The organism is Vitiosangium sp. GDMCC 1.1324 (assembly GCF_003044305.1).
Classification (GTDB): domain Bacteria; phylum Myxococcota; class Myxococcia; order Myxococcales; family Myxococcaceae; genus Archangium.
Map to the genome: position 1 here is coordinate 344,048 of NZ_PZOX01000006.1, position 57,671 is coordinate 401,718.

A 57,671-nucleotide genomic window follows, 5' to 3' on the forward strand; every position below is an offset into this window, starting at 1 on the left:
AACGAGCGGACGCGCTGTACCGCAAGCTCGACGATCGGGAGGCCCTGGTCGAAGTTGGCCGCCGGCTCTCCATGAACAAGGCGTTTCCAGCTGACGACCAGCTCGACTTCGCTCGAGCCGCCGTCCGCGCCCTGTACCGGGGACGCCCCTATGACGAGGCGGATGCGGCCATGGCCCAGGCACTCGCCTCGGCACCCGCGGGCTCGGCCTATGCGTTCGCTCTGGAGCTGGGCCGGCACGTCAATGCGTTGCACGACGAGCGTCCCCCCCGGCCCGTCCGGGATGCATTGATTGCGTTCTACCATCAGCAAGAGGATCCCCTTCGCCAGCGCGCACTGGTGCAAGACGCCGTCGAGCGCGCGGCGGGCCTCGGCGCCGACGGCGTGCTGGAGGCGTTGGCGACGGTCTACGTCGATGACGCCCCACCCGGCACCGAGGAACGCCGCCGGGCCGAACGGTTGTTTCGCCGCGCGATGATGGGCCGCGCCTACCGCCGGTTGGGGAAGCAGCGCCTGGACGAGGCCCGTGCCGACTTCGACCTCGTGACCCAACGGACTGGCTCTCTGGAAAGCGCTGTCGAGTCCATGAGTCTGCGTTTGCGTGCCGGCGTCAGCCCCGAGGTGGTGGAGAAGGAAGTCACCACCACCTCCGCGAAAATGGCCAGGCCGCTCGCGCACTTCGTGAAGGCCTACCTCACGGCACGCCAGTTGCCCAAGCTGGAGGATGACCGTGCCCACGCCCAGTCGGTGGCGGCAGCCGTGAAGGAGCTGCGCGCATCGTGGCCGGAACTCAAAAACCAGCGCGCGGTGCATGCCCTCTATGGTGCCATTCAGCACGAGGACTTCCTTCGCGGCCACGATCCTTCCGCCGCCGAGCGCGCCAACCGGCACTATCTGATTGCCCTGGACCTGGTGCGCAACAACATCCGCTACCGGGCGATGCTCCTCGGCGCGTTGGGGCTGTTGAACACCCAGGTGGGCAACTTCCACATCGCGCTGGGCTACCTCGAGCAACGGGACAAGTGGCCCTACGTGGACAACGCGGCGGGGCTGGCGGTGTCCCTTGCGCGTGCCCGAGCGCTCTTGCACGTCGGCCGCGAGGACGAGTCAGCGCAGGCGGCGGATCAGGCACTGGCCATGGTGGACGCCACACCGAAGCTCGCTAAGTTCACCACCCTGGCACTGGATCGCGCGGCGCTCTACAACCTCGCCGCGGGCCGATTCGAGCGTGCGTTGGCGCTCTACGATCGCGAGCTGCCCACCGTGGAAACGGGCCCGAGCGACGCGGAGGGTCTGCGCAACCGGTTGGTGGTGCGACTGGCCCGCTGCGCCGCGGAGTTGGGGGCGGGTCAGCCCCAGCGGGCGTTGGAGGACCTGGACAGAGTTGAGCGCGACCTGACAACCCCCGCCGTGCAAGCCACGCTGAACCAGGCACACACCACACCCCAGCAAGTTCAGCGCGCCTATCGGCTCATCGCCGCGGGACTGCGCGCCAATGCGGAGACCCGACTCGGGAACCTGGACGCCGCCGCCCATGCACTCGAACAGCGGCGCACGCTGTTCCTGGAACAGTTCGCCAGGTCGGATCGCGATGAGGACCTCCGCGCGGTGACGCTGGCGGAGATGCGGCTGGCCGAGAATGCCGTGGATCGCCAAGACACGGCGCAGGCGGCCCGCTGGTTGGGCAAGGCGCTCGAGCACACCGACACCCTGCTCGAACGCACCCACGCACCGGTCGATGCCGGTCAGATGGACGTGCTCTGGTTCGCGGCGCAGTTGCACGCGGATGGGAACACGCAGGTGCCTTTCGACGTGCACAAGCGTCTGGGCCAGGCGCATCGCGCCCTCATCGACCAGCGTGATCCTTCCTGGCGCTCATATCTGGCATGGTTCGAGATCTATCTGGCTCTCAGCACCAACCCGCCAACAGAGGTTCGGGAGGCACTGCTGCCGCCCGCACAGCCATAGTCGACCGGTTGCTCCGCTCGCCTCCTCCGCTCCTGCTTGGGGGAGCGCGTCGTAGCTGTCCGGCTCCTCAGAGACCAGCGCCTTGATCCCCGCGGGAGCGCCGGTGACCACCGTCTTGCAAAGAAAGCTCGGAGTCGTGTGAGGCGCTCCGGAGCGGCGCGCCTCCTCGCTCAGGCAGGCATACGGCTCTTGGAGGTATTTCAGCGTGGAGACCAGGGTGTTTCCCGGCCCGGGGGTAGGCGGTTCATGGAGGCAACGTCATAATCGAACAAACGAGGGCTGACTCTCGTCTGAGGTCACATGTTCGGGTCGCTCCTCCTCACCAGCCTCCTTGCCGCCACTCCGCTGAAGATTCGGGTCGAAGTCCTCGAGGTCGGCAGCACGACGAAAGGTGTACCGGCCGCGAAGGTGACGCTGCGCGAGACGGCGGAATCGAGCCAGCAGGTTCCGCGCGAGCTCCAGGCGATCACCGACGCGACCGGACGGGCTTGGTTCGAGGTGCCGCACCTCGGCTTCGAGCCGGTGGAGATCGAGAAGGAGAGGTACGTCACACGCGCGGAGATGAAGCCCTTCCGAAAGGAGGCCGGAAAGCTCGAATCGATGCAGCAGCGCGGAGGGGCGGAGCTGTTCTGGCAGGTCTGGGTGTACCCGCGCTCGCAATGGAAGTTTCAGATGAAGGCCGCGACCGAGGCGCAGGCGGTGGCGCTGGCGCAGGAGTGGGGCCGTGAATGCGGCCCCAGCGGGCCGACGAAGGTCGAGTACTACGAGCCGGGCGCGACCTGGACGGTGAAGTACCCGTGCCTGAACGTGTTCGTCGACGCGAAGAACGGCTCGACGATGTTGCAGGTGCAGAAGCCGACGACGGGCACGCCGCTGTATCCGCCGGCGGACGCGCTGCAGGACGCGCTCTCCAGTCCGCTGGAGTTCCTCGCGCGGCTCCAATCGGACCCGCACGACGTGCCGCAGTGTGCGTACCGGAACCAGACGGTGTTCGTCCTGGACGACTACTGCACGAAGAAGGAGATCCACTCCACCGGCATCACGGTGATCCATCCGCAGCGGGGAACGGCGCACTTCTACGCCGAAGCGAAGTCGCCGATCAGCACCACCCGCCGCGAGGACTGGGACCACTGGCACTTCGAGACCTACGACCCCTATCCGGGAGCCTCGATCTCGATGAGCTGGGCCGAGATCGACAAGCACGAGACCCGGCGACGCCGGTTCCAGGACGCCGTCTGTTGGGCCTCTCTCACGTCACAACAGGGCGGCTCGTGCACCAACAAGACGGAGGACATCAAGCAGGGTTGGCCGGGCATCTACCGCTCGATGCTGAAGCAGCCACCGGAGACGTGGTTCGCGCTGGTGCGCGCGCTGAGACGGCTCGCGGAGAACAACGGGAAAGCCGATCCGCGCGGCGAGTCCCAGAACCCCGTGATGCCCGCGACGGCTCCGCTCACCCGCAGCGATGGCGCCGGACGGTTTGGCATCATCGTCGAGGTGGAGGAGTACTACACGGTCAAGCCGGTCGTAGGCGCGAAGGTGACGCTGCGCGATCCCACCGGGAAGAACCCCGAGCTGCTCGGACTCACCAACGCTCGCGGCAAGGTGAGGTTCGAGGCTCCGCACCTTCAGTATGAGCTCGCCTCGATCGATCACCCGTCGATTCTTTCGTTCGCGGAGCTCGCACCGATCCGGGATCTGTTCAAGAGCATCGACACCCGGCGAGAGCCGAACGGTGAGGACGAGATCAAGCTGGAGCAGAGCGTCGTCAACCGGAAGTGGCTCGACGCGAACATGAAGGTCCGCACCGCCGAGCAGGCCGTGCAGATCGCCGACACCTGGGGGCGCGCGTGCGGAGGTAAGCCGACGCGGGTGACGCGGCCGTACTCGTGGAAGGTCGAGTATCCCTGCGTGGTGGTGCACGTCGACACGTGGGAGGGCGACGGGATGGACCCGACGGTGCAGAAGCTCACGCCCGACGAGGTCAGCGCGCGACGGCTCTACCCGCCGGAGGAGGCGCTGGCCGACGCGCTCGCTTCACCGCTCGAGCACCTCGGCACCGGCGTGTGGCCGGGTCGCTACAAGATCCCGTCCTGCGCCTATCGGAACGACAAGGTGGTGGTGCTCGATAGCTTCTGCACCCTCCGCGAGATGAACCCCACCACGGTGTGGATCTTCAACCCCGAGCGGGGGACGGTCGTGTTCTCGGCCAGGGGCGATCGCGGCGCGCTGGTCAGCAAGGTGAAGCGGGACCAGTACGAGCAATGGGGCTTCTCCACGCTGGAGCCGTACCCTGGGCTGAAGCTCGCGATGACCTTCTCGGAGCTGACGAGCTGGGAGAAGCGGCGCAGCGTCTTCAGCCGCGGCAGTTGCGGCGCGGCGCTCGCGACCTCGGCCTCCACGCGCGGGTCCTGCAGCCTGAAGACGCCCGAGATTGAAAGGTGGTGGCAGGGGTACTACGGGCCGCTGCTCGAGGATGCCCCGAGTGAGTGGTACGAGCTGGTGAAGCGGGTGCGCGCGCTCGCGCCGAGGTACGGGAAGAAGGATCCGCGCGACGAGTGAGCGCGAGGGCAGAGAAGTATAGGTGGAATGGGGCCCGCTTTGCTGGCCGCATGGGCAGTCCCAGGTGCTCCACTCTGGCACTTCCCCCCCTGGGTGCTGTCACCTACTCCAACACCCGGCGCCTGCTTCCACACCCGACACAGGCGAAGACGTCCCGCCAGAGGCTCAGCGGCCGGGCTGGAAGCGCGGATCCTCGAGGAACGCCTCATCGGTGAGCGAGCGGAGGAACGCGACCAGGTCCGCCTTCTCCTGTGCGGTCAGCTCGAGCGGGTGGATCGTCGGGTCGGTGTTGGGATGGCCCTCGCCCCCCTTCGAGTAGTGCTCGACCACGTCCTCCAGCGTTTCGAGCGAGCCGTCGTGCATGTACGGGGCCGTGACGGCGACGTTGCGCAGGCTCGGGACCTTGAATTTGCCGCGATCGGACTCCTTCTCGGTGATGCGCTCGCGCCCGAGATCCGGGTCGTCTGGCCGCGCGCCGTTGTTGTGAAAGCCATTGTTGGTGAGGTTGAAGCCCACGTGGCAGTGGAAGCACTCGGCCCGCTCGGAGAAGAAGAGGTCCATGCCGCGCTTCTCCGATTCCGATAGCGCCGACTTCTCGCCCTCCTTGAACCGGTCGTAGCGGCTCTCTCCGCTGACCATCGTGCGCATGAAGGAGGCAATCGCCTTGGTGACGCCCTCGGGGCTCGGCTTCTGGTCGTAGGCGGCCTCGAACTGGTGCACGTAGGAGGCGCCCGCGGCCAGCCGACTGACCACGTCCTCCATCCGCATGTCCATCTCGAGCGGATTGACGATGGGGCCGGTGACCTGGTGCTCGAGCGTGGGCGCGCCGCCGTCCCAGAAGAACGACTTGTTCCAGGCGAGGTTGAACAGGGGCGGCGCATTCCGGGTGCCCTGTCTGCCCTCGACGCCTTCGCTCACGCGCCGGGGGTCGGCGAATGCGCCTTTTTGATCGTGACAGCTCGCGCAGGCGATCTCCTGGGTGCGAGAGAGCCTCGGGTCGAAGAAGAGCCGCCTTCCCAGGTCGACGCGCTCGCGGGTCAGTGCGTTGTCCGCCGGCACTTTCATCTTGGGGAAGCTCTTGGGAACGGTGACGAGCTCGTCCGAGCCGCAGGCGGAGAGCAGCGTGGACGCGAGAACGAGAAGAGTGAGGGTGCGCATGGTCTACTCGTGTCCCTGGGCGAGACGGAGGAAGTGGGAGCCGCGGAGGTTCTCGGCGAGCGAGTCCGCCAGCGTGCCGCCGTGGACGCCCCGCTCGTCCGAGTCGGTGATATCGGGCTTGGACGCGCCGGTGGGCGACACGAGGAGTTGATTGAAGTCCGCGATGAGCTCGGGGCCGGAGCCTCCCTCGGGCGGGATGGAGAACGGCGCGTCGAGCTCGAGCGAGGCGAAGCGCTCGTCTCCGCCCACGTGGTAGAAGAAGCCCTCCCAGCCGCTGGCGTCCTTCACCTGCCCCTCGAACTTGAGGAACACGTAGCCGGGGTTCCAGCTCCAGTACATGTCCGAGTCGACGTCGAGTGGCGCCTCCATCGCCGATGCATCCGAGTGGTTGAGTCCCTCACCCGACGAGCAGGTCTCCGGGACGCCGACCGAAACGGTCATCCCCCGGTAGTTGCCCGCGGGCGCCTGGACGTAGACGTTGAGGGAGTCCGGATTCTCGAGGTCCACCAGGGTGACGCCGTAGGGCAGCCGGTCTCCCTGTTCATCGACCAGCTCCGCGGAGACGTGCTCCCCACTCTCGCCCAGCAGTGCCACCCGCGAGAGGTACATGCGCGCCTTGGTGGTCTTGAACGTGGCCCCGTTGGCCGAGGTCAGCTCCGTGCCCATGTGCAGCGGAGCCGAGCCGGCCATGAAGTGAACGCCGAAGCGGGTGATGGGTGCCGAGGCCTCGACCGTGGGAGGCGACAGGCACTCCTCCGGCGCCGCCGCATGGTCCGAGCACCCGAAGAGGAGCGAGGACGCGAGCAGGACGGCCGCCCCGAACCGCGCCGAAGGTCCACCGTGGCTGCTGCCGTGCTCGCCCGCTCCCACTGCCATCGCCGGTCCACCGCTGCCGCTCATGTCGCGCTCCCTGTGTGTGCCGGGGCAGTCCTTGCCCCGAGCGCACCGGGAAACGCGGGTGGGCGGCGGGAATTACAGGTGGATTTCGACTTCACCTGGGTGAGCAAGCCTCTTGCGTCTTCGGCTCCGCTCCCACTTGGGGGAGCGCTGGACGCCCCCCACGAGCCGTCTGAGCCTGCTGCGGAGATCGTTTTCTCGGCTCGCGGCGTCTAGCATCCTGCTCATGCGCCTGTTCTCACCCCGTCAGCGCCACGCGCGCGCACTCGCCCCCCCACGCTCCGGCCTTTCCAGGAGGGGCGCGAGCTCCCATCTCCCGCTGGCACTGGGAGGGGCCGTGCTCCTGCTGGCGACCCGGGCCTGGGCGCAGGGCACGGAGAACGCCGTCGAGTTCCTGATCGACCTGACCGTTGGCACCCTCATGTTCTTGGTGCTGTGCATCGTGGGCGTGATGACCCTGGTGATGAACCACCGGGAGTACCGGCGGCCCGTGCCCATCATCCTGGGGCTGCTCGTGGGCATGGCGAAGCTGGGCTGGGGGCTCCGGCTCGCCGAGCAGGTGTTCGACAGGAGCGGCAGGAACCCCAACGCCTACTCGGGTCCCGTCCCCGGGGATTACATAATGGGAGTCCTCTGCGTGGTCCTACTGGGGATGGGCGGCTTCGAGCTGTTGCTGGCGGTGAGGGCCATCGTTGAGCCCGCGGAGCCTCTCGACTGATCCACCGGGCAGAGTCAGCCCCCGGACGAACATGGGGGCGCTCCGAAGCCCTCCGGACGGGGGCTCCACGCGGAGAAGTATCTCCAGCACGGCCGCAATTCGTGCTCGGTGCGCTGCTCGATGGGTGGATTTTCCACTAGCGAGCCGATGAGCCTCCGCCCCTGGACACGGGTGTTCATCACGTCCTCTTCCGTCACGAACTCCGTGTAGAACACCGCGGCCCCCCCGTCCCCGCCGGAGACGGCGAGGGGGCGGGTTGCGCAGGACGAGGAACATCGTCACGCGTCGAATCGCGAGCGGCGTGCGCCCCTCGGGCATGCCGTCGTATCCGCTGAAGCCCCACAGCATTCGTGCAGGTTGCGCTTCGACGCTAGAATGCTAGTATGCTAGCATCTTGGGGAGAAGCGAATGGCCGACGTGCGACAGTTCAACGTCTATCTCGCGGCGGATCTCATCCGTGAGGTGAAGCACCACGCCGTGGAGACGGAGCAATCGCTCTCGGCGATCGTGGCAGCCGCGCTGCGCGAGTATCTCGACAAGCAGCAGAAGGGACGAAAGAAGTGATGACGACGAAAGGGATCGAGGGCCTCTTGATCGAGACCCATAATTGGGGGAAGTCGGTCGCGTTCTGGAAGAGCCTCGGATACGAGGTCGAATTCGAGACGGACCACCACTCGGGCCGGCTCCGTCACCCTGCCGGCGGGCCCTGGCTGTTCATCGCCGAGCGTCCGCCTGATCACGTCCTCCAGGTGGTTCCGGGCTTGAGCGTCGAGACCGCTGCGACCTTTGAGCCCCCCACGAGCGGCAAGGTCAAACAACCCTTCACCGAAGAACATTGGGGGGCCCTCCAAATGCTGCTCGTGGATCCCGATGGCCGAGACGTGTCCATCGAAGCCCCGCTGAACAAGAAACCGTGAGCTCGATCAAGGAGCGAAGCCCCATGCATGAACAACCGACGGTGGCAGACCAGACGGCCGTGCGGACCGCGCTGTGGCGCGCTCTACACGTTCAGATCGATCCGCCGCCGCACGTGCTCGAGGACGAGATCGGGCTGCGACTGGCGGCCCCCGACGATGACTGGCATCACCGTTCCGACATGGACGCGCAAGGCACGCGCCCATTCCGAGCGTCCATCGTGGCGCGCGCGCGCTTCATTGAAGAGCTCGTCGCGGAGGAGGCTAGCCGCGGCGTTGACCAGTACGTCCTCCTTGGAGCGGGTCTGGACACGTTCGCTCAGCGCAGGCCTGAGCTCGCCTCGCGCCTGCGAGTGTTCGAGATTGACAGACCCGGTCCCCAGGACTGGAAGCGGCGACGCCTCATCGAACTCGGGTTCGGCATCCCGGATTGGCTACACTTTGTGCCCGTCGACTTCGAGGCGGGCGCATCTTGGCGAGAGCGACTGGTGGCAGAAGGCTTCGATTTGGGCAAACCCGCGGTCGTGGCTTCTACCGGCGTGAGCATGTACCTCACCCGCGAAGCGAACCTGGACACGCTCCGCCAGGTTGCCGGGCTCGCTGCGGGCTCGACGCTCGCCATGAGCTTTCTCGTGCCGCTGGAGCTCGCGGGCGCGGATGCGCGGCAGGGACTCGAGCACTCGGCCAAGGGCGCGCGAGCGAGCGGCACACCGTTCATGAGTTTCTTCGAACCCAGGGAGCTCGTGACGCTCGCACACGAGGCGGGATTTCGGGAGGCCCGTCACATGTCGGCGTCGGCCCTCGGTCAGCGGTACTTCGCGGAGCGGACCGATGGGCTCCGCCCGCCAGACAATGGAGAGGAGATTCTGGTGGCGATGACGTAGCCAGCACACGTTTGGAGCCTACGGCTACTCCGACATGCCCCTCAACTCCGCCACGAGTGGCCACAGTGCCGGCACTGCTTCGCCTGCGGAGTCCGCGCGAGCCCTCCACAGCGGGGACACCGGTTCACGGCCGGATGTGCCGGATGCTCCGCGAGCAGCCGCTGCTCGATGGCCCGGAGGAGGGCGTCCTTGCCTCCTTCGAGGAGCTTCAGCGCCACGGCATCTCCCGTGTTCCACATCACTCCGCGAAGTGTCCTCACCTTGTGAGCCTGCAGGGCCGTACTTTCGTGGGGAGTCAGCATCTCGCCGCAGTAGCTCAGGAGGTACGCGGCGGTGGTGGTGTCGTACTCGGGCTCCGGTGCCCAGCTTGACCGCTCGCCGGTGAGCGCCAGGAAGGCCTCGGCCTCCGTGTGTTCCGCCGTATCGCCGCGCTCACAGAGCTGGCGCTCGAACGCCAGCAGCATCTCGGTGATGAAGTTGAACGGCCGCTGGAGCGCGGCGTCCACCTCGCGCAGCGCCTCGTCGATGCGGTCGGCGCGCCGGAGCAGATCGATCAACACCACGGAGCCGGAGCCCAGGTACTTCGTGAATCGCTGCAGGGCCGGACGCCTGCTCAGGAGGAGGTCCGCGGCATCGGAGCGGCACTGCCGGGCGAGGTCGGCCTCTCCTGCGCTCTCGGCGGCCCATGCGGCCCGGATGAGCGCCACCGCCTGATCGGCGAGCCGTCTGCTGACTTCCTGGAGCAGCGCCTCACAGAGGAACCGGTTGGCGAGCGACACCGAGCCGCCGCGGTGGAGCAACTCCTGGTACCGGGGACTGCGCACCATCGACACCACCTCAGCCCTGACCTTCTGCCTCGGTGCGATGTCATCGGCGCAGTAACCACACGAGGGACAGGTCTCGACCCACGAGTCCATCGTCGAGCGCTCGCCCGCGCAGGGCCCCTCGTCGAGGGCGGGCGAGCGCCCGGAGCCGTCGGTGCCGCACCTCGGATACCGGTACTCGCTGGAGGTGCAGCACACCGCACAGGTCCTGCGTTCGGAAACCAGGTTCGACATGCCGTCCTCCGCGCCGGGCCGCAGTATGGCTGACGACAGTCCGCCTCGTTATCTTCGAATTATTGAAGAGGCGGACTACGCGCGAGGGGCCATGCGCCGTGAATCCGGCTCGCCCTGCTCGATGGGCAGCGCCGGGTCGCGAGACCACTCGTTCCACGAGCCGAAGTAGAGGTGCACATCATCGAAGCCGGCCTCCTTCATCGCCACCAGCGTGTTCGCGGCCCGCGCCCCCTTGAAGCAGTAGAGGTAGACCTTGGCCTCTGGCTGGATGCCGACGGAGGCGCAGAGCGAACGCACCTCGTCCTTCGAGATGAACAGGGGGATGTCGTCCTGCTTGCGCATCATCTGGTACCACTCGATCCATACCGCGCCAGGGATGCGCCCCTTGCGAGGGCAGAAGTCGACCCCGTAGGGCGAGGAGCTGGCCCCCACCCATTCGTCCTGGTCTCGCACGTCGAGCAGCACCACGGACGGGTCCTTCAGGGCCCGCAGCATTTCGTCCCGGTCGATCATCAGCTCGGGTTTCGGGTCGAGCGGGAACCGCTTCGGCTCGGGCTCCACGGGCTCCGTCGAGAGCGGCAGCCCTTCCTTCATCCAGGCCCTGAGCCCGCCGTGGAGGATGGCCACCCTCGGATGGCCGAGATACTTCAGCAGGAAGTAGCCACGACAGGACTGCCCGTAGCCGTTGTTCATCGCATCTTCGTAGATGACCGCGGTCTCCTTCCCCGAGAGCCCCGCCTGGCCGAAGAGGTCCGCGAACTTGTGCTGCATCGTCGCGAGCCCCTCCGGGGTGGAGCTCGACAGGTAGGTGAATACGTCCCGGACGTTGACCGCTCCGGGGATGTGCCCGGCGGCGTACTCCTCGGGGGCTCGGGTGTCGATGATGACGATGTTCTCTCCGCGTGCTCGAGCCTCGGCGAGCTCGCGGGGCGACAGCAAAAGCTTCTGGTTCATCATGTTCTCCTCCATGGGGTAGGGGGCGGGATGATAGACGAGGAGGGGCTCCCAGTGGTTTCCGCGCGACACCGCTGCCCGCGTGTGCTGCATCGCCACGCCCATCACGGGCGCCAGTAAGCCTTGAAGCGCGGACGCGCACTCGCCCGGTGGTCCGCAGGCCTCCGGCGATGGCGTCGGCCGAAGGCTTCGATCCGCACCGGCTGTGCGTGCGCGGCCTGCGCGCATGGCGCGAAGCCGCTGACCCCTCCGCTCGACTCGTCCAGCTCCGGCAGCTCACGCGCCTCCAGTTCCGGCTCCGGCTATTCCGGCCGCGGCTCTGGAGGCGCGTGAGCCGCCGGAGTGGGGGGAGTGGGCGATGGAATACATCGGCATCGACGTGCACAAGCGGGAAAGTATTTGGGCATGAATGTCTGTTGTTGAAACAGTGCATCCCTTAACAGGCCGGGCCCGTCGAGGCAGCCCTGCCATACACCCGCTCCTGCTCCCATGTTACAGAGACATGGGGGGATTGACTCCAGTGCGGATAGCCGAGAACCGTTTCACGAATGCAGGCCCAGTAGAATCCACCATCCAGAACGTCGCTCACCTCGAACTATGGATAGGGAACGCTCGGCAGGCAGCGCACTACTACTGCCGGGGATTTGGCTTCTCCCTGGTAGCATACGCCGGACCCGAGACTGGAGTACGTGACAGAGCTTCCTATGTGGTGCGGCAAGGTGGGTGTTGCCTCGTCCTCACCGCCGCACTTCTCCCGAACTCTTGCATCGCGGAGCACGTCCACCTCCATGGTGATGGCATTCGAGACGTCGCCTTCTCGGTCACGGACGCCGCGAAAGCCTTCCGGCAATCGGTTGAACGCGGCGCTGTCCCCATCGCCGAGCCGTGGGAGGAAACGGACGTTCACGGAACCCTGAGAAAGGCCAGCATTGCCTCGTATGGAGGCCTGATTCACACCTTCGTCGAGCACCACGACTACAAGGGCTGCTTTGCCCCACACTTCGTGGCGGCAGTTCCAGCCGATGACCCTTTGCCGCCGGTAGGGCTGTTCGCCATCGATCATGTCGTGGGCAATGTCGAGTCGGGCCAGCTGGAACCCTGGGCCCGTTACTACGAGGAGAGCCTCGGATTCGCCAGGCGCCAGCATTTCGATGACGAGACCATTTCCACCCCCCTCACCGCCCTCACGAACACGGTGCTGTCCACGACGGACGAACAGGTGAAGTTGCTGCTCAATGAGCCCGGCCGAGGGACGAAGCGCTCGCAAATCGAGGAGTACCTGCTCTTCAACGGAGGTCCTGGCGTGCAGCACGTTGCGTTCGCAACCCGTGACATCCAAACGTCCGTGCGGGCCCTCCGCGCACGCGGAATCGATTTCCTCCACGTCCCAGCCGCCTACCGTGAGGCTCCGCGTCCGCCGCTCGCCGACAACAGCCTCGATCTCGAGGGGCTCCAGGAACTCGGCATCCTGGTCGATCGCGACGTACATGGCCATCTTCTCCAGATCTTCACCTGCATGCCCCAGGACCGGCCAACCCTCTTCTTCGAACTCATCGAGCGCCGTGGAAGCAACGGGTTTGGAGCAGGGAACGTGAGGGCGTTGTTCGCCGCGTTCGAACGAGAACAAGCCCAGCGCGGCAATCTCTAGTGCCCATCAAAACGCCCATGACGAGGCCGCACACAGAGCATCCCGTCGTCATCGTTGGCGCCGGGCCAGTCGGGCTCACCCTCGCGTCATTCCTGGCCAGATTCGAGGTTCCTACCGTGCTGCTCGAAGCCGGGGCACGCCATCGGCGCATCGGCTCCAGAGCCATCTTCGTTCAACGCGACGTGCTCGAGATCCTCGAGCGGATCGGCTGCGGCCGTGCGCTCGCGGACGGCGCTTTGTCGATCGAACGAGGGCATACCTACTTCCAGGAGCGCTTGCTCTACACGACCGAGTTCCCCCGTGATGAGAACGACGTCTTCCCTCCCTTCGTCAGCGTCCCTCAGACACGTACCGAGGAAGTGCTGCTCGATCAACTCCAGCGGCAAGGCCGGGTAGACATCCGCTGGGGCCACGAGGTGCAACCGGGGCTCATCGAAGACGAGCAGTGCGTCACCCTCACGGTGGCCGGCCCCTCCGGTGTCAAGGCCCTGTGTGCCTCCTATGTCGTGGGCTGTGATGGAGCTGGCTCCGTCATCCGCAAATCGATGGGAGTGGGCTACGAGGGACAGAGCCATGGCGACAAATTCCTGATTGTCGATCTCGAGCTCCACGGGGAACTGATGTCGCTCGAGCGGCACTTTCATTTCGATCCGAGTTTCAACCCCGGACGCCAGGTACTCCTCATTCCCCAACCGGGCGGGGTGTGGCGCATCGACTTCCAGGTACCGTTCGAGACAGAGCTCGCCTCGGAGAGGACCTCGGGGAAGCTCGACGAGCGCATTCAAAAGGTGCTGGGTGACCAGCGCTATGAAATTCGATGGGTCTCGCTCTATCAATTCCATCAGCTCGTGGCCCAGAAGTTCCAACGAGGTCGAGTATTCATCGCGGGCGACGCCGCCCACCTGATGAGTCCATTCGGCGCGAGGGGCATGAATTCAGGCATCGCCGACGCCGAGAACCTCGCATGGAAGTTGTGGCGGGTACTCTCCGGTCAGGCCAATGCGGCGCTCCTTGGCACCTATGAGCAGGAGCGGCGGGCAGCTGCGCTCGAGAACATCCGAATCACCACCCACACGATGCGGTTCATGGTTCCTCCGACTTCCGAAGAGCGGGCGGCGCGCGACCAGATCTTGCGCCGGAGCATCGAAAGTCCCGAGGCACGGGCCCTCGTGGACTCGGGCAAGCTCTACACGCCATTCACGTACGAGGACTCCCCCATCATCCTGAGTGCCGGAACGAACGCGGCTGTCACGCCACGGGCTGGGGCCATGGGTCCAGACGCTCCCTGCCGCGTGCACGGGAATGACAGCGTCACCCGCCTTCGCGCCCTCGTCGGCGATGGATTCGTGGGGCTGTATCTGGCCCGAGACGCAGAGGATGCTCGTTTCTGGGTGAGAACAGCGCGCCAGGAGGTTGAGGGCAAGGCGATCCGTCTTGCTGTCGTCGTGGCCTCGGACGCCGATGCCATGGAGCTCGAAGGGTGCGCCGTCATCGACACCACCGGCCGCATTCGAGCGGCATTTGGTCCCTTGGGAACACTCTCCATCTTGCGCCCGGATGGACACATCGCCGCTGTGTGGTCCGAGGCAAAGCCAGAACATCTCTGCTCGTTGGCCGACTTCGCCTCGGGTGCTGACATTGACAGCCTCTAGCAACCCCGCGAATGGTCATACACAAACGAATGAAGGTGTTTGATGCGAATGGACCGCAAGGGCATCGCGGCGTTGACACTCCTGTTGCTTCGTGTTCACCCTTGCCGACGGCACGACCACCGAGGTGAGCTCACCTGACCCTGGCCGAGCACTGATCACCGGAAATGCCGCCGACGCCAACCTGTTCAAGACGCCCTCGCTCTGGGGCATCAATCGAACGGCGCCGTACTTCCACGACCATTCGGCACGCGACTTCGACGAACTGCTCGACCATTACCAGGCCTTCTTCGACACCGCTCCGACGCCGTTGCCCGTCGCGCACTTCACCCACCAGGATCGCGAAGACCTCAAGGCATTCCTCCGCTTGCTCGACTAGCACCCATGCGGTGCGCCACGCCGACGCACTGGCTGTATGCCCGATTCGGTGGTCCACGGACCCTTGTGGGGATGGGGAGACAGGTTCGAAGCCTGTCTCTCCCCCGCTCACCTGGCCCCAGGGATGCGCTCGAGCATGTTCACCGGCTCGCCCTTGTACGAGCCGCGTGCGAACTCGCGGAACCCGCACCGGTGCGCAACCTTGACGGAGGCCTCGTTCCCCAGGTCGATGATGCATACCACGCGCTCCGGACCGAACCGGCTGTCCGCCCACCTCAGCGCCGCGCTCACCGCCTCCGTGGCGAAGCCCTTCCCTTGGGCCCACGGAGACAGCACCCATCCCGCCTCCTTCGCTCCCTCGAACGAGGGTTCGATCTCCCGCCGGAAGTCCGCGAGCCCCACCTCGCCGACGAACCGGCCCGTGCTCTTCTCGCGCACCACCCAGAACCCGTACCCCATCAAGTCCCAGTGGCCCACGTAGCGCAGCAGCCGGGCCCACATCTCCTCGCGCGTGGACGGCTTGCCGCCGATGTACCTCGTCACCTTCGGGTCTCCCCACATCTCGAAGGCTTCCTCGAAGTCCTCGCGTCGTGGGACTCGCAGCGTGAGGCGTTCGGTGTCGATGGTGGGAATGTCGATGGTGGGCACGGACTCCACTCCTTGGGGGTTGAACCGCCCCCACATTACTCGCGAAGCAGGTACGTGCACCGGGCGAGTTCGAGCACCGACGAGGAGCACCTTGGAGCTCGCCCGCCTGCCCTGGATTGGAGCGGGGCGCGCCATCCTGGGCCTGTATACTCCCGGCCATGCTTCCGGTGCTGGCACTCGGGTTCTCAGTGGCCCTCGGCTCTTCGGCTCCTCAACCAGGGCCGAGGCCGGTGACGTTCGAGGAGATGGTGAACCTGCCGGTCACCTTCGAGGGCCGGCACATGATTCCCCTGCCGCCCCAGCTGCCCCGCCGAGCGCTGCGCTTCGAGTCCGCACCGGAAAACCGTGGCCCTGCCAGCGAACTGCCCTGGGTGAACCTGCCCGGGGACACGGATGGCGGCCGGCGCACGCCCTGGGCGGTGCTGCTCGGGGAGATGCTCTTCCACGCGCCCCGGATGCTCGGACCGCTGTGCGTGCGGATGGGCGTGTCCTGCCACTCGTGCCACCCTCACGGCGCCACCAACCCCACCGTCTACACCGAGCACTCGTACATGGTGCCCGGGCGCATCGACCTCACCGTCTCCTACTTCTCGCCCACCGGGGACGACGGCATCCTCAATGCGCACATGGTGCCCACGCTGCGAGGCATCCGGCACACCGCGCCCTACCCGCTCGACGGCCGCACGCACGGCCTGAGGGAGCAGGTGCGCAACGTCATCGTCGGCGAGTTCGCCGTTCCCGAGGTGCCCGGCCACCTGATGGACGCGCTCGTCGCCTTCCTCAACCAGTTGGATCCGCTGCCCAACCCGAAGCTCGGCCCCCGGGGCCGACTCGCCCCCGGCGCGAGCGAGGCCGCCCAGCGCGGACAGACCGCCTTCTTCCGCCCGCGCGCCGAGCTGGATGGGGACTCCTGCGCCACATGCCACCCACCGGAGCTCGGCTTCACCGACGGCAAGGTGCACGTGCTCGGCAGCCAGCGCGAGCGCTACGACACCCCGACGCTCCTGGGGCTCGTCTACACTCCGCCGTACCTCCACGATGCCCGGGCGCGCACCTTGCCCGAAGTGCTCGTCGAGGTGGACAAGATGCTCGGCCTCGGGCTCTCCGAGGACGAGCGGAGCGACCTCACCGCCTACCTGCAAGCCATTGGCGACGAGGTGAACCCCTACGAGCCCGATCGGCGCGATCGCCGGGTGGCCCTCTCACTGGCCTTCGTCGACCTGGTGTTGGAGGGGCCCTACGCGCAGGACCCGCTCGTCTGGAGACTCACGTTGGAGACGGTGATGCGCGAGCTGGAAGATGAGCTGAAGGGAACACGCGCCCTCGAGTCCTTCCTCGCCACGGCGCGTCCGGCCTTCACCCGCCCGCCCAACGACGAAGACCGCAAGGCGCTGCGGGCGGCACGCCGGGCCCTGCTGGATTTCGTCACCCGCTCCACCCGAAAGACCCCGGCCTCCGCGCGCACCAACCCCCCCTGAGACGCCTCGGCTCACTTCTTTGCTCGACCCGGCCGCTTCACGAGGAAGGCGACGACCCGCTCGATGAGGTCGTAGGGGATCGGCTTGTTCAGCGGAAACTTGAGCGTGTCCTTCGCATCGCGATAGGGCGCGAGCTCTTCCTCGATGGGATCCTCGGAGCGGTAGACCGGGTAGAGGCCGATATGGTGTTTCCAGGCCGCGAAATACACCGCGTTCCGCGCGTCGAGCATGAGCGCGGGCATCCCATACTTGATCTTCTCCTCAGCCTTGGGCAGGACCTTGCGGATCGATTGCCGGACCTTCCTGAGGATGGCCTGGACGTCCTTGGGAGACGAGGCGATGTAGTCATCGATCGTCGAGGGCTCGTCCGCCGAGCCACTGCCCTTGGCAGGAGGAGGAGCTGAGGCGGCCTTCGCGCGGGGCTTCTCATCACTTCCCGGCCGGAAGCGCATGGCACTCCACACGGAGTCGAGCGCGACCAGACGCACTCCCTCGATGTCATGCTGCTGCAGGTGATTCCACAGCACGTCCCGGTTGAGGTTCGTGCCCAGCTGTCCCGCCTTGGGGTACGCCGCCCACGCGATGCGGTCCTGCTTCGCGGCCTCGATGAGGGGCGCGCACTTCGTGTCCACCTCAGCGAGCGTCTTGACGAAGACGAGGACGGCTTCCGCCTTGGCCGAGGTCGTGGTCGCGACGTCGTCGAGGTCCACGTCCGCAGGCTTGCCCATGACGCGAACCTTCATGCCTTCCTTGAGGTTCAATTTCTTCGCGAGGCTCATGGACGAATCTTCTCGGGGTTCCCGAAGAGGTGTCAAAGAACATGCGCTCGGCCCCCCATCGGGGTGCTCACCGCGCCAGGAACAGCTTCCCCACCTTGTTCGACCCCAATTCCGTGAACCAGATGTTCCCATCCGGGCCCTGCACGATGCGATGCATGACGGTCTGGGTCGTCGGCACCTTGTAGAAGGTGATCGGCACCTTCGAGACGTCGGCGGGAGGGGTCGTCAGGATCGATTTGTCGATGCGGACGATGTAGTCGCCGCCAGCGGGGCTGGGATTGGCGGGAGTGGGATTATTCTGGTCGATGTACTGCTGCACCCAGAGGTTCTTCTCACCATCGAACGCGAGGCCGGCGAGGATCACGTTCGACTGCGTCATCGGCACCGGGTACTCGGTGATGGTTCCGTCGGGAGTGATGCGGGCGACGCGGTTGCCGGCCTCCTCGGAGAACCACATGGCGTTGCTGCCCGGCTCGGGGACGATGGCAATGGGGCGGCTGTTGTGCGTCGGGATGGGGAACTCCTTCACCTCGCCGTCCGGGGTGATGCGCGCGATGGCGTTGCCGACCAACTCGGTCACCCACATCGTCCCGTCGTTGCCAGCGCGGACGTAGATGGGGACGCTGCCCACCGTCGGCAGCACGAACGTCGTGAGCTTCCCGTCGGGCGTCACCCGGCCGACCGTCCCGGTCGACTTTCCGGTGAACCAGATGGTCCTGCCGTCCAGCCCAAAGCCCATACCGTGCGGATGCGTGTTGATCTTCTGTCCGCCCGGGCAGGTCGGGCAGTCGAGACGAGCATCGAACCGCAGGTCGGGCTTCCCGTTCTCACCGAGCCGGACGATCTCGCCCGTGAACTCGAGGGTCACCCAGAGCCGGCCATTCGCGTCGAACTCGATGCCGTGCGGCCCGCTGCGAGTGGGCATCGGAAAGAACGTCATCGCGCCCGACTCGGTCACCCGCACGACCTCGTCATAGTTCTGGCCGGTGATCCAGAGCGCCTTGCCACCCTTTGCGTCGAAGGTGATCTCGTGCGTGGAGCCCGTCGGCGCCGGATGGCAGGCGCCGGTCTGTACCGAGGGCAGATTCGGATAAGCGACCGGAAACTCCACGACGGTGCCGGGCGGCGGGGCGGACGGCGACACCGGTGCGGCGCCAAGCGCCAAAGCGACGATGGGTGCGAACATGTTGACTACCTCCGGTCCTCGCAACCTGACAGGCCAAGGACGATGCCTTGTCGAGCTTCAGGTGTCGAAGCGATAGGGGGTCTCGCTGATGGAAGCTCGCGTTGCGAACTGCTGACTGAATCTGTTCAGCTCAGCGTAAGGGGCAATCGGCAGGACGTCCCGGAACTCCAGATGAGTCACGAGGCAGAAGAGCGAGACCTCCAGAAAACTCAGGTCCCGCTGCGGCGGGAGCGCGGCGAGCGCGGACCTCGCGTTCTCCTCCAGCCACGACATCATGTTGACCAGCCCATTCCGCATCTTCGTGTGGTGCGCATGACTGTCGCTGGGGCCGGCCAGCTTTCCCATGATCAGCGACACTTCCGTCGCCATGGCCTGAAGAACGAGCTCCTGCGCATTGGCAAGCACCGGCTCGTCGAGGTCCTCAGGCCATACCACACGGGGTCTGAGACTCGACTGCCGCCATAGCTCGCGACAGACATTGAGAGCCCCGAACCAGACCCCCCGGGGCGTCTGCAAGCTGGGTATTTTGAGCGCGGGGTTGCCGCCATAGTCCCCCGGATCGGTGGACATGAGGTCTCGCACCACCCGAAAGGAGTAGTCGACGCGCATCTCCGCGGCGAACACCCGTGTGATACGCGTAAAGTGTGAACTCGAGCGGCCGATGATGACAGGTCTGGCGAGCTCTTCGAGCGCAGCTGGCATACGTCTTCCTCCGATCTTGGGAACTTCGCGAGGCAACTATCCGTTCGCGAGGGGGCCGAAGCCTCTGAGCGGCAGCGTGGAAGCACGGTGCAGCCAGTTGTCCTCGGGGTAGCGGGCCGTGCCATCGATGAGGTGGACCGAGTAGGCGTGACGGCTCTTGGACGAGGTATTGGCGCCGCTCTTGTGGGGCAGCAGCCCGTGGAGCACGACCAGGGTGCCCTTCTCCACCTCCAGAGGCACCATTCCCTCCTCGGGCAGTGGCGTGGGGTCCAGCACCCGGAACGCCGTGCCGCCTCCCTCGGCGCGCACGAAGCGCTTCTTCAATCCCAGCGTGTGCCCACCGGGCAATGCCCACAGACAGCCGTTCTCCAGCGTGGCGTCCTCCAGCGCGAACCAGAAACCCAGGCAGGTGGACGGCTCCGTGTACAGGAACGTCGCGTCCTGGTGGCAGCTGACCTCACCGCCAATGTGGGGCTGCTTGAAGATATACATCGACTGGAGCAGCAACGGCTGCTTCAGGCCCAGCTCCGAGGCCAGCCCCGCCAGCGCTCGCGTACGAGAGAAGCTGTCGAAGAGGGGATCCAGGTCGTGGAGTGCATGGCCAATCTTGTTGATGGACAGCGCCTTGTCCTGGCGCAGCGAGCCATCTGGACGGAAGGCGTTCTCCTCGAAGAAGAAGCGGACTGCATCCCCCGAGGAGAGGAAGTACTCGTCCGTGGTCCGCGTCTGGTCGCGCGTGGTGAAGACGGAGACCGTCTCCGGTTGAAAGCCGGCGACCAGCTCTTCAGCCCGGCGCTTCAAGGCGTCGCAGGCCGCCGCCGGGACGAATCCGGGAAGCACGAGGAAGCCCTGTCGCGCGAAGCCTCTGGCTCGGTCCATGTCCACTCCCATGGGGTGGAGCGTACCAGAAGGAGCGCCACGAGCATGCTGCACCGCTTCGCCAGCCTCCTGTCTACGCCGCCAGGTACACGGCACTCGCGATGCCCTCGTAGTCGATGACCCGGTCGCGCCGCATCCCGAGCCGCTCCACCACGCGGAGGGATGGCGCGTTCTCCAGGTGGATGATGGCCACCACCGGAACGTCGGGGATGTGCTTCTGAGCCAGCGCCAGGGCCACGCGAGCCATTTCCGTCGCATACCCCGAGCCCCAACACTGGGGACTGAACCGGTAGGCGAGGTTGAGCACCCGCTGTCCTTCGAGCTCCTTGTGGCGCACACCCCCAAAGCCCACGACAGTCCCGGGCGCGTCGCGCCGCTCCACGGCCCAGTACCCCACGCCGTGACTCGCCCAGTTTCCCAGCCACCGTGCCAGCAGCTCGCGCGCGTCATCCAGGGAGCTCAGGCTCCCGGAGGAGTCGAACCGGTTCGTCTCCGGGTCCGCATGGAGGGTGAACACCGCGTCCAGGTCACTCTCCTGGAGGCGGCGGAGCAGGAGTCGCTCGGTCGTCGTGCGCTCGAAGTCCCGAATCATGGCCGCGCAGATTGCGCCCGATGCGGACTCGCGCGCAACTTCGGCCCGACGCGCGCTCGCATGAACGCCATGTACTCGCTCTCGGACGTCTGCCGGCGCGCCTCCACGAGCGGAAGAATGTCGCTCGTCGCGACGTATCGCAGGCGATCCGACGAATCGTTCGTGGCCTCGAAGATGACCTCGGCGACGTGCTCCGACGTCGCATCCTTGCCCGCGCTTCGTGACGCGCGCATCGCCGCGAAGACCTCGCTCGCCGCCGAGACGAACACGTCGTAGTCGCGGACATCGCTCGACAGCGTGCTCGCCTCATTCGCCGACCGCTCGCCAAATTTCGTGCTGGTGACGCCACCCGGCTCCACGATCTTCACGCGGATGCCGAGCGCGCCGAGTTCGTACGAGAGCGACTCGGAGAAGCCCTCGAGCGCGAACTTGCTCGCGTTGTAGAGGGAAATCATGGGCAGTCCGAACACGCCGGCGCCGGAACTCACGTTGACGATGCAGCCCCCCTTGTTCTCGCGGAAGTGCGGCAGCACCGCACGCACGACGTTCATGACGCCGAACACGTTCACCTCGAACTGCTCGCGCACCTTCTCGTCCGGAGTCAGCTCGAACACGCCGAAGAGACCGAAGCCCGCGTTGTTCACCACGGCGTCGATGCGCCCGAACTGCGCGAGGCCCGCGTCGACGGCGGCGCGAATCGTCTCGGGCTTCTCGACGTCGAGCCGGGTGACGAACGTGCCGGGAATTTCCTGCGGCGTGCGCATGGTGGCGATGACGTTCCAGCCGCGGGCGGCGAACAGCTCCGCGGTGGCGCGGCCGAATCCGGACGACGCGCCGGTGACGAGAACGGTCTTCTTCATGGTGCTTCCTCCTGTGAGGGCACTCAAGTAACGCGGTGCAACTGGTGCAACAATCGCTGTAAATTGGCATGGACTGATGCAGAGGACAGCACAATGAAACGACCCGGTCTCTTCGAGCTCCAGGCCGTCTCGGCCGTCGCGTCGCACCGCAGCTTCCGCGCCGCCGCGGCCGAGCTCGGCCTCTCGCCCTCGGCCTTGAGCCATGTGGTCGCGGCGCTCGAGAAGCGGCTCGGCGTCCGGCTCTTCCATCGCACAACGCGCAGCGTCTCGCTCACGGAGGCCGGTGAGCGGTTTCTCTCACGCGTCCGGCCCGCGCTCGCCGAGCTCTCGGCGGCGATGGAGTCGGTCAACGAGTTCCGCGACACTCCGACGGGCACGCTGCGCATCACCACCTCGGAGGGCGCGGCGCGGCAGGTGCTCACGCCGGTGGTGCTCGAGTTCATGAAGCGCCATCCCGACATGAAGGTCGAGCTCGTGGTCGACTCGCGGTTCGTCGACATCGTGAAGGAGGGCTTCGACGCCGGCATCCGGCTGCTCGAAGCGGTGCCGCACGACATGGTGGCCGTGCCCTGCGGTCCGAAACAGCGCGCCGCGGTGGTCGGTTCACCCCGGTATTTCAAGGCGAACCGGCCTCCGAAGGTGCCTGCCGAGCTGAGTGCGCACCGGTGCATCCGCACGCGGAAGAAGAATGGCGGATTCTACGCATGGGAGTTCGAGCGTCACGGAGAGGAGTTCGCGATCGAGGTCGATGGGCCGCTCACGCTCGACACGCTCGCGCTGGTCCTCGAGGCCGCGCTGAACGGCGCGGGGCTCGCGTATCTGAACGAGTGGGACGTTCGCCCGTACGTCGCGTCCGGAAAGCTCGTGAGCGTGCTGGAGGACTGGCTGCCGGCGTGGCCGGGGCTGTGCGTCTTCTACCCCAGCCATCGTCACGTGCCGGCGGGTTTGCGTGCGTTCGTCGACGTGGTGAAGGAGGTCACAAAGCGCGACGCTTCACGTTGAGCGGTGGCTCGCGCGAGGGGGCTCAGCCCACGCGCTCCCCGGGAATCGTGCCGAGGCGTTGCCGTACCCGCCGGGAATGCTCGTGCAGACCGTTGTCATCCAGCCGGGCCGCCGCCCATGACACCGCCGCCGGCCACGAGGCCAGGATGGAGTACGGCACGACCGAGGGCTTGACGCGGTGGATGATGACCCGGGCGATCAGTGCCAGGGAGGGAGAGTTGATGAGCGCCACGATTCCCATCGACCACCGGCGCATCAGCACCGTCTGGTCTCGCAGGAAGGTCCACTGCTGCTCGCGCTGCTCGGAGGTGAGCGCTTGGAGCTGGCGGATGTCCACGATGGAGACGAACCGTTCCCCCCGCCGCAGATGGGACAGGGTGCGCTCGAACAGCTCCGCCTGTTGCTCATTCGTGATCACGCGCGGGAACGTCACCCGCAGCAGGGGCCAGAGCGAATCGTCAACGTGAATAGAAGTCGGCGGACCCATGCGGGGGGGAAGTCAGGAGCCTCCCCATCCTTCTACCATGTGATGAGCCTGGGAACGTCCGCGGCAGCGGGAGTGGAAGGGACGTAGCCGCAGGCGGCCAGCAATCCCAAACAGACAATCGAAGGGGGCGTCTCCTCCCCTCCTCCGGCCGCCCGCCGCGCCTCACCGCACAACAAGCACCCCCACTTATTCTGATGGATACGAGAAATTTCACTTGAAATCCTCAAATCTAGAGGTATACCTTGATCCCACAAAGGCACTGACTTCCCACACAGGCCGAACTGCGGGCTGCCATCGGCAGTCGGGAGGGTATCCACGGGCAGATCCATCCAGAACGACGTTGCGAGGTTCAACCTGTTGCATCCCACGGAGGTGTTGCGATGAGTGACGTGCACGAACCGGAATCCACCAGCGGGAGTGCGTGGCTCGAGCTCGAGGATGGAATCACGTGCTCGCGCAGGCCCGTGCTGACCAGCACCTACGCCGTCCTCCCCGCCTCCGTGCCCGCCTCCGCCGTCGCCAGGACGGAGACTGCGGAGCCCACGGCGCTGGCGAAGAGCCCGGACCTGCCGGAGTTGCTCCTGGAGACTCTGCGGCTCTTCGATGCCGTCGGCGCACACATCCCCCGGCGCATCAGCGACGAGGAGCTCGGCGATGCCCTGGAGGCCATCCATAAGATGGTCCAGGAGGGACAGCCGAGGTGGAGGATCCAGGTGAGGATCCTCTCCACCCTCTTCTGGGTGAGTGCCCACTCGGTGCAGGACTGCGTCCACGAGCTCGTCGGGACGGAGACGGCGGCCACCGGGAGCGGCAGGACCAAGAGCCGTGAGTAGCATCCGGGTGGGGCCGCGCAGCCCCGCCCTCTTCCAACAAGTGATGACTGGCGGGCAGCTTCGTGCCGCGAGGTTGTAAACCTCGAAGTGCGGGGTAGCCTGTGCGGCATGGACACTCCGCTGTCGACCCGGACCGCCATCCTGACGGTGCTGATCCATGGCAGGAGCTACGGCCTGGAAATCATCGAGAAGGTGCGGGAGCGTACCGAGGGGAAGATCCTCCTGAATGAAGGCTCGGTGTACCCCGCCCTCAAGGCGCTCGAGCGCGAGGGCCTGGTGCGCAGCTTCGAGGGAGAACCCCTGCCGGAGCGCGGCGGCCGGCCGAGGCGTTACTACGCGCTGACGGGTGAGGGCTTGCGTGCCGCGCATGAACAGAAGCCGGCCATGCCGGGTCTGCTGAGGCCCGTGGAAGGCATGTGACGCACGGGCCTGGCGGCCAGGGCCAGGCATCCGCGGTGGGCTTGCCCCGAGCGCGCCTGATAGAGACGGCGGCAATATGACCGCCCGACGCGTCTACGGCGCCACGCCCTTCAACATCCCCGGAGAGTTCGCCGGGCTCGACTTCTCTGTAGACTCGCGCCTCCTGTGGGCAATCCTCCCCGGCGAGGACACCACCCTGCTGGTGTCCTTCGACGTGGCGCGCGGCACGGTGGCCGAGCAGCGGGAGGTAGACGGGCGCTGGCGGGTGGTCCATGCGCTGCCGGGTGGCGACGTCCTGGTCGGATGGTGGGGGCGCATCCGCCGCATCTCCGCCCACGGGAAGACGGCGTGGACGCTCAAAGGAGAGCAGGCGCTCCACCTGGCCGCGATGAGCCCGAACCGGTCCGTGTTCGTCAGCGTCGAAAAGTCCAAGGCGCAGGTCCGGGACGCCAGGCGCAACACCGTCCTCCATACCCTCCAGGAGAAGGACGGGGACATCTACGCCGTCGCCTTCAGCGCGGATGGGGCGCTGCTCGCGACCGGGTCGTCGAAGGGGACGGTTCGGCTGTTCGACACACGCACCGGTAAGGAGCGGGCGAAGCGGGGCGGCAACAAGGTCCTCGCCCTCGCTTTCTCACCCACGGGGGAGCACCTGCTCGTCGGCCACGGCACCGGAAAGGTGGCGCTGTGGGCCGTGGATGATCTGAAGCCAGTGTCACACTTCGTGGCCCATCACACGTTCGAGGAGGGTGGCGGCGCCGGTTGCCGCTGGGTCGCCTTCTCCTCGGACGGCAAGCGCGCGTTCTCGCTCGGCAACGAGCACCTGCTGCGTTCGTGGATCATCCCGGACGGCGGCGAGGGGTCGGCGATCAACGTGCCCCGGAGGCACGCGCAGGGCTCGGTCACCGCGCTCTCCCCCGACGGCCAGTGGATCGCCACCGGCTCCACCACGGGCGCGCTGAGCGTGTGGTCGACGGAGGACGGAACGTCGCGGGTAGAGGACGCCGCGCCGGCGCCGATTCTCGGGCTGGCCCTCACCCCGCGCGCGGTCGTGGCAACATCGAACGCCACCTGCGTCTCCTGGGATCGCGCCAGCGGGAAGCGGACGGAGATCGACGCCGGCTTCCCTCCCACGGACGCGAAGGGCCTCTCGTCCAGCCTGCTGGTGCGGCTCGACTACGATTCGATCTTCGTCGGGAAGTCGCTCGACGCGAAGGCGCGCGAGGCGTTTCAGCTCTCCACTTATGCCTCGGGTCCGCTCGCGGTCTCTCGAGATGAGACGCTGCTCGCCGCGCCGGCCCAGGAGCATGTCCAGGTGTGGGAGCTGAAGCGCGGCCTGCTCCGGGCGGAGCTGCCACACGCGGAGCAGGTGAGGGCGTGCGCCTTTGGCCCGGAGGACACGTGGCTGGTCACCGCGGACAGCGCGCTGCACCTGTGGCGGCTGGGGAAGACGCCGGAGGCGATTCGCGACATCCCCCTGGTGAGCAATGGGTCGGACACGATCGTGCGAGGGCTGGCGGTCTCCCCCCGCAGCTGGATCGCGGCCAGCCTGGACGGCAGCATCAACAACGCAGACGCGGAGAGCGCGCTGCTCATGGTGGATCCGCGCAGCGGCGAGACGGTGAGCCGGCTCGAGCGTCCCGAGGTGCGGTTGGGGCAGGTGGCCTTCGTGGGGGACACGCGCGTCGCGGTGGCCGACTCGCTGGGGCGGCTACTCCTCGCGGAGGTGGCCACCCCGACGAAGGCGCGCTGGCTCGAGCCCGAGGAGGAAGACGTCTGGCCCCAGACGGGGATGAAGGAGGCGCGGCCGATCGCGACGCTCGGCGATGCGGTGGCCTACGTGGGCCCGGACGGCAGCGTGGTGGTGGAGACCCTGAAGGCGGGCAAGGCCAAGGACGGCGCGCCCTTCCTGCTCGAGGCGGAAGCAGAGCCCGTCTCGGCGCCCAGGGGCGGCAAGAAGGCGAAGGCCGCCGCGACGGCCAGACCCGAGGGCCTGTTCGAGAAGCGCCTCGCCGAAGCGCGCTTCCTCTTCGCGGGCCGCTTCAAGCACACGAGCCCCACGTTCCGCGAGCAGACGGTGAAGGAGCTGGGCGGGAGGGTCGCGGCCAGGCCGGACGCCCAGGTCACGCACCTGGTGCTGGGCGAGAACGCCGCGGACACGCTGGCGGCCGCGCTGAAGGCCAAGGGGGCGACGTTCACGCAACTCTCGGAGCAGGCACTGATGAAGCTCCTGCTGCCCACCGCGGCGGAGGCGAGCGCACTGCTCCGGAACGAGGTGGAGCGCGGCGCCGAGCGGTGGAACACCTGGCGCAAGCGCTACGTGGAGGTCCGCGGGGAGGACTTCCCCGCGCCGCTCCAGCGCATCGACCTGGGAGGCATCGACTTGCGGGAGCACCACCTGTCGGTGCTGGACTTCACCGAGGCCCGGCTCGCCGGCGCTGACCTCTCGAAGGTGGACCTGTTCGACACCGTCTTCCGTGGCGCGGATCTGCGCGAGGCGGACCTCACCCGGGCGAAGTGCTACCGAACCGTCTTCACCGGGGCGGACCTGAGCGGGGCCCGGCTCGGCGCGGACCTGAGCGGAGCCCGCTTCGACGGCGCGGACCTCCGCGACGCGGACCTCTCGGACGCCCAGCTGTTCCACACCGATCTCTGTGGCGCGGACCTGCGTGGGGCTCGGATGCCCTCCACGCTGAAGGACGTGAAGCACGACGCGAAGACCCGGTGGCCCAAGGGCTTCCGTCCCTAGCGGCAGGGAGGCTCGGAGCCGAGGGCCAGCAGGAATCAAACGTTCGTTCGATTCCGCCGACCCTCGGAAAGAGACTCCCAGGCCGCGGGGTTGTGACGAGCTACTGAACCTGCGCCAGGATGTCGTTCAGCATCTGCTCGGTGAACTTGCCCTGGGAGAAGGCGATCAGCTTGTAGGCGGGCATGTCGTTGACGAACACCAGCGTCGACATTTCGGCCTTCTTCCTGGCCTTCTCCTCCTGGGGCGAGCGCTTCACGGTGCTTTGCTCCCCGGGCGCCTCTCCCATGATGACGCTCGCCAGCCGCGAGTAGAACGCCTTCCCCTTGGGGTGGTTCTTGAACTCCTTCACCGTGGAGTGGCGCGTCAGCACGGGGACAGGCACCTGGGCTGTCTCCACCAGGACGTGCTTTCTCAGGGGCAGGCTCCTGGATGAGCCACCGACGAGGATGTCGAACCGGCCAGGATTGACGGACCAGCGGTGGAGGGCGGCGTTGTAGTAGGCGAAGTCACGCGAGTTCAACGTGAAGCTCACCGTCTTCTCCTCGCCGGGCTCGAGCGCCACCTTGGTGAAAGCCTTGAGCTCCTTGTCCGGACGGCTGACCGCGGGTTTGTCCTCACGGACGTAGAGCTGAACGATTTCCTTTCCAGCCACCTTCCCTTCGTTCCTGACCTTGAGCTGGACAGTCAGACGCTCGGTGTCCTTGATGGACGCCGCGCTGAGGGTCAGCTCCGAGTAGGCGAAGGTGGTGTAGCTGAGACCAAAACCAAAGGGGAACAGCGGCGTGATGTTCTTCTTGTCGTAGTACCGGTAGCCAATGAAGACGCCTTCGCCGTAGTGGGCCTGCTGATTCAGCCCGGGGAACTCGGTGGAGGTCGGCGTATCTTCCACCCTCAGCGGGAAGGTCTCCGCCAGTTTCGCCGAGGGGTTGACCCGGCCCGTCAGGATATCGGCGATGGCACCTCCGCCCGCCTGCCCCGTCAACCAGCCCTCCAGGATGGCCTTCACCCGGCCCACCCAGGGCATGGTGATGGCGGAGCCGTTCATCAACACCACCACCGTGTTGGGCTGAACCTGGCTGACCGCGTCGATCAACCGGTGATGCCCTTCGGGGATATCCAGCGAGGAGCGGTCGAAGCCTTCGGACTCGTGGCTGTCGGGCAGTCCGGCGAAGATGATGGCGACGTCCGCGTTCCTCGCCTGCTCCCGCGCTTCCTCGATCAACTGGGCCGTGGTGACGCCCTCCGCGTCGTAGCCGCTCGCGTAACCGAAGCGCTCGCTCCCGCCCATGATCGCCAGCAGCTCGTCATATGCATTGGAGATGCGGGTCGGATTCACCTGCGAGCTTCCAGCGCCCTGGTAGCGGGGATCCTTGGCGAAGGCACCAATCAGGGCGAGCTTCTTCTTCCGCCCCGCGTCCAACGGCAGGATGTTGTCATCGTTCTTCAGCAGGATGATGCCTTCACCCGCCACCTGCCTCGCCAGGGCGTGATGCTGTTCCACGTCGAAGCGAGCACCGGTCCGGCGACTTTCCGCGGCCTTGAGGATTACGGAGAGCAGCGAGGTCACCACGTCGTCCAGGCGTGAAACCGGCAGCTGGCCCGCGTTGACGGCCGCGATGATCTTCTTGCGATTCACGTCGCCGCTGCCGGGCATCTCCAGGTTCAGCCCGGCCATGACGCCCTTGGCGCGATCATGGACAGCGCCCCAATCCGACACCACGAACCCCTGGAACCCCCACTCATCCCGCAGAATGTCCTCGAGCAGGAGGTGGTTCTCGGAGGCATAGACACCATTCACCTTGTTATAGGCGCACATCACCGACCACGGCTGGGCCTGGGTGACGGCGATCTCGAAAGCGGGCAGGTAGATTTCGCGCAGGGTCCGCTCATCGAGGTTCGAGCTGCTCACCATCCGCTCGAACTCCTGGTTGTTCACCGCGAAATGCTTCAAGGAGGTCCCCACCCCCTCGCCCTGCGCACCCTGGATATAGGCAGCGGCCAGCTGGCCGGCCAGGACAGGGTCCTCCGAGAAGTACTCGAAGTTACGCCCGCCCAGGGGAGAGCGCTTCATGTTGATGCCCGGACCCAGCAGGATCTGGACGTCATGGGCCTGGCACTCCCTGGCCAGGGCGGCGCCCACCTGCCGGATGAGGTCCGTGTTCCAGGTGGAGGCCAGGGCGGAAGCGGTGGGGAAACAGGTCGCGGGAACGCTCTCCGCCACGCTCTGCCCCAGCGCCTTCCGGAGCCCATGCGGACCATCCGTCATGAAGATGGAAGGGATACCCAGCCGCTCAATCTTGTGGGTCGTCCACGGGCCATTGCCAGACAAGAGCAGGGCCTTCTCCTCCAGCGTCATCCGGGACACCAGTTCCTGCGCTCTTGCCTTGTAGTCTTTGGATTGTTCAGACATGTCAGGAAGTCCTCTGCCAGGCTTCAGGGCACGGTGACCGCGTTCTCGGCCATGACGCCCCGGTACCAGAGGGCGCTGTCCTTGGGGATGCGCTGCTGGGTCTTGTAGTCCACCCAGACGATACCGAAGCGCTGCGAGTAGCCGCGGTCCCACTCGAAGTTGTCCAAGAGCGACCACACGAAATAACCGGCCACCGGCGCGCCCCCCTCCATCGCGCGCCGGGCCGCGACGAAATGGTCTCGCAGGAAGGTGAGCCGCTTCTCATCCCTCACACGCCCATCCGGACCGGGAGGCGTCGAGTAGCTCACCCCGTTCTCCGTGATGTAGATCTTGCGCGGCCTGTACTCGAAGTGGACACGCAGCAGGAGCTCCCGGAGGCCGTCGGGGTAGACCTCCCAGCCCATCTCGGTCCAATCCTTCTCGGGCGCGACGAACACCTTGCGGGGCTCGTTCTCCGCCTCCGGCACCTTGTCGCTCCGCACGACCGCGCGGCTGTAGTAGTTGATCCCCAGGAAGTCGCACTTCACCGCGATGGCCTCGAGGTCCCCGGGCCGCACCACGGTGAGCCCCTCGGGCGGCAGGTGCCCGGCCGCGATGTGGTCGGCGATCATGTCCGCCGGGTAGTGGTGCCCGAACAGGGGGTCGAGGAACCAGCGGTTGGAGTAGCCGTCATGGTGCCGGGCCGCATCGTGGTCCGCCGCGCTCGGCGAGGCGGGCTCCGCGGGCGCCAGGTTCAGGGTGATTCCGACCTCGGCCCCGGGGCTCGCGGCGCGAATGACGGGGACGGCGAGCCCGTGGGACAGGAGCACGTGATGGCTCGCCTCGAGCGCCGAGCGATAGTCCTTCAGGCCCGGCGCGTGGATCCCCAGCTGGTAGCCGAGCATGCTCGTGCACCAGGGCTCGTTGTGGGTGATCCACTTCTTCACCCGATCGCCCAGAGCCCGCGCGACGACGCTCGAGTACTCGACGAACGCCTCCGCGGTCGACCGCCGCACCCAGCCACCCTCATCCTGGAGCACCTGGGGCAGATCCCAATGGTACAGCGTCACGAAGGGTTCGATCCCCGCCTCGAGCAACGCGTCCACCAGGCGGCCATAGAAGTCCAGGCCGGGCTGATTCACCTTCCCACGGCCCGCGGGGAGGATGCGCGGCCACGCCACGGAGAAGCGGTAGTGCTTGACCCCGAGGCTCTTCATCAACGCGATGTCGTCGCGGAAGCGATGGTAGTGATCGCAGGCGACATCTCCGTCCGTCCCGTCCTTCACCTTGCCGGGCGTCTTCGAGAAGCGATCCCAGATCGACTCACCGCGCCCATCCTCCATCGCGGCACCTTCGATCTGGTAGGAGGAGGTGGCAACACCCCAGGCAAACCCACTCGGAAAGCTGATGTTCGTCATACGTTTGGAACCTCGACTCAGCGAGTCTCATCAAGACGCCACGCCCACGGGGAGCACACTCCCCGGGCCAGCGGCGCTCATCCCCTGCAACCCCACCGTACCGGACTCGGCGCCCTGTCCGAACAGGTGACACCTCACCCAGCGGTTCTGCTCGAGCTGCGTCGTGCCCGGCATCTCCTGCCGACATACTTTCATGACACTCGGGCACCGATCCGCGAACGGACATCCGGGCGGCGGATCAATCAACTTGGGCGCACCCGACTTCGCCCTCAGTTCGCTCTTCATGGAGCCGTTCGGGTCCGGCACCGCGGAGAGCAGGAGCTGCGTATACGGGTGCGCCGGCCGGTGCATCAACTCCTCGCTCGGCGCCCCCTCCACGATGTGCCCCGCGTACATCACCATCGTCCGGTCCGCGAAGTAGCGCGCACTCGCGATGTCATGCGTGATGTACAGATACGAAATCCCCCGCTCCTCCTTGAGGCGCTCCATCAGGTTCAGGACGCCGACGCGGATCGACACGTCGAGCATGGAGATCGGCTCGTCCGCCAGGATGACGGAGGGCCCCGGCGCCAGCGCTCGCGCGATCGCCACGCGCTGCCGCTGCCCGCCCGACAGCTGATGCGGATAGCGGGACGCGATCTCCGCCGCCGGCTTCAGCTCGACAGTCTCGAGCAGCTCATGCACGCGGTCCCTGAGCTCGGCGTCGCCCTTCGCCTTTCCATGGAGGAGCAGGGGCCGCTCGAGGTGATTGCCAATCGTATGGACCGGGTTCAGTGACCCGAACGGATCCTGGAAGATCATCTGCACCTGCGCCCGGTAGGCGAGCGAGGCCGTCCGCGGCTCCTCCTGGAGGATGTCCCTGCCACGGAAGAAGATCTTCCCGCTCGACGGCTCCATCAGCCGCACGAGCAGCCGCGCGATGGTGCTCTTGCCGCTGCCCGACTCGCCAACGAGCGCGACGACCTGCCGCTGCCCGAGGGCGAAGGACACCTCATGGAGGGCACGCAGCCGCTTCGGCCGGAAGCCGCCCCCCACCTGGAAGTACTTGCCGAGGCCCTTCGCCTCGAGGATCGCCTGGCTCTCCAGATTGATGGTCGTCATGGTGCATCCAGATGGCAGGCGTCGATGTGATCAGGCCCCAGCACGCGCAGCTCGGGCACGTCGGCCTTGCAACGGTCCGTCGCCGAGGGGCAGCGCGGATGGAAGCGGCACCCCTCGGGCAGCTTTCGCATGTCCGGGGGCGAGCCAGGAATGCCCACGAGCTTCCTGCGCGGGCCTCGAACCGAGGGGACCGAGTTCAGCAGCCCCTTCGTGTACGGGTGCCTGGGCGCGTGGAAGAGCTCCCGGGAAGGCCCCATCTCCACGAGCCTGCCCGCGTAGAGGACCGCGATGCGCGTGGAGAACTCGAGGATCAACGAGAGGTCATGCGTGATGAACAAGATGGAGAACCCGAGCTTGTCCTTGAGCTCCGCGACCTGGTGCAGGATTTCCTTCTGCACCACCACGTCGAGCGCCGTCGTCGGCTCGTCCATGAGCATCAGCGGCGGCTCGAGCGCGAGCGCGATGGCAATCACCACGCGCTGTCTCATTCCGCCTGAGAGCTGATGCGGGTAGCTCGTGAGCCGCGAGCTGTCGATCCCCACGAGCTTCAGCAGCGCGACGGCCCTGTCGAGGGCATCCGAGCGCTTCACCCGCTGGTGCGCCTGGATCGCGTCGATGATCTGATCCCCGATGGTGAGGATGGGGTTGAGCGAGTTCATCGCGCTCTGGAAGACGAGCGACACCTTGCGCCAGCGCAGCTCCCGCAGCCGCGCCTCGCTCATCCCCAGGATGTCCTCGCCCTCGAAGAGCACCTGCCCGCCCGTGATGACCGCGGGGGGGCGGAGGATGCGCAGGAGGGCCTGGGCCACGGTCGACTTGCCACTCCCCGACTCCCCAGCGAGCCCGAGCACCTCGCCGCGTCCGATGTCGAACGAGACACCGTCCACGGCGCACACGGGACCCGTGGGCGTCAGGTAGTCCACCCGGAGATCACGCACCGAAAGCAACGTCGAGGACTTAGTTTCCAATGTTCCTCACCACGGGGGTGGAGCTCCCCCCTTCCAGGTCATGGCTCTTGAGGAGCTGCGTCCAGGACCGCTCGGCCCGCAGCCGTGGGTTGGTGATCTCGTCGATGGCGAAGTTGACGAGCACGAGCGCGAACCCGACGAGCGCGACACACACGCCCGTGGGAACGACGGTCCACCACGCGCCCGTCAGCAGGGCCGCGTTGTTCGAGGCCCAGTACAGGTTCGTGCCCCACGTGACCACGCTGACATCCCCGATGCCCAGGAACTCGAGCCCCACCTGCGCGCCAATCGCGTAGACCGTCGCGGAGATGAAGCCGCTCATCAGGAGCGACGTCATGTTGGGGAGGATCTCCCGGAAGATGATTCGCAGGCGCCCTTCCCCACTGACGACGGCGGCCAGGACGAAGTCCTTCTCCCGCAGGGAGAGGATCTGCGAGCGCAGCACCCGTGCATTCCACGCCCACCCGGTGATGACCAGCACGAGCCCGATGGTGACGGGGCCGGGCTGAAGGTACGCGGCAATCACCACGGCCATGGGCAGCCCGGGGATGATCAGGAACACGTTCGTGATGAACGACAGGACGCTGTCGAGCCAGCCGCCGAAGAACCCGGCGGTCATCCCGACGAGCGCGCCAATCGCCATGACGGCGAAGCCCGTCACGAAGCCCACCACCAGCGATGTGCGCGCCCCGACGATCGTCTGCGCGAGCACGTCCTGCCCCTGCCCCGTCGTCCCGAAGAGGAACTCGGACGAGGGCGGCTGGTGCGGCGGGCCCACGAAGGCGGACGCGTCGCCCTTCACGAGCACCGGCCCGACGAGACCGAGCAGCACGAAGAAGAGGATGAGCACCGCCCCGACCGAGGCCTTGCGATTCTCGAGGAGCTGCCAGATGAACCCCGAGCGCTGCTTCTTTGTTTGATTCGCGGATGACACTCCAGCCACCCTCCTTCCCACCCGTCAGCGCGTCCGCGTCCGGGGATCGAGCCACACGTAAAGGATGTCCACCAGCAGGTTCGCGCCCAGCACGGCCAACGTGATGGTCAGGAAGATGCCCTGCATGAGCGGATAGTCCTGGTTGCGCACCGCCTGGATGAGCAGGTAGCCCTGCCCCGGGTACGAGAACACGATCTCCGTCAACAGCGAGCCGGAGAGGACGAAGCCCAGCGCCATCCCGAAGCCCGTGACGTTCGGCAGGAGCGCGTTGCGGGCGGCGTAGTGGAACATGATCCGCTTCTGCGACAGGCCCTTGGCCTTCGCCATGGTGATGTAGTCCTCGGCGAGCACGCTCACCATCGTGCTGCGCATGCCGAGCATCCAGCCTCCGAGCGACGCGACCACGATGGCCGACGCCGGGAGCACCATGTGATGGAGCACGCTGAGGATGAACTCGCCGCTGAAGTCGGGCGCGAGCGCGTCGCTGTAGGCATGCCGGACGGGGAAGCCTCCGATCATGAACCCGAACACGTAGAGGAGCACCATCGCGAGCCAGAAGTAGGGGAACGCGCCCAGGAAGATGAGCACCGGCGGCAGCACCGAATCCAACCAGCCGCCGCGCTTCCACGTGGCAACCACGCCGAGGAGCGAGCCGAGCACGAAGCTGATGAGCACCGCCACCCCCGACAGCAGGAGCGTCCAGCCAAGCCCCGTGGCGATCACGTCCGTCACCTTCGCGGGGAAGTACGCAACGGAGAGGCCGAGATCGCCCTGGAACAGGTGGTGGATATAGGTGAGGTACTGCTGGTGGAGCGGCTCGTTGGTGAAGCCAAACGCCACGCGCAGGGCGTCGATGGCCTCGGGTTGGAGCTGCCCCGCAAACCGCGCGAACATGGCCGAGGCGGGATCGCCCGGCATGAGGCGCGGGATGAAGAAGTTCAAGGAGAGAGAGGCCCACGCGGCGAACGCGTACAAGCCCAGGTTTCGCAATAGGTGTCGCACGAGCCGGCAGGCCTTTCTCTAACGCGTTGACGTCACTTGGGCTTCACTTCGGTCAGGACGATCAGGTACTCGGTGGGGCTGTTGGGCGTCAGCTTCGCGTAGGGGTTGTCCTTGTTCGGGAAGCCCGTGAAGCGGCGCGAGCTGTACTCACCCCAGGACGGGCCCGGGAACAGGGGGATGGCGGGCGCGTTCTGCACGAAGAGCACCTGCATCTGCCCGGCGAGCTTCTTCTGCTCCGCCGAGTCATTCGTGGCCTCGAACGCCCGCAGGAGCGCGTCGGCTTCCTTGCTCCCGAAGCGGCCCCAGTTCCGGGCGGAAATCTCGCCCACGGGCCGGAGCGTCTCGGTGCCCATGAGGTCACGGTAGAAGTGGTACGGCGTCGGCTCTTCCGACGTCCACCCCATGCTCAGGTCGTACTCGCCCTTCTGGAGCCGCTCGAACCAGGGGCTGAAGTCATAGGTCTTCAGCGTGGCGTCGATAGAAACCGCTTTCAGATTTTGCGCGATGATTTGCGCCGCACGCACCCAGTCAGACCAACCCGTGACGACGTTGACCTCGAAGTGCAGGGGCTTCTTGTCCGGCCCCACGCGAATGCCGTCCGGGCCCTTCTTGTAGCCGGCCTCGTCCAGCAGCGCGTTGGCCTTGGCCAGGTCCAGCTTCGTCCAGTCGCCAGACTCCAGGGCCTGGGGGTTGAACCAGGACTTGTGCGCGTCGCTGAGCGCCGTCGCGTCAGCGGGCCGCGTGTAGCCATACATCGCCACCTTGACGATCTGCTCGCGGTCGATCGCCATGCTGATCGCCTTGCGCACGCGGACGTCATCGAAGGGCTTCTTGGCGTTGTTCACATAGAGCGTCGTCGTGTTGCCCACGAGCGGGAACCAGTAGTGGTTGTGCTCCTTGTCCTTGTCGACGAAGACCCGCTCGATGTCGGGCACGAAGCTGCCCGCCCAGTCCAGCTCACCGGTGAGCAGCGCGAGGTTCGCCTGGTCGTTGCCCGGGTACGCCGGGAAGCGCAGGCTCTCCACGGCGGGCTTGCCGGGCTGCCAGTAGTGCGGGTTACGCCCGAGCTCGAAGATCTGATTCTGGAAGACCTTCACCTCGGTGAACGGACCCGTGGCCACGGGCGTCTCGTTCTTGTAGAGGACCGGGTCGGCGACGTCCTTCCACTTGTGCTCCGGGACGATCGGCTGATGAACGATGTAGATGAGGCCGGGCACGTAGGGACGCGACAGGGAGAACTCAACCGTCGAGTCGTCCTTCGCCTGAACCCCGTCCACGAACCCCCACACCGCCGCGAAGTCCAGGGCCTTGTGCTTCTTGAGGAGCTCGAAGGTGAAGGCCACGTCCTTGGCCGTGAACGGCTGGCCATCCGACCACTTCACGCCAGGGCGCAGGGACAGCGTGAGCTTCTTGTTGTCCGCGCTCCACTCGTGCTTCAAGGCCAGCCAGGGCACGAGCTCACCCTTGACCGCGTTGAAGATCATCAACGGCTCATAGACGCCGGCGCGGGTCGGCCAGCGCGCGGTGCCCGGCGCAATCAAGGGATTGAAGTTCCGAACCCAGGAGGCCTGCTGCTCCTGCACGATCGTAAGTGCCGTGGCCTTCACAGCGGCCGCGGCCTTGGGGGCGGCCTCAGGAGAGGGCTGGGCGCCTTCCTTCGGGCTCTTCGAGCAGTGAACGAGGCCCCCGAGCGACAGCAGGGACATGCAGATCAACAGCAGACGGCGTGACATGAATCGCTCCCTCCGTAAGGAGCGTCCCATATAATCTATTCACCTCGCCGTGAGCAGATTCGATTCTTCGACGCAAAGCGTTATCCGCGAGCACACCCGCCGCGGGACGTGGCCCGGCTCATGCCGCGACAGTCGCGGTGAAAAATCTCGATCACGATACAAAAAACAGGAATCAGCGAGATAGCTGCGAGCCCCACCAATCGTGTGAAGCCCCAAGGAGTCCCAACAAGCACCCGCTCCACTTCGCCCTGACGCAGGCGGGTGCTGCCGGCGGCCGCTGCACGGGGCACCGGCATGGTTGGTCTGACAGACGGCGGCCTTCCGAGCGCCCGCCAGCCCCCTCGCGACACAGTGGGCAACGCATTGAGGCCGTCGAGACAAGGCATTCCTTCCGATGGGGGGAGGAACCAGGGCCGGAGAGTGATTGCGGATGAGGCGCCACTCCGGACGCACCGTGCCCCAGCTCCTTGCGGCTCGACACATAAGCTGATACTTATTTGTTCGCGATGCAAACAGACGTCTTCAAGGCGATCTCGGACCCGAACCGGCGACAGCTCCTCGCCCTGCTGGCGGAAGGTGACCGGTCCGTGACGGAACTGATGGCGCCCTTTCGCATCAGCCAGCCGGCGATCAGCCAGCACCTCAAGGTCTTGCGCGAGGCGGGGCTCGTCAGCGAGCGGCGGGTGGGCCGCCATCGCCACTACCGGCTGAACCCCGCACCACTGCGCGAGGTGTTCGACTGGGTCGCACACTTCGAGCAGTTCTGGCTCGAGAAGCTGCGCGGGCTCGAGCAGTACCTGGACGAAGAGGACCCATGACGACCCAAGCCATCCGATACGAGTTCCACCTGCGCCATGCGCCCGAGCGCGTCTGGAAGGCGCTCACCACACGCGAGGCGATGGAGAAGTGGCTCATGCCCAACGACTTCGAGCCGCGCCTGGGCCACCGTTTCACCTTCCGCCGCGAGCCCATCCCCCAGCTCAACTTCGATGGCATCGCCCACTGCGAGGTGATCGCCCTCGAGCAGCCCAGGCACCTCGCGTTCACGTTCCGGGGCGGCGCGCTCGACACCCGGGTGTCATTCCGGCTGGAGCCCGAAGGGACTGGAACGCACCTGTTCTTCGAGCACAGCGGGTTCGACGTGAACGACCCCCGCCAGAAGTTCTCGTTCGACGCGATGGGCAAGGGCTGGAGCGGCCTGGGCAATAAGCTGGAGGAGCTGCTCGCCGCGGGCTGAAAGTCGTTGGCCCGCCCGTCTTCTCGAACGCCACATGTCCGCGAAAGCCTGGGCGCGGGCTTCCTCGAACTCTTCAGGCGGAGTATTTTCAGACCGGCTCGCCCAGATGAGACACCAGAGAATAAAACGGGTTATTTCTGGATTAATTAAAAATCCAGAATTTCCTGGAGACAATCAGGAGCTTGCGTTAGTCTGGCTTTAACCCGGTCCCATCCAGGGGCCGGGCACACCCTGCTGAAGGACGCTCAGCGCCGCGTTGTCCGGGGCCACGTCGATTCAGCAGACACCAGAAAGGCTCCCCATGATCGCAAGAATCAGGAACAACCGGTGGGTGAACCCGCTCGCAGTGCTCGTCGCGTGCCTCTTCCTGGCGTCGAATCCGGCGGTGGCCCAGACCCCGACCTTCAAGGTACTGGCCTTCTACAATGGCACCTGGGACGCGGCCCACATCGACTTCGTCAAGGAAGCCAATGTCTGGTTTCCCCAGATCGCCGCGCAGAACGGCTTCTCCTATACGTCCACCAACGACTGGAACCAGCTCAATGCCAGCAACCTCGCCCAGTACCAGGTCGTGATGTTCCTGGACGACCTGCCGCAGACCGCCGCCCAGCGGTCCGCGTTCCAGCAGTACGTGCAGAACGGCGGCGGATGGATGGGATTCCACGTCTGCGCATTCACCACAGCCCCGGACAGTTGGAGCTGGTACCACAACACGTTCCTCGGCTCGGGTGCGTTCAGGTCGAATACCTGGGGTCCCACCAGCGCCGTGCTGAAGGTCGAAACCCAGACGCACCCGTCGACCACGCGCCTGCCGGCGACCTACACCTCCGCGGTGAGCGAGTGGTACAGCTGGAGCAACAACCTGCGGAACAACCCTGACATCCAGGTTCTCGCCTCGGTCGACCCCGTGAGCTTCCCGCTGGGCACCGACCCGAACCAGTCCTGGTACAGCGGTGACTATCCAATCATGTGGACCAACAAGAAGTTCAAGATGCTGTATGCGAACTTCGGCCACAACGCCATGAACTACTCCACCAACACCCGGCTCTCCTCGACGTTCGCCAGCGAGATCCAGAACAGGTTCATCATCGATGGGTTGAAGTGGCTGGGCGGGGCCGGGACGACTCCGCCGCCGGGTCCGATCTCGCCGACCAGCTGGTACACTGCGGTGAGCAAGGGCTCCGGCAAGTGCGTGGACGCCAGAGCCGCGGCCTCGGCCAACGGCACCGTGGTCCAGCAGTACACCTGCAACGGCACCTACGCGCAGCACTTCCAATTCCAGACGACCGACGGCGGCTACGTGCGAATCAACAGCCGCCTCAACAGCGCCCAGGTCCTCGACGTGAAGGACGTGTCCTCGGCGGACGGCGCGCCCATTCAACTGTGGGCCTACGGCGGCGGCAACAACCAGCAGTGGCAGCCGGTAGCGGAGGCGGATGGCACCTACCACTTCGTCAGCCGCTACAGCGCCAAGTGCCTCACGGCCACGGGTTCCGCCGACAGCACCCAGTTGGTGCAGTCCTACTGCAACGGCAGCGCTTCCCAATCGTTCTCCCTCTCCCAGCAGCCGTAGCGCCTCGAGAAGGCTGAAAAGGTCGGGTTACGACTTCAGTGCCGACACGAGGTCGCCCGCGGCGAGCCGCTGGACGGACTCCGCGGAGGTATGGCGGAAGCGGAGCGCGTAGCCCTCGCTGCCAGCTGGGAGCGAGGGCTCGTCGTCGAGGCCCGCGAAGAACGTCGGCGCCGCGCCGAGCACCAGTCTGTGGGTGTCGCGAGTGCCCTCCAGGCGGCGCAGCCGGCGCAGGAAGTGGGCGGTGTCCTCGCCCTCGGCCCGCACCAGGACGGACACGCGCCCGTCCTGGCGTCGCACGTGCACGGTGCGGCTGCGCGCGGCGGCGTGCAGGCATGCCAGCTCCCAGAGCGTGGGGCGGGCGCCGGTGCCGAAATAGGCCGTGGTGTCCTTGCCCAGGTACGCGAGCGCCCCCCGGGAGCGGCCCACGCTGTGGAATGCACCCTCGGGAGGAATCTTCACGTCCACCCAGCGCAGCTGGCGCGCGGCGAGGTCGATGATGAGCGGCACCGAGATCTTCGCGTTCCCCTGCAGGTCGAAGCGCTGCTCCACCGTTCGCGCATCGAAGTGAGGCCCTCCCCCACTCTCGCGAACCATGAAGCCGGCGAAGGCATCCTCCATCCGGTCGAAGGAGATGCTGTTGAAGGAGAAGACCACGGGCACCACGTACCGCACGCCCTGCTCCAGCAGCCGGGGCGCGTTCACGTCCAGGAACTCGGCGCCTCCCAGCGGCGGCGGGCCCGAGGTGATGTCCCCCGAGTGCACGGCGGCGTCACCGGGCAGGCGCAGGTTCGTGTAATCGCAAAGCCCTACCAACCACCACCGCTTGTCGTAGAGCGCCACGGAGAGGTCCAGATCCACATCCGTGTCCTTGGGCTCCGTCCAGTGCACGAAGAAGCGCAGGTGCTGCCCCTCCGGCAACCGCAACACGCTCCCGCGGGGCACGGCCACCAGCGCCCGCGACGCTGTCTTCTCCGCCAGGGGAACGAGCAGGTCGGACAGGGCCTCGTCGAGCACCGCGTGGGGGAAGGGCGGCAGCCGCTCCGCCCGCCGCAGCAGCTCGCGCTCAAGCGGCGCGACGAGCCGTCCAATGGTGTCGCCGGGCAGCAGCGGACGCTGATCCTCCATTCCCCAGGCGTGGGTCGCCTCGCCCTTGGGGAAGAACACCCGCCGGCTGAAGGGCGCGTGGCGACGGCGCAGGTGGGCCGCCGCGGTGAGCAGCAGCGCGGGCGCGGCGCGAGGAATCGTCTCCTCCAGGGTGGTCACCAGTTCCGACTCGAGCAACGCGGCGTCGGGCTGCGCGAGCGCCAAACGGCTCACATGGTCCAGCCGCCGCATCAGCTCTCCGGGCCGCTGCCGCAGGAGCCGCAGCGCACCGCGGATGTCCCGCGCCTCCATTGCCGCCTCGACCTGGGCACTCCAGGAGCGGAAGCGCAGGGTGAGCCCGCCGTGGGCCGGGTGCACCTGGAATGCGTCCGGGTGCACACGGGCCTGCTCGAGCAGGGCCTGAGCGAAGGGCGTCTCGGGTGCGAGCACCGTGCCGCGAAGGACGGCGAAGGCGAGAGAGACTTTCGGGTGCGCCCGCCAGTCCTCGAAGACGTGGAGCTTCCCGGCCTGAGCCTTCCACAGGCCCGGGTGACGCTGCACGTCCTCGGTGAGGTTGAGCAGGGAGAAGCGCTCCAGGGCATGCAGGAGGGCACGCCGCATCGGCCGGGGAGGACTCTTCAGCGGCACCTTGGCGGTGAGGTCGGGGTTGCCACCTGCCCATGCGACAAGCACACGGAGGATGTCCGTCGCCGTCTTCAGGTGAGGGACGCCCCTGGCCATCACGTCCCCCACCGTGCGCGAGTCACGGAGAAGGATGCCGAAGACGTGGGCGAGGGTCTCCTTCACGGGGATGCGAGCCGGCAGCCAGTCGAGCACTCTCGGGCCAAAGGCGGAGACGAGCGCCCGCAGGGTGTCCATCTCGTCCGGGCGGAGCACGGTGGCGCGCGACAGCAGGCGCTGCAAGAGCGAGCTCGCGGCGGCCTCCCGATCCGTGCCGAGCGACAGCCGCGTCATCCGCCCCCAGGTCCGTGCATACGTGCCCGGGGAATACGGTACTGGCTTGAGGAACGGCTCCGAGGGAGAGAGGCGACGGTTGCAGATGGGGCACGCGCTGTAGTTGCTCCCGTCGAAGCACCGCTCGCAGACGAGATGGGCACACGGAGCCAATGCGCGCACCGTGCCGACCTCACCGCAGTGGATGCAAGGCTGCTCCGGCTGCTGGAACAGCCACACGAGCACGCGCCGGACGAAGAGCGCATGCGTGTCCTCCGGGACGCTCGCGGGGAAGCCGCGGAAGAGCGGGACGAAGGGGCGGTTGTGCCCGAGCGCATCCGCCAGCGTGTCGAAGAGGAAGCGGCCTACCTGGGCCAACGCATCGGAAGGGAGCGCGAGCAACGCGGCTCTCAGGTCACCCGATAGGGCGTAACCCAGCCCGAGCAGATCCGTCTCCAGTGCGTCGACGCCCCGCAGCGAGCCTGGGCGCGCGGCGTCTCCAGGAGGGAGGAAGACGAGCCCCGTCTTCCGAAGCAGCAGCGCGTCGATGGCATCGGGAAGGTCGAGCGCGGGGGCGCCCATGGTGGTTCCAGTGGGAAGAAGGTGGGGCGGAGAGCGGGTGCACTACCTTTAGTGGGTGAGAAGGAAGCACACCCAGAGCCGCCCCGGTTTGAGACCCTAGCAAAGCCCCCACGCGCACCACCAGGGGTGAGGAGTCTTAGCGGCCATCCACCGCGGAGGCGCCGTGCACGCGACCATCGTGCTCACGCCGCTCCCGCTCCGCGCGCTCCCGGGCCTCCTGCTCACGCCGCTCCCGCTCCGCACGCTCCCGAGCCTCCCGCTCACGCCGCTCCCGCTCCGCGCGCTCCCGAGCCTCCCGCTCACGCCGCTCCCTCTCCGCACGCTCCCGGGCCTCCCGCTCGCGCCGCTCCCGCTCCGCGCGCTCCCGAGCCTCCCGCTCACGCCGCTCCCTCTCCGCACGCTCCCGAGCCTCGCGCTCCCGAGCCTCGCGCTCACGCCGATCCCGCTCACGCCGCTCCCAATCCTCGCGCTCACGCCGCTCCCGCTCCGCGCGCTCCTGGTTCGCCCGGTCCACCGTGCCCGGATTGTGGTTGGCGGGCGTGTTGCCCCATGAGTCCGCAAGCGCCGGCGCGCTCGAATACAGGAAGAAAGCAGCGGACATCCAGGTGAACAGGGTCTTCATGACGGGCTCCTCCGGACAGGTGTCCTGGGGTGGAGGAGAGGCTCTTCGCAGGGGGCCTCTCGCTCCGTGTTATGCCCCTTCTGACGCTGGTGCCGGGGGCCTATTCGGGGTGATGAGATGTCGAAATATTTCGCTCGACCCGGGTCATCCCTCTCTGTCCAGCCACACTCCGGGTTCGTCGCGGCCATACAACTGGCACGTGCGCACATGCACTCCATGACGATGAAACAACTCCTGTTGTGGCCACTCGTGGCCGTCCTGGCCTCGACATGCCGAGGTCCCCAGCCGAAGCCTCCGGCCGGAGCCCCCCAGGCGCGGACCACGCTGTCCATTCAATGGCGGCCCGTGGACAACCTCGTGGGGAGTGGGAAGTTCTTCCGCTCCGAGCTGACGCTCGAGAACCAGGGGCCCGCGGCATTGGGGGCCAGCGGATGGAAGCTCTACTTCAGTTTCTCCCGGCGCTTCCTGAAGGACGCCGAGGGCAACGCCGCCGTGGTCCAGGAGCTCGAGAAGCAGGGGGTCCGGATCTCGAAGGCGGACCGGGCCGGGAGTGGCGACTACCACGTGCTCGAGCCCCTCGCGGACTTTCGACCCCTGCTCCCGGGAGAACGGCGTACGTTCCACATGCTGGCCAACTACCAGGCCATCCTGAAGACGGACGCACCCGCCGGATTCCACGTGGTATTCTCCGGTGCTCCGTCTCAGGAGGACGTCGCCTTCGCCGTGCCGTTGACCGTCGAGTTCGACGTCTCCGACCCGAAGCAGACCACGCGCTTCGGAGACGACGTGCTGCCGGTTCCGACCCCCGCGCTGCGCTACGCCGAGAACCCGGCCTTCCAGCCCCTGGACCTCTCGGCCCGGCTCCTGCCAACTCCCCGGCGGGTAAAGGAGGGAGCAGGACGGGTGACGCTTCGGGGCGATGTCGCCATCGTCCATGCGCCGGCCCTGGCGGGAGAGGCCGCCTATCTGGCCTCCGCGCTGCGAGACGTGTTGGCCGCATCCATCACGACCCGCGCGGATGAGGGAAACGCACGGATCTCCCTGCGCCTCGATGCAACCCTCGACATCGACGGAGATGGAGCGCGCGACGCGGAAGGATACGTCCTCGAGGTGAAGGACGGTCGGGTGAGCATCATCGGTGCGGACGCGGCAGGCGTGTTCTACGGCATCCAGACACTTCGCCAACTGGTGCCCACGGAGACTCACGTCGCGGCGATACGGCCCGGCGGCCGCCATACGGAGCTCTCCTTGCCGGAAGTATCCATCGCCGATGCGCCTGGGTTTGCCTACCGCGGCATGCACCTGGACGTGGCACGTCACTTCCAGTCCAAGGAGACGATCAAGAAGCTGCTCGACGTGCTGGCGCACTTCAAGATCAACACCTTTCACTTCCACCTGACGGATGACGAGGGCTGGCGGGTGGAAATCCCTGGCATCCCAGAGCTCACGCGCTACGGCGCACGCCGTGGCTTCGACCCGGCCGAAGCCGAGATGCTCCATATGGCGATGGGCTCCGGAAGCGACCTCGAGGATGGGGACCGCATCGGCCTCAAGCCCTCCCGGCCGAAGGAGGACGGCCGAGAGCTTCCACGGGCCTACCAGGGATTCGAGCCGGAAATGCTCAACTTCGTGGGCAAGGGCAGCGGCTTCTACACGGTCAGGGACTTCGAGGAGATCCTCGCCTACGCCACGGAGCGGCACATCACCGTGATTCCGGAGATTGACGTGCCGGGCCACGCGCGTGCCGCCGTGCGGGCCATGGAATACCGCTACCACACGCTCGAGGACTCGGACCCCACGAAGGCCTCCGAGTACCGCCTGTTCGACCCGCGGGACACGTCCCAACATCTGAGCGTCCAGAGCTACACGGACAACTTCCTCAATCCCTGTCTGGAGAGCACGTATGCCTTCCTGGACAAGGTCGTCCGGGAACTCAAGGCACGCTACGACGCGGTGCCGGGCGCCAGGTTCGTGGCCCTCCACGGAGGAGGAGACGAGCTGCCCCCACTGCGCTCCAACGTATGGTGGCAGGGCTCACCCCAGTGCAAACAAAACCCCGCCACCCGGGACCTGTCGGATGTCCAGCTCTACAACCACTTCCTCACCCGCTGGCATCGCATCATCACCTCGGCCGGTGCACGGATGACAGGCTGGGACGACGTCCTCCACCAGGGCCTGGCACTCGAGGGATTCATCCCCATGCCTTGGAGCAACGTGTGGGGATGGGGCCGCGAAGGCGATGCCTATACCTATGCCAACCGGGGCTACCAGGTCGTCCTCGCCCACGCCACGAACCTCTACCTGGACATGGCCTATGACAAGGACCCCGACGAGCCTGGCGCCGCTTGGGCCAACTTCATCGACGACAAACGGACGTTCGAGTACCGGCCCTTCGACATCTTCGCCAACGCCACCGAGGACGGCCTGGGCAGGCCGCTCGCACCGTCCACCTGGAAGGACAAGGAGCGCCTGTCGGCCGCCGGGAAGAAGAATCTCCTGGGCATGCAGGGCCTGCTGTGGGGGGAGAACGTCAAGACACCCCAGGTGCTCGAATACCTCGCCTTCCCGAGGATGCTCGGCGTGGCGGAGCGCGCCTGGAACCCCGAGCTTCCGCCCGTGAGCGAGATGCCCACGCTCTGGACGCGCTACACCAACAGCCTGGGCCAGTACGTGCTGCCACGGCTGGGCGTCTACCGGGCCGTGGATGTGCGAGGCGAGCTCCCGGAGCGCCTGGGGGTCAACTACCGCATCCCCCTGCCCGGTGCGCGGCGGGTCGAGGGACGCCTGGAGGCGAACGTGCTCTTTCCCGGACTCGTCCTCGAGTATTCGACCGACGCGGGAAGGACGTGGACCGTGTACACGGGGCCCACCCCGGTGCCAGGCCAGGTGCTCCTCAGAACCCGCGCGAGCGATGGCCGGGTCAGCCGCACCACCCCACTGGACTGAATTTTTGAGATGACAGCCGGGTCGGCCCCTCCTCGGTAATGACCCCCCACTCCGGGTTGAAGTCACAGCACACCGAGGAGTCTACGCCTCGAACCGCAACGGCACGTTCACCCTGTTGAGCGCGCACACGGCAGGCACCAGCGGCGTGTCCGAGACGCGCCTCTACTTCACCGACGTCAATGGCAACGGCCACGCCGACAAGCTCTTCTGGCGCCCGGACTATCGCGAGGGCCGCATCCAGGTCTACCTCGGCTCGGCCACGGGGTTCGCGGGCGCTCCCCTCATGGTTTTCCAGCCGCGTCCCAAGTAGACCGGGACCATGCTCCACAGGATGACTGCGGAGGGCCTGCCGGCACTCCTGTCCAGCACTCCGGAGAGAGCCCTCTTGGTGATGGGTCCCTGACCGTGGTTGTTTCTGCTCCAGGAAGACAGGTGGATGGCCCACGGTATGCCGCCGCCCGTCGTTTGCCGGGCAGGTGCCGACGTGACGTTCAAGCATCCAGACGAACAAGGCGGTGCGGTCAGGAAGGATCTGGCCACGGCGCAACTCGATGTGCTGTGGGATGCCCCCATCGGCATTGTCTATCTGGATCGGGACCTTCGCTATGTGCGTGTGAATGCCGCCCTGGCGGAGATGAACGGCGCGTCCGCCGAGGCGCACCTGGGCAAGACCGTCGCCGAGGTCCTCCCACCCGGCGAAGCCACCGAGAGCATCATCCAGAACCTCCTGACCGTCCTGACGACGGGCAAGCCGCTGAACTTCGAGCTCGAGTGGATTGCCTCCGGGACCCCTCCCCAGCGCCGGTTCTCCCGGGTGGGCTACTACCCTGTCTTCGATGGTGTGGAGGTGGTGGGGCTGTGCGGCTATGTCGAAGACACCACCGCCCAGAAGCTCGCGGACGAGGCACGTCGGGCGAGCGAAGCATGGCTCAGCCGGCTGTTCGACTCGGGTCTCATCGGCATTCTCGTCTGGAATCGCAATGGCTCCGTCCTGGATGCCAACAGCAGGTTCCTCGACATGGTGGGCTACACCCAGGAAGACCTGAAGGCGGGCAACCTCCACTGGCCCGCGGTGATGCCACACCCTGAAGCGGAGTCCCCCGCGCCCTCCGCCGAGGAGCTGCTCGCGCTGCACGCGCCCTCCGAGAAAGAGCTCGTCCACAAGGACGGTACGCGCGTGCCGGTCCTCCAGATTGGTGCCTTCTTCGAGGGCTCCAAGACGGAGGGGGTCTCCTTCTTCCTCGACAGCGGCGAACTGCGGCGCGCCCAGGAGAGCGTCCGGCAGAGCGAGTCGCGGCTGCGCGGTGTGATGGCCGCTCTCTCCGAAGGCATCATCTTCCAGGACACGTCCGGGACGATCGGCTTCGCCAACGCGGCGGCCTCGCGGCTGCTCGACCTGACAAACGAGCAGCTCCTGGGCCGCAGCCCCCATGATCCGCGGTGGCACATGGTGCGCGAGGACGGCACCCGGTACCCGGGAGAGGAACATCCGGCCATGCTCGCCGTGCGCACGGGAGTCCCCCAGCTCGACAAGGTAATGGGCATCCACCACGCGGATGGCACCGTGACGTGGCTGTCCATCAACGCCTTCCCGCTGACCAGCCCTGATGGAGGCACCCCCATAGGCGCGGTGGCCTCCTTCTTCGACGTGACCCGGCGCAAGGCCGCCGAGGAGGCGCTGCGGATGAGCGAGGATCGCCTGAGGATGGCCATCGCCTCGGCGTCCCTCGGCACCTGGGACTACAACCCGGTCACCGGCTCGCTCCAGTGGGACGAGCGCTGCAAGGAGCTCTTCGGGCTGCCACCACAGGCCCCTGCGGACTACGACGTGTTCCTCTCGGCGCTCCCCGCCGAGGACCGGGAGCGCACGCACCAGGTCGTCCAGCGGACCCTCCAGCCGGAGAACGGCGGGAACTTCCATCTCGACTACCGCATCTTGCGGCTTGATGACCACGTCGAGCGGTGGATCTCCTCGCGGGGACGCGCCTACTTCGACGACAAGGGCCAGGCCTACCGCTTCGTCGGCACCGTCCTGGACATCACCCAGCGCAAACGCGACGAGGCCAACGCCCGCTTCCTGCTGGAGGCCAGCCGGATCCTCGCCGAGCACCTGAAGAGCACCGAGGAGATGCTTCAGCGTCTGGCCCGGCTGGCCGCCTCCACCCTTTGCAGCTACGGCACCATGTGCCTCGTGCAGGAGGACGGCTCCGTGCGCCGCGTCGCCAGTGCGCATCGGGATCCCGCGAAGGAGGATCTGCTCCGGGAGTCCGGGCGGTTCCTGGCCAACCGCACCGCGTCGAAATCGAAGCTGGAGGCCGTACTCAACGGCAAGCCCTGTCTCATCAAGGACTTCACTCCCGAGCTGCGCGAGAGGCTCGCCAACAGCCCCGAGCACCTGGACGTCATCAACGCGATGAATGCGTCCTCCATCATGGTGGTTCCGTTGCAAGCACGGGGGAAGATGCTCGGCCTGATGAGCCTGGCCGTGGTCGCCCCGCAGCGGCGGTTCGACGAGGAGGACCTGGCGTTCGCGCAGGAACTGGCCCACCGGGTCGCGGTGTCACTGGAGAACATCCGCCTCTACCAGGAGGCGCAGCAGGCCGTGGGCCTTCGCGACGAGTTCCTCTCCGTGGCCAGCCACGAGCTCAAGACGCCGCTCACCTCGCTCAAGCTCCAGCACGAGTTGCTCGGCCGGATGCTGAGCCAGGAGCGCCGGGTGGACATCGGCCCGAGGCTCTCCGCGGCGCTCCGGCAGGTGAACCGGCTCTCCTCACTCGTGGACAGCCTGCTGGACGTGAGCCGGATCAGCGCGGGCACCCTGAAGCTCGAACCCATCGACGTGGACCTCACCCAGCTCACCCGCGAGGCGCTCGACCGCATCAGGGACGTGGTCGACCAGGCGGGCTGCGCCGTGGACTTCCCTTCCGTGGCACCGGTGCGTGGGGATTGGGACCCGCTTCGGCTGGACCAGGTGCTCGTCAACCTGCTCGCCAACGCGGCCAAGTATGGCGCGGGCAAGCCCATCCACATCCGCGTGGAGGCGCGGGAGAAGCAGGCCCTCCTGACGATCCGGGATGAGGGCATCGGCATCGCCGCCAAGGACCTGCCCCGCCTGTTCAGCCGGTTCGGACGGGCCGTGTCGGAGCGGCACTATGGAGGGCTGGGGCTGGGGCTCTACATCTCCCGGCAGATCATCGAGGCCATGGGCGGCCGCATCCGGGTGGAGAGCCAGCCAGAGCAGGGGGCGACCTTCACCGTGGAATTGCCCCTGTGCACACCGGGCCAGCAGGCGCGGTGACACGCTCGTTCGCCTCGCGCCGGACCCCGGCGAGGCGATATGCCCCTCGCCTGCCCGGCCTCTTTTGGGAAGATAGCCTCCTCCCGAACACAATCCGCCCTCGAGCCTCGCCGCGAGCCCCACCCCCGCGAGAGCCTAAGTGCCTCCATGGCGAACTTCTCCTCCACGGAAACGCCCTCCTCCACACCCACGCCACCGGAGCCTCGACCCCAGGCCTCCCTGTCCACTGGCGGCCGCTCACGGCTCCTGGAGGGACTGGACGCCCTGCTCTCGGAGCCGCTGCGGAACGCACCGCCCAAGGAACTCATCCGTCACCGGATCCTGGTTGGCGCCACCTGCTTCCTGGTCCTCTCCAACTCCATCTACCTGCTGTGGTGCTTCCACCAGGGCTTCATCCCGTACGTGGGCATCCTCGCCAATATCGGCTACCTGTCGACGCTGGTGGTGGCACGCAAGTCCCGCACGCCCCACACCCCGTCGATGGTGCTGCTGCTGAACCTGACGCTGGGGCTCGTGGGTTCCATCTTCTCGGACAAGAACCCCACCGGCGGAGAGCATGCCTCGAACATGCTGCTGCCCGCCCTCGCCGTGTACCTGGTGGGGCCACGCCTGGCGTTGCCCATCACCCTGTTCGTGGTCGCGGCCCTGGGGATAGGCCACCCGCTCTACCGCGGGCATATCGGCATCGACCCCAGCGCCCTCTCCAGCGACCAGTTGTTGTTCGGCCACATCTTCGCGGGCGTCTCCTTCCTGGGCGCATGGGGACTGGGCTCGCTGCACAGCACCGCGCGGGATGCGGCCCAGACGTCGCTCGAGCGAACGCTGAAGGAGCTCCGGGACAGCGAGAGCAAGCTCAACAGTGTCATCGAGAGCACCAACGACATCGTGGTCTCGCTGGACACCAGCGGGAACCTGCTCACCGCGAACTCGGCCACGAGGCGCTTCTACCAGCAGCTCATGGGCACGTCGCTCGAGACGGGACAGCCGCTCTTCCGGCACGCGAGCCCCGAGAAGCTCAAGGAGTGGGACATACGCATGGCCCAGGTGTGCCAGGGCCAGCGCCTGCGCTTCGAGGAGACGTACCAGCTGGAGGGCGCCCGCATCGTGATGGACGTCATCATGCATCCCATCCACGGCGAGGACGGACGGACGGTGGGGGTGACGATGTTCGGACGCGACGTCTCCGCCCGCAAGGAGGCCGAGACCCGGCTGGGGGAGATGCACCGCACCCTGGTGGATGTCTCGCGGCAGGCGGGCATGGCCGAGGTCGCCACCGGCGTGCTCCACAACGTGGGCAACACCCTCAACAGCGTCAACATCTCCACGAGCATCGTCACCGACCGGCTCCGCAAATCCCGCGTCTCGGGCCTCGCCAAGGCCACCCAGCTCCTGCGCGAGCACCTCTCGGACATCCCCGCGTTCTTCGCCCAGGACCTGCAGGGCCAAAAGCTCCCGGCCTATCTCATCGCCCTGTCGGATCAGCTTCAGGAGGAGCGTGACGCCCTGATCCAGGAGATGAACTCCCTGGGAGAGAGCGTCGAGCACATCAAGTCCATCGTCAGCATGCAGCAGAAGCACGCGCGAGCCGCGGGAGCGGTGGAGCAGGTGGCCGTGCCTCAGCTCATCGACGAGGCGTTGCGCCTGCACGCCGTCTCCTTCGAGCGCCTGGGCATCCGCGTCGAGCGCGACTACACCCAGGTGCCCCCCATCTTCGTCGACCGGCACAAGCTGTTGCAGATCCTCATCAACCTGCTGAGCAACGCACGGCACGCACTGATGGCGAGCCCCAAGCAGAGCAAGCACCTGGGAATCCGTGTCCGGCCCACGCCCGAGGGAGGCAGTCTGAGCATCGAGGTGGACGACAACGGCATCGGCATTCTTCAGGAGAACATGGCGCGCATGTTCACGCAGGGCTTCACCACCAAGAAGACGGGGCATGGCTTCGGCCTGCACATCAGTGCCCTGGCCGCCGATGAGATGAATGGCCGGCTCACCTGCTCCAGCCCTGGCCCTGAACAGGGCGCCACCTTCAGGCTGGAGCTGCCTCTGGAGCTCACGGCCCAGAGGTTCCAGGCTTCGCCATCCCAGGCGGAAGGTGCTTGAGACGTGCCCTGAGGCGTGTGCCCCGGTCGTGGCGGGCTGCCGCTCCGGTTGATTCGAGCTACCGTGAGTCACATGCCTGCCTTCCCTCATCGCCTGCCGCGCCGGGTCGCCGCGTCGTTGATATCGGTTCTCGTGAACGCGGCATGCGCCACCACCCCACCGCAGCCTCCGCCCCCTACCGCCCGGGAGACACTCACGCGGCGCATCGACGAGGCCGTCGCACTGCGCACGCAAGGGAGGCAAGAAGAGGGTATCCAGCAGCTCTCTCGAATCCGGTTCGACGCATACGAGGCGAACGAGCCTGCCCTGGCGGCGCTCGCCCTGCACCGGAAAGGCGATCTGCTCCATGATCTCGGACGCGATGTCCCGGCGGGCCAGGCCTATGTCGCCGCGCTCGTAGAGTACGAAGTCCGTGGAGATCTCATGATGATAGGGCGCGCCGCACATGACCTGGGCGTGCTCGAGGGCGGCGGGCGCGAAGCGGAGCGCTGGTACCGCAGGGCGAGAGAGGCAAGACTGGAGGCGGGGGACAAGGCCGGGCTGCGGGTGACGGACAACAACCTCGCGATCACCCTCTTCTATCAGTCGCGGTTCGACGAGGCGGAGGCCCTCTACCTCGAGAGTGCCGGCATCGCCGAGGAGATCGGCGATCACCTGGGAGCCTTCAAGGCGCATGGCAACCTCGCGCTCCTGCACGCCATCGTCGCCGAAGGGGGATTCCCGTCCGAACAGGGGCCAGTACCGAAGGTGGATCCCACGTCGGGGCACGTGAAGCAGGGCCGGGAACACTTCGCGAAGGCAATCGCCGCGGGTGCGAGGATGGGCAAGGCCGAGGAGGACGCCTGTGCGCAGTTGGGCCGCTATGACAACCGCTGCGAATGGCTCAGCCCTGGCTCGACGCCCGAGAAGGGTGTGGCCCGCTTCTACGTGCGGCTGATTTCCGAAGTGGAGGTCATGCTCGACGAGGCGCGGGATGAGCGTGAGGCGCTCGACGAGGAGAGCGAGCCGGAGCAGGTGACGGAAGCAGAGGACACGCTCCTCGTCACGGAGACCCTGCTGGCGGCCGCGCTCACGCGTGCGGCGGATGCCCTCCGTGCCGCGGGGCCGGTCGATGAGCCGTCCACCCGGGACATCGAGCAATACGAGCAGCGCGCCCGTACCGTCTTCACGAACATGGCCCGTCGGCTCACGGAGACGGGTGGCACGGCCTCCGAGTTGTGTGGGCTCTACGCGTCCACCTCGGACCTGTGCTCTCGCTACCCCATGGCCGACGAGAAACCTCGGAAGGCCATACCGGACAAGAGCCCGAAGTGAAGTCGCGTCAGAGCCAGCTCGGGCTCGCGCGTCCCAGGCCCTTCAGGGCCCGCTCCGCCGCCCTCACGCCGAACCAGTTGGCCTCCTCGAAGAGGGCCATTCCGCCCAGGTCCGAGTGCTTCTGCGCCCAGGGTGTCGGCGGACTCGTTCAGCCAACCGCACGCCTCACGAGTTACCCGACACCCTGGGCTGAGGCTCATGGCACGTACAACTCCGCCGTTGCCAGGGCACCGGAGCCAGCGCCCCCTGCAACGAGGACCCTGCCGTCGGACAGCAATGCCGACACAGGAAACCAACGAGGGAAGGACGTACGTCCCGTCGGACTCCAAGTACGCGACGTCATGTCATACAGCATCGCAAAACTATATGGCTCCGACGCATAACCCGACCCACCACCCGCAATGAGCACCTTGCCACCAGGCAACAGCGTCGCGGTGTGGCCAGCACGTTGTCCAGGCATGGAGGTAGTAGCACTCCATGTCCCCGAAGCCGGGTCATACAACTCCGCTGTCGTCAGGCTAAAACCACCGTTGTAACTCCGTCCTCCAGCGACGAGCACCTTGCCATCAGGCAACAGCGTCGCCGTATGGTGGTAGCGAGGCGTGGACATGGAGCCGGTAGCGCTCCATGTCCCCGAAGACGGGTCGTATATCTCTGCAGTTGCGAGCGCGGTGACTTCAGAGCTTTCGTAACGCGATCCACCCACCACGAGCACCTTTCCATTGGCCAGCAGCGTTGCAGTGGCGTAGCCGCGAATGGATGACATCGACCCAACCGCCGTCCAGCTTCCCGAAGCCGGGTCGTACAACTCCGCCGTTGTAGTCCCATCTCCACCTGCGGCGAGCACCTTGCCATTGGAAAGCAGCGTCGCGGTGTGCTCCCTGCGGCGCGACGTCATGGAACCAGTAGAACGCCACGTGCCCGAGGACGGGTCATACACCTCCGCTGACACGCTCGGGCTGCCACCATAGTTTCCGCCAGCAACGAGAACCTTGCCATCCGCCAGTGGCGTCAGCGTGTGCGCCCACCGATCCTGGGCCATCGCCCCGGTAGCACTCCAGGTGCCGGAGCTCGGGTCATACACCTCAGCAGTCGCGAGTGTAGCGCTTGCTCTTGCTCCTCCCGCGACCAGTACCTTTCCGCCGGGCAGGGGCGCCGCTTTGGACCATTGCCTCGCCGTGGTCATGGAGCCCGTCGGGAACCAGCTCGAGGAACAGGGCGGCAGCCCCGTCACCGAAAAGCTCCGGGTGGCCGCCAGGGTGAAGGCATTGGTGACAGTGGCAGTGATGGTGGGCGGCGTGCTCGAACTGACACAGAGGGGCGCCGTCCAGGTGGTGCTACTGCTCGAGGAAGTGTTGGTAGGTGTCCCCAGTGTGCCCAGGGTGGCCGCCCAGGTGAAGGTCAGGGCCGAGCCCTCGGGATCACTGGCCACCACCTCGTAGGTAAGCACCTGGCCCGAAGCCGCGGTGTCCGAGGAGTGGTAGGAGCGGACGATGATGGGATTGAAGTGGTTGATGACTGGCGTATCGCTGACGCAGAGGGCCACGGTGCCAGTGTTCTGCCCGCCGCGTCCGTCCGAGACGGTGACGGTGAGACGGCAGTTGTTGCATGCGCTGGCAGGCAGTGCCGAGGGCGTGAACCGAGCGGAACTGGAGGTCGCATTGGTCCAGGAACCGGCGCAGGTGGCGTTCCAGGAGTAGGAGAGGCTGTCTCCATCCGGATCCGAGGTCGAGACCGAGACAGTAGTCGTCTGTCCCACGGCGAGTTGCGTGAGCGTTGCTTGGACAGAAGCCAGTCGCGGCGAACTATTGAAGGAGATGGACAGCTGAGCATCTCCTGTCTCTCCTCCCATGGAGACATTGACAGCCAGAGCGATGCTCGACGAGAGACCACCGGAATCCGTGACGGTGATGGTCAGCCTCTGGATTCCGGCGGTACGAGGAGCCGTCCACGATGTGGAGGAAGCGGAGGCCGAGGAGAAGGAGCCCGCCGTGGAGGACCAGGAGTAGGTGAGGACATCTCCCGCGTTGGGATCATGTGCCGTGGCCTGCAGGGTGATGAAGCCGCCTGGTGCCACGGTGGTAGAGGATGCCACCAGCGAGTCAATCATCGGGGCTTCATTCTCAAACGGAGGAGGTGGGCTCACCTCCTGGAGGGTGATGGCTACGATGGTGACCCGATTGGCGGAGATGGTGACGCCCGAGGCGGAGCCCTCGAAAAGCCTGGCGCCCGAGGCGTCGAATGCTCGAGCGAGGAAGGAGCGATTCGAGCCTGCGGGGATGTCGCCGATGGTGCCGCCCCAGACGCCACCGGTGGGAGCGAGCTCTACGGTGACAGGGGGAATGTCCGCAGCACTGGAGGTGACGGTGACGCGGGAAATGCTGGCACCGATTTCCTGTCGCACGGACACCGCGAACTGGGCCGAGCCAGTGCCGTCAAAGGAAGGAGAGCAACTCGCGAGAAGCGCCGAGGCGAGCGCGAGGACAAAACACCTCATTGCTTTGGTCATATGCAAAGCCCCATGGCTGATGCTGCAATGAATCTTTTAGTTCGAAACGGTTCGCGAAGAGAAGGATGGGCACAGTGACAAATGGGTAGACGAATGCCAGTCGCGGCACGCATGGACGCCGATGTGGTCCAGGTGGTGCAGCGGGCGCTACATCGTCGGCATGGAGCGCTTCGGTCCACCGCGGCCATCGGCCGCGAAACGTGCTATGCTCGATGAGGCGTGAAGGAAAAAGCCTTCACGCAGCCACTGCCGCGGCGATTTCGCCTGAGCCCAATGACAACAAAAGAAGGTGCCACACACCTCCGCCCGTGACACTCACGCCGTGGGCTGACCGGCGCTGAGCGCCCGGGCCTGCTTGCGCCGCCGCAGCCCGCACTGGATGAAGCGCACCTCGCGCCCGCCCAGCCCCGCGATGGCGCTGTTCTCCTGCGCGCGGCGGATGCGGTACGGCAGCACCGCCTTCGCCGGGCCATACGGCAGGTACTTCGCCGCGTTGTAGCCCGCATTCGCTAAGTTGAACGAGATGTTGTCGCTCATCCCGTACAACCGGCTGAAGAAGACGCGCGAGTGGACTTTTGCCCCGGTTACATGGGCAGTAGGTTTATGCTGCCAACTTCTCCGGTAAGGCCGCAAGCTCAAAATCCGCTGGGCTCATGTAGCCCAGCGACGAGTGCCGCCGCTGGCGGTTGTAGAAGACCTCAATGTACTCGAAGAGGGCCAACCCGGCCTGCTCGTGCGTAGTGAAGTCAGTGGTGTAGACGAGCTCCAACTTCAAGCTGCTGAAGAAGCTCTCCACCACGGCGTTGTCCCAACAGTTGCTCTTGCGCGACATGCTGCACTGGATGCCGCGAGCCGCCAGCGCATGCTGGTAGTCGGCGCTGGCGTACTGACTGCCCCGGTCCGAATGGTGCAGTAGCCCCCGCGATGGCTGGCGTCCCCTGAGCGCCATGTCGAGCGCGTTGAGCACCAGGTGCCGGTCGATGTGCTCACCCATGGACCAGCCCACCACCTTGCGCGAGAAGAGGTCCACGACGACGGCCAGGTAGAGCCAGCCCTACCTCGTTCCCACGTAGGTAATGTCCGTGGCCCAAGTGCTATTGGGCTGGCCGGGGGAGAAGTTGCGCTCGAGGACGTTGGGAGCCACGGGCTGGTTGTGGTGTGAGTCCGTTGTCCGCACTAAGCGACGCTTCTTGCGAACCGCCAGGCCTTGCTGGCCCATGATGCGAGCCACGCGCTTGCGGATCACTCGCTGCCCACGGGCGCGCAGCTCGGCGTGCACGCGTGCGCTACCATACGTGCCGCGGCTCTCCTGATACACTTGCGGCACCACCTCGGCCAGGGCCCGGTCCGCCTTGTGCCGCTCGGACTCCGGGCGCTCCTTCCAGGCGTAGTAGCCCGAGCGCGACACGCCCAGCTGCTGGCACATCCAGACAGATTATCGAGGCCATGGGAGGCCACATCCGGGTGGAGAGCCAGTCAAGCCAGGAGGCGACGTTCACCGTGGAGTTGCCCCTGTGCACACCGGGCCAACGGACGCGGTGACCCGACCCGCCGCTCAGAGCCAGCTCGGGTCCGCGCGTCCCAGGCCCTTCAGGGCCCGCTCCGCCGCTCCCACGCCGAACCAGTTGGCCTCCTCGAAGAGGGCCATTCCGCCCAGGTCCGAGTGCGCGAAGTGCAGCGCCTCGCCCAGGCTCTCCTGCGCCGCGAAGCGCACCGGGCCCCACATGAAGCCCGGTGAGGGGCGCACCATCGCGTGTCCCCAGCGCATCACCTCCAGGCGCCTCGCCTGTCCGGCGATGCCCGGGTGCGCGGCCATCACGTCCGCCATCACCAGCCCCTCCCACTCGGCATAGCCAGCGGAGAGCACCTTCTGACGCTCGGCCTTCGCGTCCAGCCCCGCCATGGGCAGGTACCAGGTGAGCACCGTGGGCCCGCGCTCGTCCATGCGCAGCGTCTGGTGCGTGGCCACCACGTAGCCCAGGCTGCGGCTCTCGTAGAAGACGTTGTCCCAGGCCAGCGGGAAGCCCCTCGACACAGGCGCCTCCGAGAGCGTCAGGTTCGCCACCACCCATGGCCCGTACTGGAAGGCGCCGAGCCACTCGGGGCGCTTCTCCCGCCACGGTGCCACCACATGCCCCGCCACGAAGCGCGGGCACGCCAGCACCACCTGCCGCGCCCGGTACGCCCGAGGCTTCCCCGTCCCCGCCTCCACTGCGTCCACCCGGCAGCCGCCCTCCACGGGCTCCACCGTGTGCACCAGCACGTCCCGCTCCACCTGCCCCGCCGGCAGCGAGGAGAGCAGTTGCCTCACCAGCCGTCCATTGCCCTCGGGCCAGCTCAGGAAGCCCTCGCTGCGCTCCCCCTTCCCGTCCTGCCTCGCGGCGAAGTACCAGATGCCCGCCCACGCCGAGACGCCCTCGGCCGTGGTGCCGTAGTCGTCCCGGCACGCGTAGTCCACCAGCCAGCGCAGCCGGGGCGAGCGGAAGCCCTCCGCCTCCATCCA

46 protein-coding genes and 1 pseudogene (2 of these 47 running past the window's edge) are annotated in these 57,671 nt (G+C 66.6%); 22 read left to right on the forward strand and 25 right to left on the reverse strand.

The genetic code is table 11. The features are described from left to right. Together DAT35_RS20280 and DAT35_RS20285 are read left to right on the forward strand one after the other, a co-directional pair. A protein-coding gene (locus tag DAT35_RS20280; protein WP_108068707.1) for a PD40 domain-containing protein crosses the window boundary here: on the forward strand, nucleotides 1-1,967 show its 3' portion. Its footprint begins 1,495 nt before the window's first position; 1,967 of the gene's 3,462 nt are visible here — the last part of the coding sequence; its start codon lies off the left edge, out of view; its stop codon occupies nucleotides 1,965-1,967. Nucleotides 1,968-2,267: 300 nt separating this feature from the next. Then, nucleotides 2,268-4,529 (forward strand): hypothetical protein, encoded by a 2,262-nt coding sequence (locus tag DAT35_RS20285; RefSeq protein WP_108068708.1) that lies wholly within the window; start codon nucleotides 2,268-2,270, stop codon nucleotides 4,527-4,529. A gap of 165 nt (nucleotides 4,530-4,694) precedes the next feature. Here the strand turns inward: DAT35_RS20285 and DAT35_RS20290 are convergent, their stop codons facing one another. After that, the gene (locus DAT35_RS20290) at nucleotides 4,695-5,687 is read right to left on the reverse strand and encodes a cytochrome-c peroxidase (RefSeq protein ID WP_108068709.1); all 993 of its coding nucleotides are present in this window, start codon (nucleotides 5,685-5,687) and stop codon (nucleotides 4,695-4,697) included. Nucleotides 5,688-5,690: 3 nt separating this feature from the next. Continuing rightward, a complete protein-coding gene (locus tag DAT35_RS20295; protein WP_146209797.1) occupies nucleotides 5,691-6,587 on the reverse strand; it encodes an MbnP family protein in 897 nt (298 codons plus the stop codon). 334 nt (nucleotides 6,588-6,921) lie between these two features. Between DAT35_RS20295 and DAT35_RS20300 the strand changes: the two genes are divergently transcribed. The 4 genes from DAT35_RS20300 to DAT35_RS20315 all read left to right on the forward strand — a co-directional run bounded on the left by DAT35_RS20300 (nucleotide 6,922) and on the right by DAT35_RS20315 (nucleotide 9,100). Further along, entirely contained in the window at nucleotides 6,922-7,302 is a 381-nt protein-coding gene (locus DAT35_RS20300; protein ID WP_108068711.1) for a hypothetical protein, read from the forward strand. A gap of 408 nt (nucleotides 7,303-7,710) precedes the next feature. Beyond that, nucleotides 7,711-7,866 carry a ribbon-helix-helix protein, CopG family gene (locus DAT35_RS20305; RefSeq protein WP_108068712.1) on the forward strand — a complete coding sequence of 52 codons (156 nt, stop codon included), beginning with the start codon at nucleotides 7,711-7,713 and terminating at the stop codon, nucleotides 7,864-7,866. Continuing rightward, nucleotides 7,863-8,219, forward strand: a complete 357-nt coding sequence (locus DAT35_RS20310) for a VOC family protein (protein ID WP_146209798.1) — start codon at nucleotides 7,863-7,865, stop codon at nucleotides 8,217-8,219. The genes DAT35_RS20305 and DAT35_RS20310 overlap by 4 nt, the downstream gene beginning before the upstream one ends. Next, nucleotides 8,216-9,100, forward strand: a complete 885-nt coding sequence (locus DAT35_RS20315; RefSeq protein WP_233261593.1) for a class I SAM-dependent methyltransferase — start codon at nucleotides 8,216-8,218, stop codon at nucleotides 9,098-9,100. The genes DAT35_RS20310 and DAT35_RS20315 overlap by 4 nt, the downstream gene beginning before the upstream one ends. A gap of 41 nt (nucleotides 9,101-9,141) precedes the next feature. Here the strand turns inward: DAT35_RS20315 and DAT35_RS20320 are convergent, their stop codons facing one another. Next, nucleotides 9,142-10,158: a hypothetical protein gene (locus DAT35_RS20320; RefSeq protein WP_108068715.1), complete on the reverse strand. Its 1,017-nt coding sequence runs from the start codon at nucleotides 10,156-10,158 to the stop codon at nucleotides 9,142-9,144. A gap of 75 nt (nucleotides 10,159-10,233) precedes the next feature. Continuing rightward, nucleotides 10,234-11,115, reverse strand: coding sequence for a sulfurtransferase (locus DAT35_RS20325; protein ID WP_199242947.1), 882 nt, complete (start codon nucleotides 11,113-11,115; stop codon nucleotides 10,234-10,236). Nucleotides 11,116-11,632: 517 nt separating this feature from the next. Between DAT35_RS20325 and hppD the strand changes: the two genes are divergently transcribed. The 3 genes from hppD to DAT35_RS20340 all read left to right on the forward strand — a co-directional run bounded on the left by hppD (nucleotide 11,633) and on the right by DAT35_RS20340 (nucleotide 14,788). Then, entirely contained in the window at nucleotides 11,633-12,760 is a 1,128-nt protein-coding gene (gene hppD / locus DAT35_RS20330) for a 4-hydroxyphenylpyruvate dioxygenase (RefSeq protein ID WP_199242948.1), read from the forward strand. Nucleotides 12,761-12,777: 17 nt separating this feature from the next. After that, nucleotides 12,778-14,412, forward strand: a complete 1,635-nt coding sequence (locus tag DAT35_RS20335) for an FAD-dependent monooxygenase (protein ID WP_146209799.1) — start codon at nucleotides 12,778-12,780, stop codon at nucleotides 14,410-14,412. Nucleotides 14,413-14,503: 91 nt separating this feature from the next. Continuing rightward, nucleotides 14,504-14,788 (forward strand): hypothetical protein, encoded by a 285-nt coding sequence (locus tag DAT35_RS20340; RefSeq protein ID WP_108068718.1) that lies wholly within the window; start codon nucleotides 14,504-14,506, stop codon nucleotides 14,786-14,788. Nucleotides 14,789-14,895: 107 nt separating this feature from the next. On the opposite strand, the gene DAT35_RS20345 is transcribed toward DAT35_RS20340, so the two are convergent. After that, nucleotides 14,896-15,435: a GNAT family N-acetyltransferase gene (locus DAT35_RS20345; protein WP_108068913.1), complete on the reverse strand. Its 540-nt coding sequence runs from the start codon at nucleotides 15,433-15,435 to the stop codon at nucleotides 14,896-14,898. A gap of 230 nt (nucleotides 15,436-15,665) precedes the next feature. Between DAT35_RS20345 and DAT35_RS20350 the strand changes: the two genes are divergently transcribed. Continuing rightward, the gene (locus DAT35_RS20350) at nucleotides 15,666-16,913 is read left to right on the forward strand and encodes a cytochrome c peroxidase (RefSeq protein ID WP_158501803.1); all 1,248 of its coding nucleotides are present in this window, start codon (nucleotides 15,666-15,668) and stop codon (nucleotides 16,911-16,913) included. 11 nt (nucleotides 16,914-16,924) lie between these two features. Here DAT35_RS20350 and DAT35_RS60805 read toward each other — a convergent pair whose 3' ends face one another. The 6 genes from DAT35_RS60805 to DAT35_RS20380 form a co-directional block, all read right to left on the reverse strand. Then, nucleotides 16,925-17,692: an iron chaperone gene (locus DAT35_RS60805; RefSeq protein WP_233261594.1), complete on the reverse strand. Its 768-nt coding sequence runs from the start codon at nucleotides 17,690-17,692 to the stop codon at nucleotides 16,925-16,927. Between the two features lie 67 nt (nucleotides 17,693-17,759). Continuing rightward, complete coding sequence (locus DAT35_RS20360) at nucleotides 17,760-18,878, reverse strand: hypothetical protein (protein ID WP_108068720.1); 1,119 nt, start codon at nucleotides 18,876-18,878, stop codon at nucleotides 17,760-17,762. A gap of 57 nt (nucleotides 18,879-18,935) precedes the next feature. Beyond that, nucleotides 18,936-19,580 carry a glutathione S-transferase N-terminal domain-containing protein gene (locus DAT35_RS20365; protein ID WP_108068721.1) on the reverse strand — a complete coding sequence of 215 codons (645 nt, stop codon included), beginning with the start codon at nucleotides 19,578-19,580 and terminating at the stop codon, nucleotides 18,936-18,938. Nucleotides 19,581-19,616: 36 nt separating this feature from the next. Then, nucleotides 19,617-20,459 (reverse strand): phytanoyl-CoA dioxygenase family protein, encoded by an 843-nt coding sequence (locus DAT35_RS20370; RefSeq protein ID WP_108068915.1) that lies wholly within the window; start codon nucleotides 20,457-20,459, stop codon nucleotides 19,617-19,619. Nucleotides 20,460-20,532: 73 nt separating this feature from the next. Next, nucleotides 20,533-21,051 carry a GNAT family N-acetyltransferase gene (locus tag DAT35_RS20375; protein ID WP_108068722.1) on the reverse strand — a complete coding sequence of 173 codons (519 nt, stop codon included), beginning with the start codon at nucleotides 21,049-21,051 and terminating at the stop codon, nucleotides 20,533-20,535. Further along, nucleotides 21,048-21,911 (reverse strand): SDR family oxidoreductase, encoded by an 864-nt coding sequence (locus tag DAT35_RS20380; RefSeq protein WP_108068723.1) that lies wholly within the window; start codon nucleotides 21,909-21,911, stop codon nucleotides 21,048-21,050. Before DAT35_RS20380 ends, DAT35_RS20375 begins: the two co-directional genes overlap by 4 nt. 93 nt (nucleotides 21,912-22,004) lie before the next feature. On the opposite strand from DAT35_RS20380, the gene DAT35_RS20385 reads away from it, so the two are divergent. Beyond that, nucleotides 22,005-22,913 (forward strand): LysR substrate-binding domain-containing protein, encoded by a 909-nt coding sequence (locus tag DAT35_RS20385; protein WP_108068724.1) that lies wholly within the window; start codon nucleotides 22,005-22,007, stop codon nucleotides 22,911-22,913. 22 nt (nucleotides 22,914-22,935) lie between these two features. Here the strand turns inward: DAT35_RS20385 and DAT35_RS20390 are convergent, their stop codons facing one another. Then, the gene (locus DAT35_RS20390; protein ID WP_146209800.1) at nucleotides 22,936-23,331 is read right to left on the reverse strand and encodes a hypothetical protein; all 396 of its coding nucleotides are present in this window, start codon (nucleotides 23,329-23,331) and stop codon (nucleotides 22,936-22,938) included. Nucleotides 23,332-23,780: 449 nt separating this feature from the next. On the opposite strand from DAT35_RS20390, the gene DAT35_RS20395 reads away from it, so the two are divergent. The 3 genes from DAT35_RS20395 (at nucleotide 23,781) to DAT35_RS20405 (ending at nucleotide 27,402) form a co-directional block, all read left to right on the forward strand. Beyond that, the gene (locus tag DAT35_RS20395; RefSeq protein ID WP_108068726.1) at nucleotides 23,781-24,233 is read left to right on the forward strand and encodes a hypothetical protein; all 453 of its coding nucleotides are present in this window, start codon (nucleotides 23,781-23,783) and stop codon (nucleotides 24,231-24,233) included. A gap of 108 nt (nucleotides 24,234-24,341) precedes the next feature. After that, nucleotides 24,342-24,653: a PadR family transcriptional regulator gene (locus DAT35_RS20400; RefSeq protein WP_108068727.1), complete on the forward strand. Its 312-nt coding sequence runs from the start codon at nucleotides 24,342-24,344 to the stop codon at nucleotides 24,651-24,653. 76 nt (nucleotides 24,654-24,729) lie between these two features. Next, complete coding sequence (locus DAT35_RS20405; RefSeq protein ID WP_108068728.1) at nucleotides 24,730-27,402, forward strand: pentapeptide repeat-containing protein; 2,673 nt, start codon at nucleotides 24,730-24,732, stop codon at nucleotides 27,400-27,402. A 100-nt stretch (nucleotides 27,403-27,502) separates the two neighbouring features. On the opposite strand, the gene DAT35_RS20410 is transcribed toward DAT35_RS20405, so the two are convergent. The 7 genes from DAT35_RS20410 to DAT35_RS20440 are packed head-to-tail and all read right to left on the reverse strand — an operon-like array spanning nucleotide 27,503 to nucleotide 36,947. Continuing rightward, nucleotides 27,503-29,812: a glycoside hydrolase family 3 C-terminal domain-containing protein gene (locus DAT35_RS20410; protein WP_108068729.1), complete on the reverse strand. Its 2,310-nt coding sequence runs from the start codon at nucleotides 29,810-29,812 to the stop codon at nucleotides 27,503-27,505. Between the two features lie 23 nt (nucleotides 29,813-29,835). Next, nucleotides 29,836-31,209, reverse strand: a complete 1,374-nt coding sequence (locus DAT35_RS20415; RefSeq protein ID WP_108068730.1) for a GH1 family beta-glucosidase — start codon at nucleotides 31,207-31,209, stop codon at nucleotides 29,836-29,838. A 30-nt stretch (nucleotides 31,210-31,239) separates the two neighbouring features. Beyond that, complete coding sequence (locus DAT35_RS20420) at nucleotides 31,240-32,310, reverse strand: ABC transporter ATP-binding protein (protein ID WP_233261595.1); 1,071 nt, start codon at nucleotides 32,308-32,310, stop codon at nucleotides 31,240-31,242. Continuing rightward, on the reverse strand, nucleotides 32,307-33,278 hold the full coding sequence (locus DAT35_RS20425; protein WP_233261596.1) for an ABC transporter ATP-binding protein: 972 nt from the start codon (nucleotides 33,276-33,278) through the stop codon (nucleotides 32,307-32,309). The genes DAT35_RS20420 and DAT35_RS20425 overlap by 4 nt, the downstream gene beginning before the upstream one ends. Next, the gene (locus DAT35_RS20430) at nucleotides 33,268-34,212 is read right to left on the reverse strand and encodes an ABC transporter permease (protein WP_108068732.1); all 945 of its coding nucleotides are present in this window, start codon (nucleotides 34,210-34,212) and stop codon (nucleotides 33,268-33,270) included. Before DAT35_RS20430 ends, DAT35_RS20425 begins: the two co-directional genes overlap by 11 nt. Nucleotides 34,213-34,236: 24 nt before the next feature. Beyond that, nucleotides 34,237-35,187, reverse strand: a complete 951-nt coding sequence (locus DAT35_RS20435) for an ABC transporter permease (RefSeq protein WP_304466059.1) — start codon at nucleotides 35,185-35,187, stop codon at nucleotides 34,237-34,239. A 59-nt stretch (nucleotides 35,188-35,246) separates the two neighbouring features. Continuing rightward, nucleotides 35,247-36,947, reverse strand: coding sequence for an ABC transporter substrate-binding protein (locus DAT35_RS20440; RefSeq protein WP_108068734.1), 1,701 nt, complete (start codon nucleotides 36,945-36,947; stop codon nucleotides 35,247-35,249). A gap of 506 nt (nucleotides 36,948-37,453) precedes the next feature. Between DAT35_RS20440 and DAT35_RS20445 the strand changes: the two genes are divergently transcribed. The 3 genes from DAT35_RS20445 to DAT35_RS20455 all read left to right on the forward strand — a co-directional run bounded on the left by DAT35_RS20445 (nucleotide 37,454) and on the right by DAT35_RS20455 (nucleotide 39,757). Continuing rightward, on the forward strand, nucleotides 37,454-37,765 hold the full coding sequence (locus DAT35_RS20445; protein WP_108068735.1) for a helix-turn-helix transcriptional regulator: 312 nt from the start codon (nucleotides 37,454-37,456) through the stop codon (nucleotides 37,763-37,765). Further along, nucleotides 37,762-38,184: an SRPBCC domain-containing protein gene (locus DAT35_RS20450; RefSeq protein ID WP_108068736.1), complete on the forward strand. Its 423-nt coding sequence runs from the start codon at nucleotides 37,762-37,764 to the stop codon at nucleotides 38,182-38,184. Before DAT35_RS20445 ends, DAT35_RS20450 begins: the two co-directional genes overlap by 4 nt. A gap of 301 nt (nucleotides 38,185-38,485) precedes the next feature. Then, nucleotides 38,486-39,757 (forward strand): ThuA domain-containing protein, encoded by a 1,272-nt coding sequence (locus DAT35_RS20455; RefSeq protein ID WP_108068737.1) that lies wholly within the window; start codon nucleotides 38,486-38,488, stop codon nucleotides 39,755-39,757. A gap of 27 nt (nucleotides 39,758-39,784) precedes the next feature. Here DAT35_RS20455 and DAT35_RS20460 read toward each other — a convergent pair whose 3' ends face one another. After that, nucleotides 39,785-42,376 carry an MXAN_6230/SCO0854 family RING domain-containing protein gene (locus DAT35_RS20460; RefSeq protein ID WP_108068738.1) on the reverse strand — a complete coding sequence of 864 codons (2,592 nt, stop codon included), beginning with the start codon at nucleotides 42,374-42,376 and terminating at the stop codon, nucleotides 39,785-39,787. 136 nt (nucleotides 42,377-42,512) lie between these two features. Then, entirely contained in the window at nucleotides 42,513-42,998 is a 486-nt protein-coding gene (locus DAT35_RS20465) for a hypothetical protein (protein WP_199242949.1), read from the reverse strand. Between the two features lie 207 nt (nucleotides 42,999-43,205). Here DAT35_RS20465 and DAT35_RS20470 point away from each other — a divergent pair, with 207 nt between their 5' ends. From DAT35_RS20470 to DAT35_RS20490, 5 genes are all read left to right on the forward strand, one after another. Next, nucleotides 43,206-45,944 (forward strand): family 20 glycosylhydrolase, encoded by a 2,739-nt coding sequence (locus tag DAT35_RS20470; RefSeq protein ID WP_233261597.1) that lies wholly within the window; start codon nucleotides 43,206-43,208, stop codon nucleotides 45,942-45,944. 115 nt (nucleotides 45,945-46,059) lie between these two features. After that, nucleotides 46,060-46,254: a hypothetical protein gene (locus DAT35_RS20475; RefSeq protein WP_108068739.1), complete on the forward strand. Its 195-nt coding sequence runs from the start codon at nucleotides 46,060-46,062 to the stop codon at nucleotides 46,252-46,254. Nucleotides 46,255-46,380: 126 nt separating this feature from the next. Then, entirely contained in the window at nucleotides 46,381-49,242 is a 2,862-nt protein-coding gene (locus DAT35_RS20480) for a PAS domain-containing protein (protein ID WP_108068740.1), read from the forward strand. A gap of 147 nt (nucleotides 49,243-49,389) precedes the next feature. Then, nucleotides 49,390-51,345: an ATP-binding protein gene (locus DAT35_RS20485; RefSeq protein WP_108068741.1), complete on the forward strand. Its 1,956-nt coding sequence runs from the start codon at nucleotides 49,390-49,392 to the stop codon at nucleotides 51,343-51,345. A 72-nt stretch (nucleotides 51,346-51,417) separates the two neighbouring features. Next, nucleotides 51,418-52,659, forward strand: a complete 1,242-nt coding sequence (locus DAT35_RS20490; protein WP_146209801.1) for a tetratricopeptide repeat protein — start codon at nucleotides 51,418-51,420, stop codon at nucleotides 52,657-52,659. A gap of 196 nt (nucleotides 52,660-52,855) precedes the next feature. Here the strand turns inward: DAT35_RS20490 and DAT35_RS20495 are convergent, their stop codons facing one another. The 4 genes and pseudogenes from DAT35_RS20495 to DAT35_RS20510 form a co-directional block, all read right to left on the reverse strand. Next, nucleotides 52,856-55,063, reverse strand: coding sequence for a kelch repeat-containing protein (locus tag DAT35_RS20495; RefSeq protein ID WP_233261598.1), 2,208 nt, complete (start codon nucleotides 55,061-55,063; stop codon nucleotides 52,856-52,858). Between the two features lie 420 nt (nucleotides 55,064-55,483). Beyond that, nucleotides 55,484-55,807, reverse strand: coding sequence for a proline dehydrogenase family protein (locus DAT35_RS20500; protein WP_369945917.1), 324 nt, complete (start codon nucleotides 55,805-55,807; stop codon nucleotides 55,484-55,486). Further along, nucleotides 55,770-56,597, reverse strand: a pseudogene (locus DAT35_RS20505) (IS3 family transposase); the annotation flags it as partial. The pseudogene DAT35_RS20505 and the gene DAT35_RS20500, both read right to left, overlap by 38 nt. A gap of 126 nt (nucleotides 56,598-56,723) precedes the next feature. After that, nucleotides 56,724-57,671, reverse strand: partial view of an NAD(P)/FAD-dependent oxidoreductase gene (locus tag DAT35_RS20510; RefSeq protein ID WP_199242950.1) — the 3' portion only. 687 nt of this gene lie beyond the right edge of the window; the window shows 948 of its 1,635 coding nt (coding positions 688-1,635); the start codon falls outside the window, past its right edge — the gene reads right to left on this strand; the stop codon is at nucleotides 56,724-56,726.

Excerpts from the sequence above, each read along its gene's own strand:
- DAT35_RS20405 (WP_108068728.1), top strand. The coding sequence starts at position 24,730 with ATGACCGCCCGACGCGTCTACGGCGCCACGCCCTTCAACATCCCCGGA.
- DAT35_RS20370 (WP_108068915.1), bottom strand. The coding sequence starts at position 20,459 with ATGGACCGAGCCAGAGGCTTCGCGCGACAGGGCTTCCTCGTGCTTCCC.
- DAT35_RS20290 (WP_108068709.1), bottom strand. The coding sequence starts at position 5,687 with ATGCGCACCCTCACTCTTCTCGTTCTCGCGTCCACGCTGCTCTCCGCC.
- DAT35_RS20450 (WP_108068736.1), top strand. The coding sequence starts at position 37,762 with ATGACGACCCAAGCCATCCGATACGAGTTCCACCTGCGCCATGCGCCC.
- DAT35_RS20480 (WP_108068740.1), top strand. The coding sequence starts at position 46,381 with ATGGCCCACGGTATGCCGCCGCCCGTCGTTTGCCGGGCAGGTGCCGAC.
- DAT35_RS20410 (WP_108068729.1), bottom strand. The coding sequence starts at position 29,812 with ATGTCTGAACAATCCAAAGACTACAAGGCAAGAGCGCAGGAACTGGTG.
- DAT35_RS20415 (WP_108068730.1), bottom strand. The coding sequence starts at position 31,209 with ATGACGAACATCAGCTTTCCGAGTGGGTTTGCCTGGGGTGTTGCCACC.
- DAT35_RS20445 (WP_108068735.1), top strand. The coding sequence starts at position 37,454 with ATGCAAACAGACGTCTTCAAGGCGATCTCGGACCCGAACCGGCGACAG.
- DAT35_RS20325 (WP_199242947.1), bottom strand. The coding sequence starts at position 11,115 with ATGATGAACCAGAAGCTTTTGCTGTCGCCCCGCGAGCTCGCCGAGGCT.
- DAT35_RS20490 (WP_146209801.1), top strand. The coding sequence starts at position 51,418 with ATGCCTGCCTTCCCTCATCGCCTGCCGCGCCGGGTCGCCGCGTCGTTG.
- DAT35_RS20375 (WP_108068722.1), bottom strand. The coding sequence starts at position 21,051 with ATGATTCGGGACTTCGAGCGCACGACGACCGAGCGACTCCTGCTCCGC.
- DAT35_RS20295 (WP_146209797.1), bottom strand. The coding sequence starts at position 6,587 with ATGAGCGGCAGCGGTGGACCGGCGATGGCAGTGGGAGCGGGCGAGCAC.
- DAT35_RS20440 (WP_108068734.1), bottom strand. The coding sequence starts at position 36,947 with ATGTCACGCCGTCTGCTGTTGATCTGCATGTCCCTGCTGTCGCTCGGG.
- DAT35_RS20305 (WP_108068712.1), top strand. The coding sequence starts at position 7,711 with ATGGCCGACGTGCGACAGTTCAACGTCTATCTCGCGGCGGATCTCATC.
- DAT35_RS20360 (WP_108068720.1), bottom strand. The coding sequence starts at position 18,878 with ATGTTCGCACCCATCGTCGCTTTGGCGCTTGGCGCCGCACCGGTGTCG.
- DAT35_RS20395 (WP_108068726.1), top strand. The coding sequence starts at position 23,781 with ATGAGTGACGTGCACGAACCGGAATCCACCAGCGGGAGTGCGTGGCTC.
- DAT35_RS20385 (WP_108068724.1), top strand. The coding sequence starts at position 22,005 with ATGAAACGACCCGGTCTCTTCGAGCTCCAGGCCGTCTCGGCCGTCGCG.
- DAT35_RS60805 (WP_233261594.1), bottom strand. The coding sequence starts at position 17,692 with ATGAGCCTCGCGAAGAAATTGAACCTCAAGGAAGGCATGAAGGTTCGC.
- DAT35_RS20320 (WP_108068715.1), bottom strand. The coding sequence starts at position 10,158 with ATGTCGAACCTGGTTTCCGAACGCAGGACCTGTGCGGTGTGCTGCACC.
- DAT35_RS20335 (WP_146209799.1), top strand. The coding sequence starts at position 12,778 with ATGACGAGGCCGCACACAGAGCATCCCGTCGTCATCGTTGGCGCCGGG.
- DAT35_RS20455 (WP_108068737.1), top strand. The coding sequence starts at position 38,486 with ATGATCGCAAGAATCAGGAACAACCGGTGGGTGAACCCGCTCGCAGTG.
- DAT35_RS20380 (WP_108068723.1), bottom strand. The coding sequence starts at position 21,911 with ATGAAGAAGACCGTTCTCGTCACCGGCGCGTCGTCCGGATTCGGCCGC.
- DAT35_RS20485 (WP_108068741.1), top strand. The coding sequence starts at position 49,390 with ATGGCGAACTTCTCCTCCACGGAAACGCCCTCCTCCACACCCACGCCA.
- DAT35_RS20285 (WP_108068708.1), top strand. The coding sequence starts at position 2,268 with ATGTTCGGGTCGCTCCTCCTCACCAGCCTCCTTGCCGCCACTCCGCTG.
- DAT35_RS20365 (WP_108068721.1), bottom strand. The coding sequence starts at position 19,580 with ATGCCAGCTGCGCTCGAAGAGCTCGCCAGACCTGTCATCATCGGCCGC.
- DAT35_RS20460 (WP_108068738.1), bottom strand. The coding sequence starts at position 42,376 with ATGGGCGCCCCCGCGCTCGACCTTCCCGATGCCATCGACGCGCTGCTG.
- DAT35_RS20470 (WP_233261597.1), top strand. The coding sequence starts at position 43,206 with ATGCACTCCATGACGATGAAACAACTCCTGTTGTGGCCACTCGTGGCC.
- DAT35_RS20400 (WP_108068727.1), top strand. The coding sequence starts at position 24,342 with ATGGACACTCCGCTGTCGACCCGGACCGCCATCCTGACGGTGCTGATC.
- DAT35_RS20465 (WP_199242949.1), bottom strand. The coding sequence starts at position 42,998 with ATGAAGACCCTGTTCACCTGGATGTCCGCTGCTTTCTTCCTGTATTCG.
- DAT35_RS20420 (WP_233261595.1), bottom strand. The coding sequence starts at position 32,310 with ATGACGACCATCAATCTGGAGAGCCAGGCGATCCTCGAGGCGAAGGGC.